The organism is Duganella aceris (genome assembly GCF_011090165.1).
In the GTDB taxonomy this organism is placed as follows: Bacteria; Pseudomonadota; Gammaproteobacteria; order Burkholderiales; family Burkholderiaceae_D; genus Rugamonas; species Rugamonas aceris.
In genome coordinates this window covers 512,764-567,321 of the sequence record NZ_JAADJT010000002.1, presented here as the reverse complement: position 1 = coordinate 567,321, position 54,558 = coordinate 512,764, and the positions used below count along the sequence as shown (strand labels likewise).

General features: G+C 65.1%; 58 protein-coding genes and 1 pseudogene (2 of these 59 cut by a window edge). 35 read left to right on the top strand and 24 right to left on the bottom strand.

The genetic code is table 11. The features are described 5' to 3' along the window. Positions 1-233: the 3' portion of a PEPxxWA-CTERM sorting domain-containing protein gene (locus GW587_RS31200; protein WP_229259320.1), read on the top strand. The gene continues 376 nt to the left of window position 1, outside the view; the window shows 233 of its 609 coding nt (coding positions 377-609); the start codon falls outside the window, past its left edge; the stop codon is at positions 231-233. A gap of 43 nt (positions 234-276) precedes the next feature. Here GW587_RS31200 and GW587_RS07125 read toward each other — a convergent pair whose 3' ends face one another. Further along, positions 277-786, bottom strand: coding sequence for a YgjP-like metallopeptidase domain-containing protein (locus tag GW587_RS07125; protein WP_166100373.1), 510 nt, complete (start codon positions 784-786; stop codon positions 277-279). Positions 787-891: 105 nt separating this feature from the next. Here GW587_RS07125 and modA point away from each other — a divergent pair, with 105 nt between their 5' ends. Genes modA through GW587_RS07105 form a run of 4 tightly spaced genes read left to right on the top strand, consistent with a single transcriptional unit; the run spans position 892 to position 3,805 of the window. Continuing rightward, positions 892-1,641 carry a molybdate ABC transporter substrate-binding protein gene (modA, locus tag GW587_RS07120; protein ID WP_166100370.1) on the top strand — a complete coding sequence of 250 codons (750 nt, stop codon included), beginning with the start codon at positions 892-894 and terminating at the stop codon, positions 1,639-1,641. A gap of 3 nt (positions 1,642-1,644) precedes the next feature. Then, a complete protein-coding gene (gene modB, locus GW587_RS07115; RefSeq protein WP_166100368.1) occupies positions 1,645-2,331 on the top strand; it encodes a molybdate ABC transporter permease subunit in 687 nt (228 codons plus the stop codon). A 2-nt stretch (positions 2,332-2,333) separates the two neighbouring features. After that, positions 2,334-3,011, top strand: coding sequence for an ATP-binding cassette domain-containing protein (locus tag GW587_RS07110; protein WP_166100365.1), 678 nt, complete (start codon positions 2,334-2,336; stop codon positions 3,009-3,011). A 2-nt stretch (positions 3,012-3,013) separates the two neighbouring features. Next, a complete protein-coding gene (locus GW587_RS07105; RefSeq protein WP_207393382.1) occupies positions 3,014-3,805 on the top strand; it encodes a TOBE domain-containing protein in 792 nt (263 codons plus the stop codon). Between the two features lie 98 nt (positions 3,806-3,903). Here GW587_RS07105 and GW587_RS07100 read toward each other — a convergent pair whose 3' ends face one another. Then, the gene (locus GW587_RS07100) at positions 3,904-4,749 is read right to left on the bottom strand and encodes an oxidoreductase (RefSeq protein WP_166100361.1); all 846 of its coding nucleotides are present in this window, start codon (positions 4,747-4,749) and stop codon (positions 3,904-3,906) included. Between the two features lie 179 nt (positions 4,750-4,928). Here GW587_RS07100 and GW587_RS07095 point away from each other — a divergent pair, with 179 nt between their 5' ends. Continuing rightward, positions 4,929-5,837, top strand: coding sequence for an AraC family transcriptional regulator (locus GW587_RS07095; RefSeq protein WP_229259343.1), 909 nt, complete (start codon positions 4,929-4,931; stop codon positions 5,835-5,837). A 17-nt stretch (positions 5,838-5,854) separates the two neighbouring features. On the opposite strand, the gene GW587_RS07090 is transcribed toward GW587_RS07095, so the two are convergent. The 3 genes from GW587_RS07090 to GW587_RS07085 all read right to left on the bottom strand — a co-directional run bounded on the left by GW587_RS07090 (position 5,855) and on the right by GW587_RS07085 (position 7,534). Then, a complete protein-coding gene (locus GW587_RS07090) occupies positions 5,855-6,214 on the bottom strand; it encodes a KGG domain-containing protein (RefSeq protein ID WP_166100354.1) in 360 nt (119 codons plus the stop codon). A gap of 82 nt (positions 6,215-6,296) precedes the next feature. Further along, the gene (locus GW587_RS31610; RefSeq protein WP_267878031.1) at positions 6,297-6,422 is read right to left on the bottom strand and encodes a hypothetical protein; all 126 of its coding nucleotides are present in this window, start codon (positions 6,420-6,422) and stop codon (positions 6,297-6,299) included. A gap of 83 nt (positions 6,423-6,505) precedes the next feature. Then, positions 6,506-7,534: an NADP-dependent oxidoreductase gene (locus GW587_RS07085; protein ID WP_166100351.1), complete on the bottom strand. Its 1,029-nt coding sequence runs from the start codon at positions 7,532-7,534 to the stop codon at positions 6,506-6,508. Positions 7,535-7,658: 124 nt separating this feature from the next. On the opposite strand from GW587_RS07085, the gene purU reads away from it, so the two are divergent. From purU to GW587_RS07070, 3 genes are read left to right on the top strand one after another with little or no spacing between them, the layout of a single operon-like run. Next, entirely contained in the window at positions 7,659-8,528 is an 870-nt protein-coding gene (gene purU, locus GW587_RS07080) for a formyltetrahydrofolate deformylase (protein ID WP_166100349.1), read from the top strand. A 13-nt stretch (positions 8,529-8,541) separates the two neighbouring features. Continuing rightward, positions 8,542-9,084 carry a YaeQ family protein gene (locus tag GW587_RS07075; RefSeq protein WP_166100347.1) on the top strand — a complete coding sequence of 181 codons (543 nt, stop codon included), beginning with the start codon at positions 8,542-8,544 and terminating at the stop codon, positions 9,082-9,084. A 14-nt stretch (positions 9,085-9,098) separates the two neighbouring features. Beyond that, on the top strand, positions 9,099-9,536 hold the full coding sequence (locus tag GW587_RS07070; RefSeq protein ID WP_166100344.1) for a copper chaperone PCu(A)C: 438 nt from the start codon (positions 9,099-9,101) through the stop codon (positions 9,534-9,536). 11 nt (positions 9,537-9,547) lie between these two features. On the opposite strand, the gene GW587_RS07065 is transcribed toward GW587_RS07070, so the two are convergent. Continuing rightward, complete coding sequence (locus GW587_RS07065) at positions 9,548-10,828, bottom strand: Xaa-Pro dipeptidase (RefSeq protein ID WP_166100341.1); 1,281 nt, start codon at positions 10,826-10,828, stop codon at positions 9,548-9,550. A 75-nt stretch (positions 10,829-10,903) separates the two neighbouring features. Between GW587_RS07065 and GW587_RS07060 the strand changes: the two genes are divergently transcribed. Further along, a complete protein-coding gene (locus tag GW587_RS07060; RefSeq protein ID WP_166100339.1) occupies positions 10,904-11,920 on the top strand; it encodes an Rpn family recombination-promoting nuclease/putative transposase in 1,017 nt (338 codons plus the stop codon). A gap of 99 nt (positions 11,921-12,019) precedes the next feature. Beyond that, complete coding sequence (locus tag GW587_RS07055) at positions 12,020-12,202, top strand: hypothetical protein (RefSeq protein ID WP_166100336.1); 183 nt, start codon at positions 12,020-12,022, stop codon at positions 12,200-12,202. A gap of 19 nt (positions 12,203-12,221) precedes the next feature. Here the strand turns inward: GW587_RS07055 and GW587_RS07050 are convergent, their stop codons facing one another. Then, positions 12,222-13,004: a head GIN domain-containing protein gene (locus GW587_RS07050; protein WP_166100334.1), complete on the bottom strand. Its 783-nt coding sequence runs from the start codon at positions 13,002-13,004 to the stop codon at positions 12,222-12,224. Positions 13,005-13,167: 163 nt separating this feature from the next. Between GW587_RS07050 and GW587_RS07045 the strand changes: the two genes are divergently transcribed. The 3 genes from GW587_RS07045 to GW587_RS07035 all read left to right on the top strand — a co-directional run bounded on the left by GW587_RS07045 (position 13,168) and on the right by GW587_RS07035 (position 15,719). Further along, the gene (locus tag GW587_RS07045; RefSeq protein ID WP_166100333.1) at positions 13,168-13,812 is read left to right on the top strand and encodes a class I SAM-dependent rRNA methyltransferase; all 645 of its coding nucleotides are present in this window, start codon (positions 13,168-13,170) and stop codon (positions 13,810-13,812) included. Between the two features lie 75 nt (positions 13,813-13,887). After that, entirely contained in the window at positions 13,888-15,006 is a 1,119-nt protein-coding gene (locus GW587_RS07040; RefSeq protein WP_166100330.1) for a type IV pilus twitching motility protein PilT, read from the top strand. Then, a complete protein-coding gene (locus GW587_RS07035) occupies positions 15,003-15,719 on the top strand; it encodes a YjjG family noncanonical pyrimidine nucleotidase (protein ID WP_229259319.1) in 717 nt (238 codons plus the stop codon). The genes GW587_RS07040 and GW587_RS07035 overlap by 4 nt, the downstream gene beginning before the upstream one ends. A 48-nt stretch (positions 15,720-15,767) precedes the next feature. On the opposite strand, the gene GW587_RS07030 is transcribed toward GW587_RS07035, so the two are convergent. From GW587_RS07030 to GW587_RS07015, 4 genes are all read right to left on the bottom strand, one after another. Then, positions 15,768-17,042, bottom strand: coding sequence for a c-type cytochrome (locus tag GW587_RS07030; protein WP_166100329.1), 1,275 nt, complete (start codon positions 17,040-17,042; stop codon positions 15,768-15,770). Positions 17,043-17,054: 12 nt separating this feature from the next. After that, entirely contained in the window at positions 17,055-17,777 is a 723-nt protein-coding gene (locus tag GW587_RS07025) for a c-type cytochrome (protein ID WP_166100327.1), read from the bottom strand. A 69-nt stretch (positions 17,778-17,846) separates the two neighbouring features. Further along, positions 17,847-18,425 carry a 3'-5' exonuclease gene (locus GW587_RS07020; protein WP_166100507.1) on the bottom strand — a complete coding sequence of 193 codons (579 nt, stop codon included), beginning with the start codon at positions 18,423-18,425 and terminating at the stop codon, positions 17,847-17,849. Between the two features lie 88 nt (positions 18,426-18,513). After that, positions 18,514-18,984, bottom strand: a complete 471-nt coding sequence (locus GW587_RS07015; protein ID WP_166100325.1) for a ProQ/FINO family protein — start codon at positions 18,982-18,984, stop codon at positions 18,514-18,516. 406 nt (positions 18,985-19,390) lie between these two features. On the opposite strand from GW587_RS07015, the gene rpoD reads away from it, so the two are divergent. The 5 genes from rpoD to GW587_RS06990 all read left to right on the top strand — a co-directional run bounded on the left by rpoD (position 19,391) and on the right by GW587_RS06990 (position 25,172). Beyond that, positions 19,391-21,895 (top strand): RNA polymerase sigma factor RpoD, encoded by a 2,505-nt coding sequence (gene rpoD / locus GW587_RS07010; RefSeq protein ID WP_166100323.1) that lies wholly within the window; start codon positions 19,391-19,393, stop codon positions 21,893-21,895. Positions 21,896-22,113: 218 nt separating this feature from the next. After that, positions 22,114-22,851 carry a PEPxxWA-CTERM sorting domain-containing protein gene (locus GW587_RS07005; RefSeq protein WP_166100321.1) on the top strand — a complete coding sequence of 246 codons (738 nt, stop codon included), beginning with the start codon at positions 22,114-22,116 and terminating at the stop codon, positions 22,849-22,851. Between the two features lie 27 nt (positions 22,852-22,878). Beyond that, positions 22,879-23,709: a sterol desaturase family protein gene (locus GW587_RS07000; protein WP_166100319.1), complete on the top strand. Its 831-nt coding sequence runs from the start codon at positions 22,879-22,881 to the stop codon at positions 23,707-23,709. A gap of 96 nt (positions 23,710-23,805) precedes the next feature. Beyond that, positions 23,806-24,474 (top strand): cupin domain-containing protein, encoded by a 669-nt coding sequence (locus GW587_RS06995; protein ID WP_166100317.1) that lies wholly within the window; start codon positions 23,806-23,808, stop codon positions 24,472-24,474. Next, entirely contained in the window at positions 24,471-25,172 is a 702-nt protein-coding gene (locus GW587_RS06990; protein WP_166100314.1) for a hypothetical protein, read from the top strand. The genes GW587_RS06995 and GW587_RS06990 overlap by 4 nt, the downstream gene beginning before the upstream one ends. Positions 25,173-25,332: 160 nt before the next feature. On the opposite strand, the gene ppc is transcribed toward GW587_RS06990, so the two are convergent. Next, positions 25,333-28,158 carry a phosphoenolpyruvate carboxylase gene (gene ppc / locus GW587_RS06985; RefSeq protein WP_166100312.1) on the bottom strand — a complete coding sequence of 942 codons (2,826 nt, stop codon included), beginning with the start codon at positions 28,156-28,158 and terminating at the stop codon, positions 25,333-25,335. A gap of 147 nt (positions 28,159-28,305) precedes the next feature. Between ppc and hemC the strand changes: the two genes are divergently transcribed. The 7 genes from hemC (at position 28,306) to ppa (ending at position 34,042) form a co-directional block, all read left to right on the top strand. Then, the gene (gene hemC / locus GW587_RS06980; RefSeq protein ID WP_267878030.1) at positions 28,306-29,325 is read left to right on the top strand and encodes a hydroxymethylbilane synthase; all 1,020 of its coding nucleotides are present in this window, start codon (positions 28,306-28,308) and stop codon (positions 29,323-29,325) included. 7 nt (positions 29,326-29,332) lie between these two features. Beyond that, entirely contained in the window at positions 29,333-30,124 is a 792-nt protein-coding gene (locus tag GW587_RS06975; RefSeq protein ID WP_166100309.1) for a uroporphyrinogen-III synthase, read from the top strand. Next, positions 30,121-31,269 carry a uroporphyrinogen-III C-methyltransferase gene (locus tag GW587_RS06970; protein ID WP_166100306.1) on the top strand — a complete coding sequence of 383 codons (1,149 nt, stop codon included), beginning with the start codon at positions 30,121-30,123 and terminating at the stop codon, positions 31,267-31,269. Before GW587_RS06975 ends, GW587_RS06970 begins: the two co-directional genes overlap by 4 nt. Before the next feature lie 2 nt (positions 31,270-31,271). After that, complete coding sequence (locus tag GW587_RS06965) at positions 31,272-32,468, top strand: heme biosynthesis protein HemY (RefSeq protein WP_166100305.1); 1,197 nt, start codon at positions 31,272-31,274, stop codon at positions 32,466-32,468. A gap of 93 nt (positions 32,469-32,561) precedes the next feature. After that, on the top strand, positions 32,562-32,927 hold the full coding sequence (locus GW587_RS06960) for a hypothetical protein (RefSeq protein WP_166100302.1): 366 nt from the start codon (positions 32,562-32,564) through the stop codon (positions 32,925-32,927). 118 nt (positions 32,928-33,045) lie between these two features. After that, positions 33,046-33,408: a hypothetical protein gene (locus GW587_RS06955; RefSeq protein ID WP_166100300.1), complete on the top strand. Its 363-nt coding sequence runs from the start codon at positions 33,046-33,048 to the stop codon at positions 33,406-33,408. A gap of 91 nt (positions 33,409-33,499) precedes the next feature. Next, positions 33,500-34,042, top strand: coding sequence for an inorganic diphosphatase (gene ppa, locus GW587_RS06950; RefSeq protein WP_166100297.1), 543 nt, complete (start codon positions 33,500-33,502; stop codon positions 34,040-34,042). Between the two features lie 41 nt (positions 34,043-34,083). Here ppa and GW587_RS06945 read toward each other — a convergent pair whose 3' ends face one another. The 4 genes from GW587_RS06945 to GW587_RS06930 form a co-directional block, all read right to left on the bottom strand. Continuing rightward, a complete protein-coding gene (locus GW587_RS06945) occupies positions 34,084-34,725 on the bottom strand; it encodes a Crp/Fnr family transcriptional regulator (RefSeq protein WP_166100294.1) in 642 nt (213 codons plus the stop codon). 178 nt (positions 34,726-34,903) lie between these two features. Then, positions 34,904-35,716, bottom strand: a complete 813-nt coding sequence (locus tag GW587_RS06940) for an MBL fold metallo-hydrolase (protein ID WP_166100291.1) — start codon at positions 35,714-35,716, stop codon at positions 34,904-34,906. 80 nt (positions 35,717-35,796) lie between these two features. After that, positions 35,797-36,396 carry an NAD(P)H:quinone oxidoreductase gene (gene wrbA / locus GW587_RS06935; protein ID WP_166100288.1) on the bottom strand — a complete coding sequence of 200 codons (600 nt, stop codon included), beginning with the start codon at positions 36,394-36,396 and terminating at the stop codon, positions 35,797-35,799. 88 nt (positions 36,397-36,484) lie between these two features. After that, a complete protein-coding gene (locus tag GW587_RS06930) occupies positions 36,485-37,459 on the bottom strand; it encodes a TIGR03571 family LLM class oxidoreductase (protein ID WP_166100285.1) in 975 nt (324 codons plus the stop codon). 77 nt (positions 37,460-37,536) lie between these two features. Between GW587_RS06930 and GW587_RS06925 the strand changes: the two genes are divergently transcribed. After that, a complete protein-coding gene (locus GW587_RS06925) occupies positions 37,537-38,100 on the top strand; it encodes a TetR/AcrR family transcriptional regulator (RefSeq protein WP_166100282.1) in 564 nt (187 codons plus the stop codon). Between the two features lie 3 nt (positions 38,101-38,103). Here the strand turns inward: GW587_RS06925 and GW587_RS06920 are convergent, their stop codons facing one another. Together GW587_RS06920 and clpP are read right to left on the bottom strand one after the other, a co-directional pair. Then, on the bottom strand, positions 38,104-39,510 hold the full coding sequence (locus GW587_RS06920) for an amidase (protein ID WP_166100280.1): 1,407 nt from the start codon (positions 39,508-39,510) through the stop codon (positions 38,104-38,106). 91 nt (positions 39,511-39,601) lie between these two features. Continuing rightward, a complete protein-coding gene (gene clpP / locus GW587_RS06915) occupies positions 39,602-40,210 on the bottom strand; it encodes an ATP-dependent Clp endopeptidase proteolytic subunit ClpP (protein WP_166100277.1) in 609 nt (202 codons plus the stop codon). 148 nt (positions 40,211-40,358) lie between these two features. On the opposite strand from clpP, the gene GW587_RS31605 reads away from it, so the two are divergent. After that, entirely contained in the window at positions 40,359-41,162 is an 804-nt protein-coding gene (locus GW587_RS31605; protein ID WP_166100274.1) for a sigma-70 family RNA polymerase sigma factor, read from the top strand. A 4-nt stretch (positions 41,163-41,166) separates the two neighbouring features. Here the strand turns inward: GW587_RS31605 and GW587_RS06905 are convergent, their stop codons facing one another. Both GW587_RS06905 and GW587_RS06900 read right to left on the bottom strand, forming a co-directional pair. Further along, a complete protein-coding gene (locus GW587_RS06905; RefSeq protein WP_166100271.1) occupies positions 41,167-41,793 on the bottom strand; it encodes a LysE family translocator in 627 nt (208 codons plus the stop codon). Between the two features lie 49 nt (positions 41,794-41,842). Beyond that, a complete protein-coding gene (locus GW587_RS06900) occupies positions 41,843-42,715 on the bottom strand; it encodes a LysR substrate-binding domain-containing protein (RefSeq protein WP_166100269.1) in 873 nt (290 codons plus the stop codon). 97 nt (positions 42,716-42,812) lie between these two features. Here GW587_RS06900 and GW587_RS06895 point away from each other — a divergent pair, with 97 nt between their 5' ends. Continuing rightward, positions 42,813-43,547, top strand: coding sequence for a sulfite exporter TauE/SafE family protein (locus GW587_RS06895; RefSeq protein WP_166100266.1), 735 nt, complete (start codon positions 42,813-42,815; stop codon positions 43,545-43,547). Here the strand turns inward: GW587_RS06895 and GW587_RS06890 are convergent. Further along, a complete protein-coding gene (locus tag GW587_RS06890; RefSeq protein WP_166100264.1) occupies positions 43,531-44,661 on the bottom strand; it encodes a GNAT family N-acetyltransferase in 1,131 nt (376 codons plus the stop codon). The two genes, GW587_RS06895 and GW587_RS06890, sit on opposite strands and share 17 nt — an antisense overlap. 128 nt (positions 44,662-44,789) lie before the next feature. Here GW587_RS06890 and GW587_RS06885 point away from each other — a divergent pair, with 128 nt between their 5' ends. Together GW587_RS06885 and GW587_RS06880 are read left to right on the top strand one after the other, a co-directional pair. Beyond that, positions 44,790-46,844, top strand: a complete 2,055-nt coding sequence (locus tag GW587_RS06885; protein ID WP_166100262.1) for an NAD(+) synthase — start codon at positions 44,790-44,792, stop codon at positions 46,842-46,844. A 118-nt stretch (positions 46,845-46,962) separates the two neighbouring features. Next, positions 46,963-47,301, top strand: coding sequence for a P-II family nitrogen regulator (locus GW587_RS06880; protein ID WP_166100259.1), 339 nt, complete (start codon positions 46,963-46,965; stop codon positions 47,299-47,301). Positions 47,302-47,346: 45 nt separating this feature from the next. Here the strand turns inward: GW587_RS06880 and GW587_RS06875 are convergent, their stop codons facing one another. The 3 genes from GW587_RS06875 to trxB form a co-directional block, all read right to left on the bottom strand. Continuing rightward, on the bottom strand, positions 47,347-47,979 hold the full coding sequence (locus tag GW587_RS06875) for a trimeric intracellular cation channel family protein (protein WP_166100257.1): 633 nt from the start codon (positions 47,977-47,979) through the stop codon (positions 47,347-47,349). 145 nt (positions 47,980-48,124) lie between these two features. Further along, a complete protein-coding gene (locus GW587_RS06870) occupies positions 48,125-48,793 on the bottom strand; it encodes a Smr/MutS family protein (protein WP_166100254.1) in 669 nt (222 codons plus the stop codon). Positions 48,794-48,797: 4 nt separating this feature from the next. Then, complete coding sequence (trxB, locus tag GW587_RS06865) at positions 48,798-49,751, bottom strand: thioredoxin-disulfide reductase (protein WP_166100252.1); 954 nt, start codon at positions 49,749-49,751, stop codon at positions 48,798-48,800. A 222-nt stretch (positions 49,752-49,973) separates the two neighbouring features. On the opposite strand from trxB, the gene GW587_RS06860 reads away from it, so the two are divergent. The 4 genes and pseudogenes from GW587_RS06860 to GW587_RS31805 all read left to right on the top strand — a co-directional run. Then, a complete protein-coding gene (locus GW587_RS06860) occupies positions 49,974-52,379 on the top strand; it encodes a DNA translocase FtsK (protein ID WP_166100250.1) in 2,406 nt (801 codons plus the stop codon). Between the two features lie 16 nt (positions 52,380-52,395). Beyond that, a complete protein-coding gene (gene lolA / locus GW587_RS06855) occupies positions 52,396-53,028 on the top strand; it encodes an outer membrane lipoprotein chaperone LolA (RefSeq protein WP_166100247.1) in 633 nt (210 codons plus the stop codon). 62 nt (positions 53,029-53,090) lie between these two features. Further along, positions 53,091-54,395 (top strand): replication-associated recombination protein A, encoded by a 1,305-nt coding sequence (locus GW587_RS06850; protein WP_166100244.1) that lies wholly within the window; start codon positions 53,091-53,093, stop codon positions 54,393-54,395. 132 nt (positions 54,396-54,527) lie between these two features. Further along, positions 54,528-54,558 (top strand): annotated as a pseudogene (locus GW587_RS31805) (MBL fold metallo-hydrolase) (its annotated part continues 197 nt past the right edge of the window); the annotation flags it as partial.

The following is a 54,558-nucleotide window of genomic DNA, read 5'->3' as shown; positions in this document are numbered from 1 at the left end:
ATTCGTCGACGGTGATGCAGTCGTTCACGCTCAACACCGCCAACTGGAAGACCTTCACCTTCGGCTCATCCTTCACCAACCTGACCTCGCTGTCGTGGAACGAAGGACTGGTGCGCATCTACGCGTTCGATAACATCAATGTGACCGCCGTGCCGGAACCGGAGACCTACGCCATGCTGCTGGGCGGCCTGGGCCTGGTCGGTTTCGCCGCGCGTCGCCGCAAGTCCGCCTGAGCGATCCGGCACCCGTGAAAAACCGCTGTCCGCAGCGGTTTTTTTACGTCCAGAGTTTGCGCCCCTCGGTGTCGAGCTGGGTGAGGTACAGCCGCAGGTCGAACTCGTACTGATGATAGTTCGGCTCCATATAGGTGCACAGTTTGTAGAAGGCCTTGTCGTGCTGCTTTTCCTTCACGTGTGCCAGCTCATGCACGGCGATCATGCGCAGGAACTCCAGCGGCACTTCCTTGAACATGGTGGCGACGCGGATCTCGTGCTTGGCCTTGAGCTTGCCGCCCTGGACGCGCGAGATCGAGGTGTGCAAGCCCAGCGCGTGGTTGATCACGTGGATCTTGCTGTCGTACTCGACCTTGTTGATCGGCTCGGCGTTGCGCAGATACTCGGTCTTCAATTCCTGCACGTACTGGTACAGCGCGCGGTCGGTGCGCAGGTCGTGCGGCTTGCTGTAGCGCTTGAGCAGCACCTCGCCGAGCTTGTTCTGGGCGATCAGCTGCGACACTTGCTGCTGCGTTTGTTCGGAATAGGCGCTGAGGTACTTCAGGGAGGACATGACGGAGCTGGGAAGGTGGCGAGCCGAGACTGTACCACAGCACCGGCCACGCCGAATCGCTATATAATTGAGTATATTGCGGTTTAATTATCCTTGGGAGATGCGATGCGAGTGTTGAAAGCGGGTGTGGCGGTGGTACTGGTGGCGCTGGGTGCGACGGCGTCGGCGACGGATATCACGGTGTCGGCGGCGGCCAGCCTGACCAACGCCTTCAAGGAAATCGGCGCCGCCTACGAGCAGCAGCACACGGGCGACAAGGTGCTGTTCAACTTCGCCGCCTCCGACCCGCTGGTGCAGCAGATCAGCAAGGGCGCACCGGTCGACGTGTTCGCCTCCGCCGACCAGGACGCGATGGACAAGGCCGACGGCCTCAAGCTGCTGGCCGCCGGCACGCGCAAGAATTTCGCCTCGAACAGCCTGGTGCTGATCGCGCCGATCGCCGGCAAGGTCGCGATCAAGGGCGTCAACGACCTGGCGCTGCCGGCCGTCACCCACGTCACGCTGGGCAACCCGGCCAGCGTGCCGGTGGGCCGCTACACCAAGGCCGCGCTGGAGCAGGCCAAGCTGTGGGCGGCGGTCGAGCCCAAGGCCATCCTCGGCACCTCGGTGCGGCAATGCCTGGACTACGTCGCGCGCGGCGAAGTCGACGCCGGCTTCGTCTACGCCACCGACGCCGCCATCATCAAGGACAAGGTCAAGGTGATCGCCACCATCCCGACCGAAACCCCGGTCACGTATCCGATCGCGGTGATCGCCGCCGGCCCGCAAGCCGCCGCCGGCCGCCAGTTCGCCGATTTCGTGCAGGCGCCGGCGGGTCAGGCGATCCTGGCCAAGTACGGTTTCGGCCGCCCGTAAGCGGTGGGGGGATTTCTCGCCGAACCGGCCTGGATCGCGTTGCGGCTGTCGCTCAAGGTGGCCTGCTGGGCGACCTTGATCGATATCGTGCTGGGCGTGGCGATCGGCTACCTGCTGGCGCGCAAGCGCTTTCCCGGCCGCGAGCTGCTGGACGCGGTGCTGACGCTGCCGATGGTGATGCCGCCGACCGTGCTGGGCTACTACCTGCTGGTGCTGATCGGCCGTAACGGTCCGATCGGCGCCTGGTTGCAGCAGCACTTCGGCATCAATCTGATTTTCACCTGGCAGGCGGCGGTGATCGCGGCGGCGGTGGTGGCGTTTCCGTTGGTGCTGAAGGGCGCGCGGGCCGCGTTCGAGGCGGTCGATACGCAGTATGAACAGGCGGCGCGGGTGCTGGGCATCGCGCCGTTCGGCGTGTTCCTGCGCGTGACGCTGCCGCTGGCCTGGCGCGGCGTGCTGGGCGGCACCTTGCTGGCCTTCGCCCGCTCGATGGGCGAGTTCGGCGCCACGCTGATGGTGGCCGGCAGCATTCCCGGCAAGACGCAAACCTTGTCGATCGCCGTGTACGAAGCCGTGCAGGCGGGGCAGGACGACACCGCCAACCTGTTGGTCATCATCACCTCCGTGGTTTGCGTGGTGGTGCTGGTCGCCGCCAACAAACTGACGCCCAACCGCAATCCGCAGGCATGAGCATGCAAATCGAAGTCGACATCGGCAAGACCCTGCGTTCCGACGGACGCGAATTCCGCCTGCAGGCGCGCTTCGCCTCGGACAGCGGGCGGGTGGTGATCTACGGCGAGTCGGGCGCCGGCAAGAGCCAGCTGCTGAAGGCGGTGGCCGGGCTGATGACGCCGGACCGGGGCCGCATCGTGGTCGCCGGCCGCTGTCTGTTCGACAGCGAGGCCGGGATCGACGTGGCGGCGCAGCGGCGCCAGGTCGCGTATCTGTTCCAGGACTACGCGCTGTTTCCCCATCTGAACGTTCGGCAGAACATCGCCTTCGGCTTGCAGCGCGGCTGGCGCAATCCGCTGTCGCGGGTGGACGGCGATGCGGTGCGCTACTGGCTGGCCGCGTTCGAGCTGGAGCATGTGGCGCAGCAGTTTCCACATCAATTGTCCGGCGGCCAACGGCAGCGGGTGGCGCTGGCGCGCGCGCTGGCGCCGCATCCGACCGCGCTGCTGCTGGACGAGCCGTTCGCCGCGCTCGATCCGGCGTTGCGCGGACGCATGCGCGCCGAGCTGGACGCCCTGCAACGGCGGCTGGCGATTCCGATGATCCTGATCACCCATGATCCGGAGGACGTGCAGGCCTTCGGCGATCACGTGATGCGGATGGAAAATGGTAGCATCGCGGTCATGGAGGCGGCATGACAATGGAATTGCAGGGCAATGTGTGGATGACGATCGACGGCCAGAAGCTGGGCGGGCAGGATCGCGTCGAGTTGCTGGCGGCGGTGGCGCAGCAGGGTTCGATCACTGCGGCCGCCAAGGCGGTCGGCATCAGCTACAAGGGGGCATGGGACGCGATCGAGGCGATGAACAATCTCGCCGGCGAGCCGCTGGTCGAGCGCGCGGCCGGCGGCAAGGGCGGCGGCGGGACGCGGCTGACCGCGCGCGGCGCGCAGCTGGTGGAGAACTTCCGCAAGATCGATGCGGCGCACCGGCAGTTCGTGGCGCACCTGAGCGGCCAGTCGCATGCGCTGGCCGACGATTTCCTGTTGATACAGAGGATGAAGATGAAGACCAGTGCACGCAATCAATTCAGTGGCAAGGTGGTGGCGTTGAAGCAGGGCGCGGTCAATGACGAGGTGGTGTTGGAGATCGTGGGCGGCGAGCGGATCGTGGCCACCATCACCCGCGACAGCAGCGACAGCCTGGGACTGGCGGTTGGCGTCGAGGCGTTTGCGCTGATCAAGGCGTCGTCGGTGATTGTGGTGACCGAGTTGGGCGGGGCGAAATTCTCCGCGCGCAACAGCTTGGCCGGCAAGATCACGCGGGTGCAGGTTGGTGCGGTGAATACCGAAGTCAGCATCGAGTTGCCGGGCGGCGGCACCATCGCCGCCATCGTCACCCGCGAAAGCGGCGACAACCTGGCGCTGGCGGAAGGCGGCGACGCCACCGCCATCTTCAAGGCGTCCAGCGTCATCATCGGCACGCCGGCTTAAGCGGCCATCGGCGTCGGCCCGAGCGGCCATCGGCTTCCCATCGGCGCCGGCACAAGCGGCCATCGGCTTCCCCATCGGCGCATGTGTCGGCCATCGGCTTACGCGTCGGCGTCTGGGTCTGCGTCGGTCGAGCGGGTCAGCGCCTCCCAGGCATCAAACTCGCTCGACAGCTGCGTTAGCTTGTCGCGCACCAGGGCCAGCGCATCGCTGCCGAGCAGCAGGTGGGCCGGCGGTTCGGGGCTGTCGACCAGCGCCAGTATCGCCTGCGCCGCCTTGGCCGGATCGCCCGGCTGCTTGCCGCTGCGCTGCGCGCGCGTGTCGCGGATCGGATCGAACAAGCTGTCGTAGTCGGCGATGCTGCGCTCCGAACGCACCATCGAGCGGCCCGCCCAGTCGGTGCGGAACGAGCCGGGCGCGACAGCCGTGACATGCACGCCGAATTGCCTCACCTCCTTGCCGACCGCTTCTGAAATCCCCTCCAGCGCAAACTTGCTGCCCGCATAGTAGGCGATGCCCGGCATGGTGAGGAAACCGCCCATCGACGTGATATTGACGATATGCCCGCTGCGACGCGTGCGAAAATGCGGCAACAAAGCCTTCATCATCGCCACCGCGCCGAACACGTTGACGTCGAACTGCCGCCGCATCTCGTCCAGCGGCGATTCCTCCAGGATGCCCTCGTGGCCGTAGCCGGCGTTGTTGACCAGCACATCCACCGGCCCTGCGTCGGCCAGCGCCCGCGCCACCACGCCGTCGATGGCGTCGAATTGGGTAACGTCGAGTACATAGCCGAAGGCGCGGCCGGAATGGCCGGCCTCGAAGGCCACGCGCGCCGGCTCGTTGCGGACGGTGCCGATCACCTTGTGGCCGGCCGCCAGCGCGGCTTCGGCCAAGGCGCGGCCAAAGCCGCTGCTGACGCCGGTGATGAAGTATGTCTTGTGCATGCTGTTTTCCTTTCGATCAGTGATGACCGCCATGGTAGTCAGACGCGTGCCGCGCGCCTATGTCCGAAGCTCTGCATCATTTGCCTGATTCTCTGAGTGGCGGCTGGAGGCGTCTTTTCAGGCTTACAATCGGCCAGATCGAATGGGAGGAAGTTTTGGCGAAACAACTACAACGGCGCATGGTGGCCTTGATGCGGCGGCTGGCCCCGGTGGAAGGCTACAACCTGGCCGCGCTGCCGGACGTGCGCTTGCTGCGCTCCGACCGCCCGCTGAGCCGCACGCCGGTGCTGTACGAGCCGGGCATCGTCATCGTCTGCCAGGGCCGCAAGCGCGGCTTTCTCGGCGAGCAGGTCTACGTGTACGACGCGCAGCACTATCTGGCGGTCGCGGTGCCCGTGCCGTTTTCCATGGAGACCGAGGCCAGCGCCGAGGAGCCGCTGCTGGCGATCTATTTGCGGCTGGATTTCCAGCTCACCGCCGACCTGCTGCTGGAACTGGAGGAGCAGGGCTTGGCCGTGCAGGCCGAACCGCAAGGCATGATGTCGACGGCGATGGACGAACGCCTCGGCGCTTCGGTGCTGCGCCTGCTCGACGCGATGCAGGATCCGCTGGAAACCGCCATGCTCGGCCCGGCGCTGGTGCGCGAAATCTACTTCCGCGTGCTGACCAGCAAGCAGGGCGCCGCGATGCGTGCGGCCTTGATGCAGCAGGGACGCTTCGCGACGATCGCGCGAGCGCTGCGCAAGATCCACGCGTCGTTCAGCGACGCGCTCGACGTCGATCAACTGGCCGGCGAAGCCAATATGAGTGTGGCGACGTTTCATCATCACTTCAAGGCGGTCACCAGCACCTCGCCGATGCAGTATTTGAAATCGACCCGCCTGCATCAGGCGCGGCTGCTGATGATCCGCAACGAGATCTCGGTCGCGGCGGCCTGCGCCCAGGTCGGCTACGAAAGCGCGTCGCAGTTCAGCCGCGAGTTCAAGCGGCTGTTCGGCCGCAGTCCGGTGGAGGAGGTCGAGCGCATGCGCAAGACCTTCGCGATGCCGGATCCGCAGTCATCGCCGTGGTATGTCGCGGCGCACTAGCGACTAGCGATGCAGGCTTACTTGCCGCTCTGGCGGTTGCCGCCCTTGGCAGCTTGTTCTGAGCCGGCGTTGCGCGCCAGCCCGGCCGCGTTGGTTTTCTCGGCATTGGCGCGCGCGGCGGACTGCCGGCTCTCGCCGCCCTTGCGGCCGATCTGCGCCATGTGTTCGCGGTCGCGGCTGACGGCCTCGCCGCCTTTTTGGCCGGCGCGGCGCGCCTCCTCCGAATCGAATTCGTGTGCCGTGCCTTTCTGGTGCGCGGCTTGCCCGCCCTTGCTGGCGATGCTGCGCTGGGTCGCCTCGTCCATCGCCGCGAAACCGCGCTTGGCGGTGCTTTTGGGTTTGCCTTGATTGTTATCGTTACCTGAGTTGCTAGCCATGGATGCCTCCTGATGAGATGCAACCGGCCAGGCTGGCCGGTTGCTCTGCATGATTAGAGGTGCAAGGTTGACGGAAGTTCCATCAATGGCGTATCTGGTTGGCCGGCTGGTACTCGGCCATTTTCTCGGCGGCGCGGACGGTTTGCTCGCGCGCCTCGTGCATGAATTCCTCGGCCAGCGTGGTGGCCGAGCGGCTCACGGCCGGCATGTGGGCTGGTCATGGTGACCTCGACGTTATCCGGATGAATAGGGATAGACGCCGAGGTTGCGGGAAGGTTCCCGGCTTTTTAATCAGGCTTCGGCGACCTGCAACACCAGCTTGCCGAAGTTCTTCCCTTCGAACAGCATGTTGAGCGCCGACGGGAAGTTCTCCAGGCCCTGGACGACGTCTTCCTTGCTCTTGATCTTGCCGTCCTTGAGCCACTTGCCCAGCGCCGCCACGCCCAGGTGGTAGCGGTCGGCGTAGTCGAACACCACGATGCCTTCCATACGCGCCCGGTTGACCAGCAGCGACAGGTAGTTGGCCGGACCCTTGACCGCCGTGGTGTTGTTGTACTGCGAGATCGCGCCGCAGATGACGATGCGCGCCTTCATGTTGATGCGGGTGAGCACGGTGTCGAGGATCTCGCCGCCGACGTTGTCGAAGTAGACGTCCACGCCCTGCGGGCAGTGCTGCTTCAGGCCGTCCTTGACCGAACCGCCCTTGTAGTCGATGCAGGCGTCGAAGCCGAGCTCATTGACCACGAAATCGCACTTCTCCTTGCCGCCGGCGATGCCGACCACGCGGCAGCCCAGCTGCTTGGCGACCTGGCCGACGGTCTGGCCGACCGCGCCGGCCGCGCCGGACACCACCACCGTTTCGCCGGCCTTCGGCTGGCCCGATTCGAGCAGGCCGAAGTAGGCGGTCATGCCGGGCATGCCGAGCGTGTTCAGGTAGGTGGTCAGCGGCGCCAGACGCGGATCGATCTTGTGGAAGCTGGCGCTCTTGTCGTCGGCCGCGCCGATCCAGAAGCGCTGCACGCCGACGCCGCCCGATACGTGATCGCCGGCCGCGAACTTCGGCGACTTCGACTCGACCACCACGCCGACGCCGCCGGCACGCATCACCTCGCCGATCGCCACCGGGCGGATATAGGATTTGGCGTCGTTCATCCAGCCGCGCATGGCCGGGTCGAGCGACAGGTACAGCACCTTGACCAGCATCTCGCCATCGGCCAGCGGGCGCAGCGGTTCGCTGACCTGCTGCCAGTCGCTGTCCTTGACCATGCCGACCGGCCGGGCGGCCAGGCGGAATTGCAGATTTGTCTCGTTGTTCGTCATCTTATTTCTCCGGAAAGAGTGTGTGGGCCACTATATCGCAAATTGCACGATCGTGCTATTTTTGTCGCATCCGCCCAGCCGTGCGACAATACCGCTCCTTGTTTGACCTCTCACTATGGCGGCCATGAGCAATCCCGAATACATTTTGACTCTCTCTTGCCTGGATCAGCGCGGAATCGTTCATCGCGTATCGGGTTTCCTGGCCGAGCACGGCTGCAACATCATCGACTCCGCGCAGTTCGGCGACGGCGAATCGAAGCTGTTCTTCATGCGCGTGCACTTCGCGCGCGAGGACAGCCACGTCAACGATGAATTGCTGCGGGCCGACTTCGGCCTGCTGGCCGCCGACATGAAGCTGGACTGGGAGCTGCGCGACGCCCATTACAAGCCGCGCGTGATGCTGATGGTATCGAAGATCGGCCATTGCCTCAACGACCTGCTGTTCCGCTACAAGAGCGGGCTGCTGCCGGTGGAGATCCCGGCCATCGTGTCGAACCACATGGATTTCTACCAGCTGGCCGCCAGCTACAACATCCCGTTCCACCATCTGCCGCTGGCCGCCGGCGCGCCGCAGGAAGCCAAGCTGGCGCAGGAAGCCAGGATCATCGAGTTGATGAACACGCACCAGGTCGACCTGGTGGTGCTGGCGCGCTACATGCAGATCCTGTCGCCCGGCCTGTGCACGGCGCTGAAAGGGAAGGCGATCAACATCCACCATTCCTTCCTGCCGAGCTTCAAGGGCGCCAAGCCTTACGCGCAGGCGCACCATCGCGGCGTCAAGCTGATCGGCGCCACCGCCCACTTCGTCACCGGCGACCTGGACGAAGGCCCGATCATCGAGCAGGACGTCGAGCGGGTCGACCACTCGATGGACGCCGAGACGCTGTCGGCCATCGGCCGCGACGTCGAGTGCGTGGTGCTGGCGCGCGCGGTCAAGTGGTTCGTCGAACACCGCATTTTGCAGAACGGCGACAAGACCGTCGTCTTTAAATAACCCCGGAATCCAGATGGCCCTCAAAGCAACAATCTACAAAGCTGATTTACAAATTGCGGACATGGACCGCAATTTCTACGAAACCCAGGCGCTGACCCTGGCGCGTCATCCGTCCGAAACCGACGAACGCATGATGGTGCGCCTGATCGCCTTCGCGATCCACGCCAACGAAGCGCTGACCTTCACCAAGGGCCTGTTCGACGTCGAGGAGCCGGACCTGTGGCAGAAGGATTTGACCGGCGCCATCGAGCTGTCGATCGAGGTCGGCCAGCCGGACGAGAAGGTGATCCTGAAGGCCTGCGGCCGTTCCGAGCACGTGGTGGTGTACAGCTACTCGGCCACCAGCCACATCTGGTGGAAGGCGCTGGCCAACAAGGTCGAGCGCTGCAAGAACCTGACCGTGATCAACCTGGACTCGGAAGCCACCGAGCAGCTGGCCAAGATGGCGCAGCGCTCGATGCAGCTACAATGCACGATCCAGGACGGCCAGATCTGGCTGACCGACGGCGTCACCACGGTGGAAGTCGGCCGCGAGACGCTGAAGGCCGAGCGCTGATCTATAATCGGCGGATGAAAACCATCCTTCTTGCCGCATTGTTGGCGGCCGCCGCGCCGCTGGCGCTGGCCCAGGTCGATGTGCGCGACGCGTGGATACGCGCCACCGTGCCGTCGGCCAAGGCCAGTGGCCTGTTCATGCGCCTGACGTCGAGCCAGGATACGCAGCTGGTGACGGTGAGTTCCAGCGTGGCCGGCACGGCCGAAATCCATCAGATGAAGATGGAAGGCCAGATGATGCGCATGCATCCGGTCGAGGCGATCGACCTGCCGGCCGGGTTGCCGGTCGATCTGGCGGCGGGCGGCTATCACATCATGCTGATGGACCTGAAGCGCCAGTTGAGGCCGGGCGACTCGATCCCGGTCACGCTGATGTTCCGCAAAAAAGGCAAGCTCAACGACACCGTCACGCTGCAGGTGACGGTGAAGCCGCTGAACTACACTCCCCGATAGGCCGGGCGGTCTTACTTGACCACTGCGCCGCCTTTCATCACCCACTGGACCCGCTCCAGCACCTTCACATCCTTCAAGGGCTCGCCGTCGACGGCGATCAGATCGGCGAACTTGCCGGCTTCGATGGTGCCTACCTTGTCGGTCCAGCCGAGCAGGTCGCTGGCGTTCAGCGTCGCGGTGCGGATCGCCTGGATCGGTGTCATGCCCAGCTTGACCAGCACCGCGAACTCGCGCGCGTTCAGGCCGTGCGGGTAGACGGCGGCGTCGGTGCCGAAGGCGATCGGCACGCCGGCCTTGATGGCGCGGCCGATGTTGACGCGCGCCAGCGGCAGTACCACCTTGGCTTTGTCCAGCAGCGGCTGGGGCAGCTTGATCGCCTCGGCGTTCTCGATCAGCCAGTCGCCCAGGTACAGGGTCGGCACCAGGTAGGTCTTGTGCTCCTTCATCAGCTTGATGCCCTCGTCGTCGATGTAGGAGCCGTGTTCGATCGAATCGATCCCGGCCAGCACCGACAGCTTGATGCCGTCGCCGCCGTGGGCGTGGGCGGCGGCCTTGCGGCCGAGGCGGTGGGCGTCGCCGATGATGGCCTTCAATTCCTCCAGCGTGTATTGCGAGGTGCGCGGATCGTCGCCGAAGGACAGCACGCCGCCGGTGGCGCAGATCTTGATGACGTCGGCGCCGTATTTGATGTTGCGGCGGGTGACCTTGAGCGCCTCGTCGACGCCGTCGGCGACGCCGAGCGAGGTCGCTTTGTATTGCGGCGCGTGCATGGTGTCGTCGCAATGGCCGCCGGTGATGCCGAGCGGCGGGCCGGAGGCGGCGATGCGCGGGCCGGGCACATCGCCGTTGTTGATGGCGTCGCGCAGCGCGATGTCGGCATAGCCGTCGGCGCCGACGTCGCGGATGCTGGTGAAGCCGGCGCGCAGTGTGGTCAGCGCGTTCCTGGCGCCGGCCAGCGCCATGCGCGGAATCGAGATGGCGACGATACTGTAGCCGGCGTCTTCCGGATTGCCGGTGATGTGGGTGTGGGTGTCGATCAGGCCGGGGAGCAGGGTCTTGTTGCCGAGGTCGATGATGTCGGCGCCTTGCGGGATGGCGAGGTTGGCGCCGGCGGCGGTGATGCGTTCGCCGCTGATCAACACCACCGCGTTGTCGACCAGCGCGCCGCTGCGCACATCGACCATGTGGGCGGCTTTGACGGCGATGACGGGGGCGGCGTGGGCGGCGGCGCAGGCCAGCAACAGAACGGGCAGCGCGAAGGCGCGGCGGATGGACGAGGTCGTGACGTTCAAGTATTTCTCCCCAAAGTTATTGTCTTGTTGAGGCAAGCGTACCCGTCAACGGGGCCGAACGCTAGAATATTTTGCATGAAAGCCAACAGCGACACACTTTACAAGCAGCTCTTCGCACATCCCGAGATCGTGCGCGACCTTCTGGCAGGCTTCCTGAGCGGCGAGTGGGCGCGGCGGTTGGAGGTCGACGCGTTCGAACGCGTGAACGCCAGCTATGCGAGCGACCACGGCACGACGCGCCATGACGACGTCGTCTGGCGCGCACGAATTGGCGGGGATTGGGTCTATGTCTACATCCTGCTCGAATTTCAGACGCGGCCGGACCGGTGGATGGCGTTGCGGATGCAGGTGTATGTCGGCCTGCTGTACCAGGATCTGGTGGCGCAGCGCAGGCTGAGCAAACACGGCAAGCTGCCGCCGGTGCTCCCGATCGTGCTGTACCGAGGCCGCAGCCCCTGGCATGCCGCCACGGCGTTGGCGGAATTGATGTTGCCGGCGCCCGATGGGCTGCAGCATCTGCAAGCGCAGCAACAATATCTGCTGATCGATCAGCACCACCGCGGTTGCTCCGACCAGCAAGGCAATGTGGTGGCGATCTTGTTTCGCTTGATGCGTTCCCGCACCGATGCCGAAATGCGTACCGCTTTAGGTTTGTTCACCGAGCGGATGAGCGCGCCGGACATGCGCGCGGCGCGGGACACTCTTACGCGTTGGCTAGGGATGACCTTGCAGGAGGAATTTAGCGAGACTAGTATAAATTTAGAGGAGGAGCCGACCATGTTATTCGATAAAAAATTCAAACGTTACGAAGACCTGTTGGAATACGAAGCCATCGAAAGAGGCCGTGCCAAGGGGCGAGAGGAAGGACGGCAAGAGGGACGGCAAGAGGGGCGACAAGAGGGGCGACGAGAAGGACTGCAAGAAGGGCTGCAAGAAGGACGCACGATCGCGTTGCGAAACCTCTTACAAGAGCTTATCAGCAGTGACTCTGCTTCGGTGGACGTCTCCGAGCAAATATCCTCGGCCGATTCGGAGCAGCTGCAGGCTTGGATCAAATCGCTGGTCAAGGGCGGCAAGCCCGCCGAAGGCTGATCGCCAGCCTTGCTCCTACAAGCGTCGCCGCTGTTCTCCTATGGCTTGGCGGCGCTCGCTTAGTCATGATGGCTCTGCATCCACAAATGAGGTGACATCATGAAAAATCCGTTTATGAGCGCGTTTCTCAGCGCCGCCAACCGCGTCGCCGGCACCGCCCGCGCGCAGGCCACGGCGGCGGTCAAGCGCGAGGCGGCGAAGAACACCCGGCAGTGGACTGATGCCTGGGTGAACGCCATGACCCTGACGCCCAAGCGCAAACGCAAACGCGCCGGCAAGTGACCATGCGGCGCGGCGCCGCTTACTGCGGCGAACCGCCCAACCGCTTTATCGTGCCCGAGCCAACCACGCTCTTGCTCACCGACGGATCGCCGTAATAGGCGATGTCGCCCGAACCCGCTACGCTCAGGTTCAGCGACTTCGCCGCCCACACCGTCGCCTGGCCCGACCCGCCGATGCTGACCGCCGCCGTGCGCGCCGCCAGATGCTCCGCCTGCACCCGGCCCGAGCCACCGATCGACACCTGCATGCGCTCGGTATTGCCGCTGGCCTTTAGATCACCGCTGCCACCCAGCGCCACCGTCACCGATTCACTCTGGATGTCGCGCAGATTGATCGAACCCGAACCGCCGACATTGACCGCCAGATTCTCGACCCGCAACTGGTTGGCGTCGACCGAGCCCGACCCCGCCACCGAAATCTTGTCCAGGGTCCGCACCTGCACCACGATTTTCATGTTGCGGGTGTCCAGGTTCATGTCCTTGCGCACCGGCCGGATGCGCAGCGTGCCGCCCTCGACCACCGTTTCGATCAGCGGCACGATGTTGTCGTCGGACTCGACGCTGACGCTTTCCGTCGCGCCCATGCGGATCTCGACGTTGCCGCCGACGCTGGTGGCCAGCGCGCTGAAGCGGCCCACGTCGCGGTTCTGCTTGACGATCTTGCCGTTGCCCTGGACCCGCTCGCCGCCGCCGAGCCAGCTCAATGGCCCGGCGTTGACGACGTTGATCGGCGCCGCGAGCGCCAACAGGCCGGCGGCAAGGAACAGGGTGCGCAGGATGCGGCGGGTGGCTGGCTGGGTCATATTGCTCTCCTTCGTTAGTGTATGGATAGGGAGTCTACGGACTCGCCGCGCCCGGCGAAACCCGGCTGCGACGAACTGCACACTGGGCGGCCTGGAATGCGCCCAGCCGGGAACCAGCGGCGCATGAGGTATCATGCGGGCTACAACGACCTACTGGAATCACATGCTTATCATCACCATCAAACAGGGCAAGGAAAAGAGCCTGCTGGCCGGCGACCCCCTGATCTACGCCTCGGCGATCGACAAGGTCGACGGCAAGCCGCAGGAAAAGAACAAGCCCGGCGCCACCGCCATCGTGCAGACCTCGTCGCGCCAGTTCATCGGCCGCGCCGCCTACAACGCCAAGTCGCAAATCAGCGCCCGCATCTGGACCTACAAGGAAGACGAGCCGATCGACCACGCCATGATGAAGCGCCGCGTCAAGGCCGCCGTGGCCAAGCGCGCCGCCAGCGTGCGCGCGGCCGGCCCGAACGACCTGGTGCCGGTGGTGCGCGGCGACGAGGACGGCCTGTCCGGCCTGCTGGTCGACAGCTGGGGTGGCGTGCAGGGTTATCTGATCTGCCAGTTCCAGTCGGCCGGCGTCGACGCCTGGAAGATCCCGATCGTGCAGGCACTGCTGGCCGAGACCGGCTGCCCCAACGTCTACGAACGCTGCGACGACCTGATCCGCAAAGGCGAGGGCCTGCCGGTGTTCTACCGCCCTCTGGCCGGCGAGGAACCGCCGGATCACGTGGTGGTCACGGAAGGAAAACAACGCTTCAGCATGGACTTGCGCACCGGCTTCAAATACCCCAAGGTCCGCAGCTGAAATAGTTTCGACGATGCAATTTTTCTCTTATAATCGACCGAGGAGTCACACCGAGCCACGGAGAGCAGAGTACAGATGGAAAATTACCAGTCGTCGCAAATACGCACCCTGAGCTATATCGAGAACGAAGACCACCCGGTCTTCGGCACGCTCGTCGAGCAGATCCTGCACCTGCTGAATTCCAAGCTGATCTTCAGCGACATCCTGATTCATCAGAACAGCCCGCTGATGCTGCGCCAGCCGAAGGGCTTGGTGGCGGTCACCGATTCGCCGATCACGCGCGAGGAGTTGCAGGAGTTTTTCGAGGTGGTCGAGCCGAACTGGGCCGAGCGGATCCAGGACCGCGCCTTCGACCGCGCGGTCGACCTGCACACCGCCCGCATCCGCGCCAACTGCTTCACCTTCCAGGGCAAGAAGCGGCTCGGCTGCGTGATCCGCCGCTTTCCGAAGGAACCGCTGGCGCTGGCCAAGCTGGGGTTGCGCCAGCACGAGCAGAACTTCGCCAAGCTCACCAGCGGCCTGGTGCTGATCATCGGCGACACCTGCCAAGGCAAGTCGACCACGATCGCCTCGATGCTGGACGAGATCAACAAGCATCGCTCCGGCCACATCATCACGATCGAGGATCCGGTCGAGACGCTGATCCCGCAGCGCCAATGCGTGATCACCCAGCGCGAGGTCGGCTTCGACGGCGACGTCGAGAGCTTCTACCTGGGCGCGCTGGACGCGCTGCGCGAGCGGCCGGACGTGATCGTCATCGGCGAGATCCGCGACGCGCAGACGGCGCAGGAAGCGCTGGCGCTGGCCGAATCCGGTCCGCTGGTGCTGGCCTCGCTGCACGCGCGCTCGACCGAGCTCGGGCTGCAAAAGATGCTGCGGCTGCTGGGCAACAGCGAAGCGCAGGCCCAGGCGCTGGCGCACGCCTTGCGCGGCGTGCTGTGCCAGGCGCTGCTGCCGTCGCTGCAGGGCGAGCGCTACTATCTGGCCACCGAGTGCCTGACCAGCCATCCCGACGTGACCGCGATGATCGCCGGCGGCCAGGTGTCGTCGCTGCGGTCGTGGATGGAGAACAAGCCGGGCGAGGGCTGCCACACGATGAACGCCTCGCTGCGCGCGCTGCTGGCCGACGGCAAGATCGCCATCGAAGACGCGCGCAACGCCACCACCGACCGCATCGGCTTCGCGGAGCAATGATGCTGGCCAAGTACAAGCTGTTCCTGCTGGATCTGGACGATACGCTGTTGGACTTCAAGGCGTCCGAAAAACTGTCGTTCGTGCGGACCATGCGGACGCTGGGTTTCCTTGGCGAGGTGGAGGGGATTTTCCTGCAATACCAGGCGATCAACGTGGTGTTGTGGCGCGCCTTCGAAACCGGCAGCGTCAGCAAGGATTTCCTGAAGGTGGAGCGCTTCCGCAAGACCTTCGCCGCCAACGAGATCGCGCTCGATGCCGAGGCCGCCAGCAGTCTGTACCTGGAGTCGCTGCCGGACACGGTGGTGCTGCTCGATGGTGCGATGGCGCTGTGCGAAGCGCTGGCGGCGCGCGGCAAGGTCGGCATCATCACCAACGGCGTCGAAGCGATCCAGAAGCGGCGCATCGCCAGCTCGGGGCTGGCGCCGTACATTTCCTTCGTCGCCACATCCGAAGCGTGCGGCCACGCCAAGCCCGACGTCCGCTTCTTCGACTATGCGATGCGGATGGCCGGCGACTACGCCAAGGACGAAACGATCATCATCGGCGACCGGCTGGACGCCGACATCCTCGGCGCCAACCGCTACGGCATCGACAGCTGCTGGTTCAATCCCGACCGCCTGCCCAACGACTCCACCGCGATCCCGACCTACGAGGCCGCCAGCCTCCACAGCATCGGTGTCAGTGCCGACATTCGGACACGAGCTGAGCCGTAACGGCAGCTACGGCTCAACTCGTGTCCGAATGTCGGCACTGACACCGGTCTAATCCAGCGGGATGGCGCGGTAGCGGTTGACGTCGTTGCCGGTCACCGGCGGGGCGTTGTTGCCCCAGGCGCTGCGCAGGTAGGACACCACTTGCGCCACCTCGATGTCGCTCAGCGTGTGGCTGAACGGCGGCATGCTGTACGGACGCGGATTGCCCGCCGTGCCTGGCGCGAAGCCGCCGTTGAGCACGATGCGGATCGGGTTCACCGCCTGCTCCATCGTCAACGCCCGGTTGCCCGCCAGCGGCGGATAGCCCGGCGGCAGGCCGGCGCCGCCGGCGCCGTGGCAATCGACGCAGTGCTTGTCGTACAGCTTGGCCCCGGCCGCGAGGAAGGCCACCGCTTCCGGCGCCTTCTCCCGTTCATAATCCGACTTGCCGCCTTCGCTCGGCAGCGCTTTCAGGTAGACCGCCATCGCGTTGATGTCGGCATCGCTCAGATATTGCAGGCTTTCCCGCACCACCTCGGCCATCGGCCCGAACACCGTCGCGCGCGGCGAGACGCCGGTCTTCAACAGTTGCGCGATGTGCGGCTGCAGCCATTCGCCCAGTCCCGCCTCGGCGTTGGCGTTCAACGACGGCGCGTACCAGCCCAGCACCGGGATCAGGCCGCCCGACAAGCCTTCGCCGTCGCTCGCGCCCAACTGGTTGCGGGCGCTGTGGCAGGCGCTGCAATGCCCCAGTCCCTGCACCAGGTAGGCGCCCCGGTTCCAGTCCACCGACTGCTTGCTGTCTTCGCGGAACACCGCCGGCTTGAAGTACAGCGCGCGCCACGCCGCCAGCATGAATTGCTGGTTGTACGGGAAGCGCAGTTGGTGCGGCAGGTTGGCCTGCCGCACCGCCGGCACCGACTGGAAGTAGGCGTACAGCGCGTCGGCGTCGTCGCGCGTGATGCGGGTGTAATTGGTGTAGGGGAACGCCGGATACAGCAGCCGGCCATCCCGCGATTTGCCGTTGTGCAGCGCGCGCCAGAATTCGTCCGCACTCCAGCCGCCGATGCCGGTGTCGCGGTCGGAGGTGATGTTCGGCGAGACCACGCTGCCGAACGGCGTTTGCAGCGCGCGGCCGCCGGCGTATTGCTGGCCGCCGCGCGTGGTGTGGCAAGCCATGCAGTCGCCGGCCTTGGCCAGGTAGGCGCCGCGGGCGATCTTCTGTTCCGGCGCCAGCGTGGCGGTGACGCTCGGCGCCGGGCCGACATCGTCGCCGGTCCAGAACAGGTTGCCGATGACAGCCAACGCCAGCAGCGCGATAACGATATAAATAGTTTTTTTCATGAACGCCACCCCTTATTGTGCCGGTACGCTGCCGCAAGCCATCGGCAGCGGCAGGGCGATACTGGAGGCGGCGCCGGGCCGGGCGGCGGCGTCCGGCGGTTGCTTGCTGAGCCAGCCGGAGACGGCGGCCACGTCGGCCGCCGACAGGCGCGCGGCGATGTCGGCCATGCAGTCGGGCGCGGCGGCGCGGCGGGTCTGGTTCTTCCACGCGCCGAACTGGGCGTTGATGTAGTCGCTGGGCAGGCCGACCAGGCCGGGTATGGCGGGTTCGACGCCGGTCAGCGCGGCGCCGTGGCAGGCCACGCAGGCTGGGATGTGCCTGGCCGCGTCGCCTTGCTTGACCAGCGCTTCGCCGCGCGCCAGCGATTCCGTGGTGGCGCTGGCGCCGCTGCCGGCCTGCGGCGGCGGGTAGGGCGGATGCTGGGCGGCGAAGTAGTCGGCGATCTCGCGCAGGTAGGCGTCCGGCAGGTGATCGACCATATAGGTCATCATCGGATAGTGGCGGCGGCCATCGCGGAAGTTGCGCAGCTGGTTGTACAGGTAGCCGGCCGGCTTGCCGGCGATGCGCGGGAAGAAGGCGTCGCCGCGCTCCTTGACCGAATGGCAGGCCAGGCAGGCGGCGACGCGCTGCTCCAGGGTGTCAGGCAAAGTGGCTGGCGCGGCGGCGCTGGCGCCGAGGCAGACACCGGCCAGCAGCAGGGCGGCGTGCAGGCGGGCGGCGGAAAAAGTGGGCATGCTGTTCCTCTGTCAGGCGGTTCCGCAAGGATATACCTGTGTTGCCAAAAAAGACAGAGGCCAAATGGGCTATTCGACCTTGGGCGGACGCGGCAATTTGACCGGCCGCAGCGGCGGCAACTTGCCGCCCTCGGCGATCCAGTGACGGTAGACGCGCAGCGCGACCTGGGCGTCGTCGGCCGCATACAGGATCTGCTTGTCGTTCAGGCGCGGCAGCGCCCAGTTGGTGGTGGAGATCTTTTTGGACTTCTGCAGCTTGCGGCCAAAGAACTTGGCGACGGCGGTCTTGGCGCCGAGGTCGTTGCGTTGGCCGGGCGTGCGCAGCGCCACCGACAGGTCGACCACGCCGGCGGCGCGCAGCCCCAGCTTGGCGTGCAGGCGCTTGACGTCGTCGGCCAGGCCGAAGCCGATCTTCAGCGGCGCCGCGGGCTCCAGGATCGCCTGCAGCACGGCCAGCGTCTGCGGATCGGTGCGGGCGCCGATCTGGAACAGATACGCCTTGTCGTCGGTCGAGAATTGGATCAGATGCGGGCCGGTCGAGGTTTCACCTTTGGTGAAGGTCGGCTTCGATTCGGTATCGAAGCCGATGGCGTCGACCCCCAGCAGCGCGTCGCGCGCGGCGACGGCTTGCTCCGGCGTCACCACCATCTGCACGTCGGCGATGCGGATGCCGTCGTAGGGCGGCAGCTCCGCTTCCGTTTCGGGGCGCTGGTTAGCCGGACGCGGGCTATCCAACTCAGCCCTTGCGCGAGAACTTCGCGGTCAGCTGGTTCAGCTTGTCGGCGCGCACGCGCGCCGCCTCTTCGGCGGCGGCCGCGTCGCGTTCGGCTTTCTTGCGCTCGGCTTCTTTCTTGAAGCGGTCCTGCAGCACCTGCGTCGCGTGGGCGCGGTGGGTGTCGGTCACTTCGGCGCCGGCGGTGCCGTCCAGATCGTGACGCAGCTTGGCTTTTTCCATGACTTTCAGGTAGCGCAGCGAGCCGGTGTGGATGCCGAGCGCGGTGCGCATGGTCTTACGGTCCAGTTCGGGCATCACGGCGAGAATCTGTTTGTCGATACCGATCGACAAAGGCAGGAAATCGCGGAACGCGGGGAATTGGGTTTGCAGTTGTTTCAGCAGGCTGCGCGGGGTCAGGGCGGCAGGCGCCGGAGCGGCGGCCGTGGTTGCTGGCTCGGTCGCCGCAGGCTGTGGGGTGAGGCTAGTGTTCATCGACTTCGTAGGTTAAGCAAGAGGCGCCAGCATATCATGCGGACCACCGGAATGCAGTGCATTTTAGGCTATCGTGTCGGTTTGCTCACGGCTCCCGCCGACGGGGTGGATGCGTTCGCGGATCAAAACGTGTATAATGCACGACGCACCAGAGCAAGACGGTGCGGTTCAGTTTGGTACAGGATGCGATTCGGACGGTCTGACAAGGGTACTAGCCCTTCAACTTTGCCTTCTCCTCATTCTTCCCTGAATAAGAGAAACAAGCCCGTGGTGGAAACGGGCTTTTTTTATTCCGCAGTTAATCGTCAGCGAATTTACAACATTTCCAATCCAAGCGCACCTTCGCGGTCGGCGCGGGGTTCGCTATTTTGTAATTTCCGACGATACAAGCATTGAGAGATTTTTAATGACAAAAACGCCGAAAACTTTAACGTTGTCCGTCAAGAAGCCTGCCGCCCGCGCCAGTACCGCGCAATTGGTGGTGCCAAAGACGACTTTATCTTATGTGATCGATAATGCGCAAGAGGCAGCGAGCAAAGTAACGGTGGTCAAGAAGAAAACCCGCTTGAGCGCCGCCGCCGAAGCGGCCCAGGCCGACGTGCTGGCGGCCGAGGCCGAGGCGGGCGACGGCGCGGTCAAGACCGTCAAGGTCGCGCGCAAGAGCGCCGCCGCAGCCGCTGTCGCGTCCGGCGACGCCGAAGCGTCGGTGCCGACCGTGGTGGTCAAGGCCGCGCCGAAATCCAAACTGGTCAAGGCCAAGGTTGAACCGGCGCCGGCGGTCATCGTCACCGCCGGTCCGGTGGTCAGCCAGGTCACCGACGCCGCCACGCTGGCGTCGATCGACACCTCCGGCTACCTGCTGCCGAGCGTCAAGGTGCCGGGCCGCCGCGGCCGCAAGCCGTCCGAATTCACGCCGGAAAACGACGAAGTCGCGGCGCTGAACGCGGTCGAGCGCGCCGAACTGAAGGCGGTGTCGAAGGCGCGCGAGCGCAAGGCCAAGGGCGGCGCCGCCGACCTGCTGGGCGTCGATCCGAAAAGCTCGGCCGAAGACCTGGAGCGTCGCCGCAACCAGATCAAGAACCTGATCAACATGGGCAAGGAGCGCGGCTTCCTGACCTATGCCGAGATCAACGACCAGCTGCCGGAAAACATCGTCGACCCGGAAGCGATCGAAGGCATCATCGCGACCTTCAACGACATGGGCATCGCCATCTACGAGCGCGCCCCGGAAGCCGATTCGTTGTTGCTGACCGACAGCGTCGCCACCGTCACCTCGGACGACGAAGTGGAAGCGGCCGCCGCGACCGCGTTGTCGACCGTCGATTCCGACTTCGGCCGCACCACCGACCCGGTCCGCATGTACATGCGTGAAATGGGCGCCGTGGCGCTGCTGACGCGCGAAGGCGAGATCGAAATCGCCAAACGCATCGAAGGCGGCCTGAAGGACATGATCCAGGCGATCTCGGCCTGCCCGACCACGATTTCCGAAATCGTCGCGCTGGCCAAGAAAATCGAAGCCGACGAACTGAAGGTGGATGAAGTGGTGGACGGCTTCGTCGACCTGAACGAGACCAGCAGCGCCCCGGCCGCCGCCGCCGCGCCGGCCGCCGCGTCGGAAGACGACGAGGAAGAGGAAGAAGAGATCGAGGAAGAGGACGGCGACGCCAACGGCGGCGCGGCCGGCTTCTCGACCGAGCAACTGGCGCAGCTGAAAAAAGCCGCGCTGGAGAAGTTCGACGTGATCTCGACCCAGTTCGAAAAAATGCGCAAGGCCACCGGCGGCTACGGCTCCAAGGCCTATGTGGCCGCGCAGGAAACCATTTCCGCCGAGCTGCTGGGCATCCGCTTCACCGCCAAGGTGGTCGAGAAGCTGTGCGACACGCTGCGCGGCCAAATGGAGGAAGTGCGCCACATCGAGCGCGCCGTGCTGGAGCTGTGCGTGAACAAATGCGGCATGCCGCGCGCCCACTTCATCAAGGTGTTCCCGGGCAACGAGACGGATCTGGACTGGGTCGACGGCGAAGTCGACAGCGCGTATCCGTACAGCGCCATCCTGGGCCGCAACGTGCCGGCGGTGAAAGAGCTGCAAAAGAAAATGATCGACCTGCAAGCCCGCGTCGCCTTGCCGCTGGCCGACCTGCGCAAGATCAACAAGCAGATGGCCGCCGGCGAAAAACGCGCGCGCCAGGCCAAGCGTGAGATGACGGTCGCCAACTTGCGTCTGGTGATTTCGATCGCCAAGAAGTACATCAACCGTGGCCTGCAGTTCCTGGATCTGATCCAGGAAGGCAATATCGGTCTGCTGAAGGCGGTCGACAAGTTCGAATACCGTCGCGGCTACAAGTTCTCGACCTACGCCACCTGGTGGATCCGCCAGGCGATCACCCGTTCGATCGCCGACATGGCCCGCACCATCCGCGTGCCGGTGCACATGATCGAGACGATCAACAAGATGAACCGCATCTCGCGTCAGATCATGCAGGAAACCGGCAGCGAGCCGGACCTGGCGACCTTGGCGGTCAAGATGGAAATGCCGGAAAACAAAGTCCGCGAAATCATGAAGATCGCCAAAGAGCCGATCTCGATGGAAACGCCGATGGGCGAGGACGGCGATTCACAACTGGGCGACTTCATCGAAGACAACACCACGCTGGCGCCGCTGGACGCCGCGCTGCACGCCTCGATGCGCAACGTCATCAAGGAAGTGCTGGACTCGCTGACCCCGCGCGAAGCCAAGGTGCTGCGCATGCGCTACGGCGTGGAAATGTCGAACGACCACACGCTGGAAGAAGTGGGCAAGCAGTTCGACGTGACCCGCGAGCGTATCCGTCAGATCGAAGCCAAGGCCATGAGCAAGCTGCGCCAGCCGTCTCGCTCGGACAAGCTGAAGACCTTCCTGACGCAAAACTAAGCGTCGGCGAAGCAAAGAGAAGGGAGGCGAAAGCCTCCCTTTTTTTCTATTTGCCAACAAGTGAGAATCTGATAGAATAGCTTTTGAGTAATTTATTTTTCTAAATTACAACTATTGCATTCAGAAATATCGCTCGACACGCCTCATCGTCGAACCCGCGTCGGCCCAACAATCGCTGGCGGCTACCCAAACTACCTGTTATTTATCGGAGTCTTGCCATGCGCATTAAATCTATTCTGCTGTCCATTTCCGCCGTCGCCGCCCTGAGCGCGGGCATGGCCCATGCAGCCACCAACCTAGTGGTCAACGGCGATTTCAGCCAGACCACCAACGGCAACAACAAAGAACTGAAGACCGCGAAACAGGTCAACGACAAGCGCACCATGCTGACCGGCTGGACCAGCATCGATAGCGACAAGAACGCCGGCTTCAACTTTGTGCTGGACAGCTCGATCGCCAACACCAAAGCGTCGGTCAAATGGATGAAGAGCGATATCTCCGGCTCGCTTGGCAGCGGCAACGTGTTCGCCTCCGATTCCCAGTATCACCCTGGCACGCTGTCGCAGACCATCACCGGCCTGACGGACGACAGCCTGTACACGTTGACGTTCAGCTACGCGCTGGCGCAGCAAGTCGGATTCACCGGCGCCAACTACGACAACTACTGGCAGGTCGGCTTCGGCGACACCACCCAGAACACCAGCCTGCTGACCATCGATAACGGCGGCTTCAGCGGCTGGAAAACCGCGACCATGACCTTCGCCGCCAGCGGCACCAGCCAAGTGCTGTCGTTCCTGGCCAAGGGCACCGCGCCCGGCGCGCCGCCGTTCCTGCTGCTGGACAACGTCTCGCTGACGGCGGCGGTTCCCGAGCCATCAACCTGGGCCATGATGCTGGGCGGGTTCGGCCTGGTCGGCTTCCTGGCGCGCCGCCGTCGCGCGGCCACGCCGGCCTAAGTCCCGCGTCAGCGACTGGACGGCGCGATGTCGGCCCCGCTCGGCGAATTCGCCGCCACCGCGCTGCGCCTGTGTGTCTGGCTGGTGCTGTTGACGGCGGTGTTCGTTCCGCTGGAGCGCTGGTTCGGCGCGCCGCGCGCGAAACGGACGCGGCGCGAGCGGCTGCACGACCTGGCGTATTACGTCATCAGCAGCATGGTGCCGATCGTGTTGCTCAGCGCGCCGACGGCGCTGCTGGCGGTGGCCGCCCAGCACATCGTGCCGGCTGCGCTCACCGGCGCGATCCAGGCGATGCCGACGGCGGCCCGGATCGCGCTGGTGTTCGTGGTCGGCGAGATCGGCTTCTATTGGGGGCACCGGCTCAGCCATGAGTTGCCGGTGCTGTGGCGCTTCCATGCGCTGCACCACAGCACCGAGCAGTTGAGTTTCCTCGCCAACACCCGCACCCATCCGGTCGACATGGTCGTGACGCGGCTGTTCGGCTTGATCCCGTTATATTTGCTGGGCCTGGCTGGCCCGAGCATGGCCGGCAGCGCCGCGCCAGCCTTGCTGCTGGTGGTGGGCATGGCTTGGGGTTTCTTCATCCACGCCAACCTGCGCTGGCGCCTGGGTCCGCTGGAATGGCTGGTGGCGACGCCCGCCTTCCACCACTGGCATCACAGCCGCCACGACCACATCAACCGCAACTACGCCTCGACGCTGCCGGTGCTCGACCGCCTGTTCGGCAGCCACTACCTGCCGCGCCACTGGCCGGCCGAGTACGGCACCGACACCCCCCAAGCCGACAGTCTGGGCGGCCAACTGCTCGATCCGCTGTTGCCCGCCAAGAAGGCCGAGCGCCAGGGCAGCGGCCTCTGACGCTTGGGCGTGGATTGCATGTTGCATCATTATTAAAAAAATACTATCCTCAATGCTATGCGGCCGGTCGAGCTGCTCCACGCGACCGGAGGTGCCATGCTTGCGTTTCGTCTTGCTTTGGTGGCGAGCATTTTCGTCGCCGCCAGCTCCGCCGCGATGGCCCAGGCGACGTCAAGGTCTTGCGACGCCGACAGCCTGAGCGACGAGCGGCCAGGTCCCGCCTGCCTCATTGCGCGCCGCGACCTGGGAGATCTCGGCGGCCAACCCGTGTATTGGGGCTTGTACACCTATCCCACGATGCAAGCGGCGCGGCAGGACAGCGCAAGCGGCGGCGAGGTGATCGCAGCGTTTGGAAAAATATGGTTGTTCACCGTCGGCGCCAAATCCGCCCGCGCCTTACATGGCGAGCATGTCGCCGAGGTTGGTCCCGTTTCCGTCAGCAACAATACAGCCTATGCAGCGGAGTTTCTGAAGTCAACCTTCAGCCCCGGCATGACTGCGCCGATCCACGTGCACTCAGGACCGGAAGCGTTCTACGCCGTCAGCGGCGAGACCTGCCTTGAGACGCCCGACGGCGTGCAAGTCGGACGCGGCGCGGGAAACAGCCTGATCGTGCAGGGCGGTCCGCCAATGCTGCTCATGGCATTGGGACATGAGCCGCGAAAGGGATTCGCAATGATCCTGCACGACGCAGCCCTTCCTCCAACCACGCTGGTGCATGACTGGACCCCGAAGGGTCTGTGTCAGGCGGAGATGCCAAAATGAATGCACGTTCGAAAGAAACCCGGATCTTCCTGCTGGCCCATCTCTTCCTGTTGTCCGTGGTGCTGATCGGTTTTGGGCGGACGTTCTATTTGCGCCACCTGTTTATCGCGCGCCCGCTGCCGTTGGTGCTGTTATTGCATGGGATTGCTTTAACCGCATGGTACGGATTGGTGGCGCTGCAAGGCGCGATGGTGCTGAAAGGCGCGCGCGAGTGGCATGGCAGGATCGCGTGGCTGGCCGCTCCGGTCATCGTCTGCGTGATCTACAGCGGGATACAGGTCAACTGGAATGTGGCGCGGCAAATCACATCGGCCGGCGATCCCGAGAACATGTTCGTCTGGGGGAACTTCATGAGCCTGGCGTCGTTCGCGATTCTCGTCGGCGCGGGCGTCAAACTGCGGCATCGATTTATGGCGCACCACAGGATGATCTTCTTCGCCTCGTTGGCGATCGTCGGGCCGGCCTTCGCGCGTTTCGCGTTCTGGCCGGTTGTCGGACTGGGCGTTGGCGCCGCGCCGCTGTTCGCGATCGCAGGGATGCTGGCCCTGGTGGCGCTGGCCATCGGCTATGACGTCGCCGTATTCCGGCGCGTGCAGGCGGCGACGCTGGGTGGACTCGCAGGTGTCATCGTGCCGCTGGTCGCCGGTACGGCGGTCGCCATTTCCGGTGTGGGCTACGCGCTGCTGCATGGTGCGTAAAACTCGGTGGGATAATTTCGGATACCAGTCGGCGCCGCACCCTGGCAACTCCGGGGTCAGAGCTAAAAACTGGACATGAGCTCGTGTCCAGTTTTTAGCTCTGACCCCGGAGTTTGGGACATCGGGGGCGGCGCGGTCGATGCGCTAGTTCACCTTGGCGTTAGCCTGTGTTGCGCAGCCCGGCGGCGACGCCGTTGATCGACAGGTGGATGCCGCGGTGTACCCGCTCGTCCACCTTGCCAGGCTCAGTCGCCACCGAACGGTGCCGCTTGATCAGCTCCACTTGCAAGTGGTTCAGCGGGTCCAGATAGGCGAAGCGGTTCTGGATCGAGCGCGCCAGCAGCGGATTGCCGGCCAGCCGTTCGGTGGCGCCGGTGATGCTCTCCAGGATCGTCAGCGTGTTCGCGTGCTCTTCGGTGATGCGCTTGAAGATGCGTTCGCGCAGTTCCTTGTCCTGCACCAGCTCGGCATAACGCGAGGCGATCGCCAGGTCGGTCTTGGCCAGCACCATGTCCATGTTCGACAGCAGCGTGGCGAAGAACGGCCATTGCTTGCACATCGCTTGCAGCTGCGTCAGGCGCTCGGCCTGGTCGCCGTCGGCCACCCATGAGCCGATCGCGCTGCCGAAGCCGTACCAGCCCGGCAGCAGCAGGCGGCATTGGCCCCACGAGAAGCCCCATGGAATCGCGCGCAGGTCTTCGATGCGCTTGGTCGATTTGCGCGAGGCCGGACGCGAACCCAAATTCAGCTCGGCGATCTCGGCGATCGGCGTGGCGGCGAAGAAGTAGTCGGTGAAGCCCGGGGTCTCGTACACCAGGTTGCGGTAGGCCTTGTAGGCGCGGTCCGAGATGTCGGCCATGATGGCTTCGAACTGGCGCAGCTGCGCCTGGTGCGCGGCGTCCTCCGGCTGCGGCATCAGGCTCGCTTCCAGCGTGGCGGCGACCAGCAGCTCCAGGTTGCGCCGGCCGATGTCCTTGTTGGAGAACTTGGAGGCGATGATCTCGCCCTGTTCGGTCAGGCGGATCTGGCCGTTGACGGTGCCGTGCGGCTGCGCCAGGATCGCTTCGTACGACGGTCCGCCGCCGCGACCCACCGTGCCGCCCCGGCCGTGGAACAGGCGCAGCTTGACGCCGGCCTTTTCAAACACGGTGACCAGGTGGGTTTCGGCCTTGTACAGTTCCCAGGTCGAGGTCAGGAAGCCGCCGTCCTTGTTGGAGTCCGAATAGCCCAGCATCACTTCCTGGATCTGGCCCTGCTTGGCGATCAACTGCTTGACCAGCGGGATCGCCATCACCGCTTCCATGATGCCGGCCGCGCGCTGCAGGTCGGGGATGGTTTCGAACAGCGGGATCACCATCAGGTCCAATTCAGCCTCGGCGATGCGCAGCAGGCCCATTTCCTTTTGCAGCAGCAGCACTTCCAGCAGGTCGGACACTTCTTCGGTGTGCGAGATGATGTAATTGCGGATGGCGCGCGCGCCGTAGCGGGCGCGGATGCCGCGCGCGGCGCTGAGCACGCCCAGTTCCGACACCGTCTCGGCCGAGTAGGCGATGTACGGCGAGTACAGCAGGCGCGGCTGCGCCAGCTCGCTCAGCAGCAGCGCCACCTTGGCGTCCTCGTCCAGCGACGAGTAGTCGGCCTGGCCGCCGGCCTTGTTGAACAGCTCGGCCAGCACGCGCTCGTGGATGTCCGACGACTGCCGCATGTCCAGCGAGGCCAGGTGGAAGCCGAAGATGTCGGCCGCGCGCTTCAGCGTCGACAGCCGTGGATGGATCAGCGCCGCGCCGTGGTTGGCGCTCAGCGAGTCGATCAATATTTGCAGGTCGGCGGCGAATTCGGCGGCGCCGGCGTACGGTTCGGCGTGGCCGACTTCCTTGCGCAGGATGTTGGTCGCGCCCAGCGCGCGCGCGGTGCTGGCCAGCCGCGCGTAGACGCCGATCAGGGCGCGGCGGTACGGTTCGTCGGCGCGGTGGTCGGAGGTGTCCGGCGACTGGTCGGCCAGCGCCTGCAATGCCGTGCTGCACTTGACCATCAGGGTCGAGACCGACAACTCGGCGCCCAGCGTGTGCGCTTCCTCCAGGTAGAAGTCGAGGATGGTGGTGGCCTGGCGCGTCAGCGCGTGCTGCATGGTGCCGCCGTTGACGTTCGGATTGCCGTCGCGGTCGCCGCCGATCCAGCTGCCCATCTGCACGTACGGCGCGTCGATCTGCGTGACGGCGCCGTCGCCGTAGTGGGCGGCGATGTCGGTTTCGATGTCGTCATACAAGCCCGGCAGCTCGCGCAGGAAGGTGATGCGGTAGTAGGACAGCGCGTTTTCGATCTCGTCGGCCACCGTCAGCTTGGAGTAGCGCAGCATGCGGGTCTGCCACAGCGTGGCGATGCGCGCGCGCAGCAGGTGCATATTCGCCGCCTGTTCCTTCGGCGTCAGCGGCAGGTCGCGCTCGGCCAGCAGGCGGGCGATGTCGTGCTCGGCGTCGAGGATGGATTTGCGCTGCACTTCGGTCGGGTGCGCGGTCAGCACCGGCGCGATCAGCGCCTGCTGGAAGAATTCGCCGACGGTCTCCTGGCTGACGCCGGCTTCCTTCAGCTTGCACAGTGCGAAGCTGACGCTGCCTTGTTGCGGGTTCGAGCCGGCCAGCAAATGGGCGCGGCGGCGGCGGATGTGATGCTGGTCTTCGGCGATGTTGGCCAGGTGCGAGAAGTACGAGAACGCACGCACCACCGAAATGGTTTGCTCGCGGGTCAGGATCTTCAGCATGCCGTCCAGCTCCTTGGCGGCGCCGGCGTCGGCTTCGCGGCGGAAGCGCACCGCCGTCTGGCGGATGGTTTCGACCACGGCGTAGACTTCCTCGCCCTCCTGGTCGCGCAGCACGTCGCCCAGCAGGCGGCCTAGCAGGCGGATATCCTCTTTTAGCGGGGCATCCTTGTCGATGCCGGTGGGTTGGTCAGCCGTTTGATCGTTCGTTGCACTAGATTGTTTTGCCATGGAGATAACCACAAAGGGTGAAATGTCGGTGCAAAGGCTTGTAGCCCGGTTCTGCAAGAAGGTGAGCGTGATAAAATTTGTGATCTTAAACACGCGCGATTTACTGGCCTGCGCCGGTGAGCGTCAGCTACAGCGAAAGAACTGGTTTTGAAAATATCGGAATTACTACAAAATCCTCCGTCCACGTTGGTGATCGCTTCGCGTGAAAGCCGCCTCGCCATGTGGCAGGCCGAGCATGTGCGCGCCCGCTTGACATTATTATATCCGCAGTGCGATGTCAAAATTGTAGGAATGTCGACAAAAGGCGATCAAATTCTGGATCGCACGCTGTCCAAGGTAGGCGGCAAGGGGCTGTTTGTCAAAGAACTGGAAGTGGCCATGGCCGAGGGCCGCGCCGACCTGGCCGTGCACTCGCTCAAGGACGTGCCGATGGAGTTGCCGGAAGGCTTCGCGCTGGCCGCCGTGCTGGAACGCGAGGACCCGCGCGACGCCTTCGTCTCCAACGATTACGCCGCGCTCGACGAGTTGCCGGCCGGCGCCGTGGTCGGCACCAGCAGCCTGCGCCGCCAGGCGCTGATCGCGGCGCGCTATCCGCATCTGGTCATCAAGCCGCTGCGCGGCAATCTCGACACCCGTCTCGGCAAGCTCGATCGCGGCGACTACGCGGCCATCATCCTGGCCGCCGCCGGCCTGATCCGCCTCGGCCTGCCGGAGCGCATCCGCGCCTATCTCGATCCGGCCAGCAGCCTGCCGGCGGCGGGGCAGGGCGCGATGGCGGTTGAAATCGCGCTGCGCGACGACGGCGTCGATCTGATGGCGATCCTGGCGCCGCTGAACCATGAAGCCACGTGGCAAGCGGTCACCGCCGAGCGCAAGGTGTCGAAGGTGTTCGGCGGCAGCTGCCAGGTGCCGCTGGCGGCGTTCGCCACGGTCGACGCCGGGCAGATGCATCTGCGCGCGATGGTCGCCACGCCGGACGGCCTGCGCATGGCCAGCGCCGAAGTCAGCGGCCCGGCCGCCGAGCCGGAAGCGCTGGGCGAGCAGGTGGCCGAGCTGCTGCGCGCGCAGGACGCGGTCGATATCCTGGCCTCCTGCCTGAGCGAGGCGGCGCAGGCCGACGCCGACGCCCGTTCGGCCACGCTGGCCGAGCCGCCCGCGGCCGCCTGACCCGAGGATGACCGGCGCCGTCGTCATCACCCGTCCACTGGCGCAGGCCCGGCCGCTGGCGGCCCGCGTCGCCGCGCTGGGCCGTGAGGTGGAACTGTTGCCGCTGCTGGAAATCGCGCCGCTGCGGGACACCGCGCCGTTGCTGGCGGCGCTGGCCAGGCTGGCGGATTACTCGATGGTCGCCTTCGTCTCGCCCAACGCCATCGACGCCGCGTTCGCACACATCCGGCAGTGGCCGGCCGGCGTCAAGCTGGCGGTGCTGGGCGAGGGCAGCCGCGCCGCGCTGGCGGCGCACGGTGTCACGCCGGACACGGTCGACATCGTCAGTCCGGCCGACAGCGCCCACAGCGATTCAGAACACCTGCTGCAAACGCTGGACCTGGCCGCGCTGGCCGGCCGCCCGGTGCTGATCATCCGCGGCGAAAGCGGACGCGAGCTGATGGCCGACGGCCTGCGCGCGGCCGGAGCGGTGGTCGATGTGGTGCCGGCCTATCGCCGTTCGGTGCCGCCGCTGACGCCGGCGCTGGCGGCCACGCTGCGGCGTCTGCTGGCGCGGCAGAACGACTGGATCGTCACCAGCTCCGAAGCGCTGCGCGGCCTGTGCGATTTACTGGCCAAATTGGATATTGAGCATCCCGATCCATTGCAACAGAATAGCGTTGTATTGATGCAACAACAGCATTTGATCGTTCCGCATACCCGAATTGCCGAAACGGCAAATAATTTAGGATTTTCCAGACTGACGCTCACAGGATCAGGCGACGAACGCCTGCTGGCCGCGTTACAATCACGCCTATGAACGATTTGCCTACATTACCCGATCCCGTCGTCTCGACCGCCAAGGCCACCGAGACCCCGCCTGCGCCGCCGTCGTCGCAGCCTGAGCCAAGCTTGTTAGAGACCTTGCAACAGCCGCAAATGCTGATGATCGGCATTCTGGTGCTGACGATCCTGCTGGCCGGCCAGACCTGGTCGTCGCACGCGCGCGTCAACAAACTGCGCGAAGAGATGGCGCTGCGGCTGCAAAAAGGCGATGCAGTCAACGCCGAAACCGGCTCGCTGGCGCGCTCGGTGCAGGAAAACACCAAGGAGCTGCAAGCCAAGGTCGCGCTGTTGGAGAGCAAGCAGCAGGAGGCGCAGAGCCAGCAACTGGCGCTGGAGCAGCTGTATCAGGATCTGTCGAAGAACCGCGACGAGTGGGCGCTGACCGAGATCGAACAAGTGCTGTCGACCGCGTCGCAGCAGCTGCAACTGGCCGGCAACGTGCCGGGCGCGCTGATCGCGCTGCAAAACGCCGACCGCAGCCTGTCGCGTTCGGACAAGCCGCAATTCATCACCATCCGCCGCGCCATCGGCCGCGACACGGAAAAACTCAAGGCCCTGCCGAGCGTCGACTCGGTCGGCGTGGCGCTGCGCCTGGACAGTGCGATCGCGCAGATCGACCTGCTGCCGATGCTGTCGGACGAAAAGCCGACGCTGCCGGCGCCGCCTGAGAAGAAAACCAAGGCCAAGGCCGGCGGCAAGGATAGCAAGCCCGCGCCGGCCCCGGCGCCGACCAGCCCGTGGCTGCAGGCGGTGCAGGACACCTGGAACGGCTGGAGCGGCGAGATGTGGACCGACGTGCGTCAACTGATCCGCGTGCGCAGCGTGGAGACGCCGGACGCGCTGATGCTGTCGCCGACGCAGTCCTATTTCCTGCGCGAGAACCTCAAGCTGCGCTTGCTGAACGCGCGCATGGCGCTGTTGTCGCGCAATGAGACGGCGTTCCGCGCCGACCTGATCGCGGCGCAGGAAGCGCTGGTCAAATACTTCGACACCCGCGCCAAGTCCACCCAGACCGTGCAGGCGCTGCTGCGCCAGGTCCAGAGCAGCAATCTCGCGATCGAGATGCCGACCCTGTCCGACAGCCTGAACGCTGTGCGCAACTACAAAGCGAAGCCCTAGTCATGCGTTTATTTCTCTGGATAGTCGCATTGATGGCCGCCGCCATCGGCATCGCCGTGACGGCGCGTTTTAATCCGGGCAATGTGGTGCTGTTCTACCCGCCGCACCGGATCGACCTGTCGCTGAACTTCTTCGTGGTGCTGCTGGCGGCGCTGTTCGTGTTCCTGTACATCCTGATCCGCGCCTTCCGCGCCACGGTCAAGATGCCGGGCAAGGTCGCCGCGTATCGCCAGCAGAAGCGCGAGCGCGACGGCAACAAGGGTCTGCGCGAAGCGCTGAAGGCCTTGTTCGAAGGCCGCTTCGGCCACGCCGAAAAAGCCGCGATGCGCGCCGCCGAATTGCAGGAAAACGCCGGCGTCGCCGCGCTGATCGGCGCCCGCGCCGCGCACCGCATGCGCCAGGGTCCGCGCCGCGACAACTGGCTGGCGCGCATCAGCGACGACAACGTCATGAAGACCGCGCGCCTGATGACGATGACCGAATTGCTGGTCGACGACCACCAGCCGGAAGCGGCGCTGGAGGCGGTGCGCGAGCTCAACACCAGCGGCACGCGCCATATCCATGCCTTGCAGATGTCGCTGAAGGCGCAGCAGCAGGCCAAGAACTGGCCGGAAGTGCTGCGCCTGGTGCGTTCGCTGGACAAGCACCGCGCGCTGCATCCGGCGCTGTCGTCGCGGCTGCGCGAGCTGGCCTACGACGACATGCTGTCCGACGGCACGCATGACGCCGAATCGCTGTTGCGGGTCTGGTCGACGGTGCCGAACGCCGATCGCATCAAGCCCTACGTCGCCTGCCGCGCCGCCACCGCCCTCAACGCGCGCGGCCTGCACGACGAAGCGCGGCTGGTGGCGGAGGAATCGCTGGCCGCCGACTGGGACGACCGCGTGGTGCGCGCCTACCGCGAGGCCGCGGCGCCGGCCGGCTCGGCCGCGCTGCTGATGCAGATCGAACATTGCGAGAAGTGGATGCACACCCGTCCGACCGACGCCGAGCTGGCGTTGACGCTGGGTTCGCTGTGCCTGAAGCAGAAGTTGTGGGGCAAGGCCCAGCGCTTCCTGGAGCAGGCCTTGTCGGACGCGTCCGATCCGCGCATGGTGCGCGAATCGCACCTGAAGCTGGCGCAGATGCACGAAGCGCTGGGGCAACAGGAAGAAGCGGCCAACCACTACCGCCAGTGCGCGCTGGCGACGATCCTCTAGCTCCGCGCTGACCCGCCGACGGCTTGAATTCCTACTTGCCGGCTGACATGGACGTGAAACAATCGATACTTACCAAGCATCGGGAGTTCGATCATGAAAGCCTCAGTCATCAAGACCATCGGCGTGGCGGCAATTTGTCTCGCCGCCAGCCTCAGCCAGGCGCAGGAGAAGCCGGCGGCTTCCAAAGCGGAGGCACAACCGACCGGCACCACCGGCGCCACGGCGTTCCAGCCCACCGGTTCCGGCAAGGCTGAAGCGGAGGCGGGGTCCGCGCAAAACGGCAACGCCGGCATGAAGGAGCAGGCCAAGCCCGGCTTCGACAACAAGCCGCCCAAAGGCGCCAAGGCTAACTGCCATCGTCCCCAAGGCGGCGTCGACGCCAGCGGCGGCGAGAACATCGCCTCATCCAGCAAAGACAATACCGCGTGCACCGGCAAAGCCGACAAGAAGTCCAAGTAATTGCCGGTTTCCAGCCTCGGGGTCAGTTGTAGCTATGCCTTCAGGCGGGGTAACTCCCGCTTGACGGATGCGGCCGCATGGAACAATCTGCCTTTACCAGCTTATCGGGAGGAAGATCATGAATGCTCCGTTGATCAAGGCCGTCGCAGCGGCCGCGCTGTGCCTTGCGGCCACCGCCGCCCCGGCGCAAGCGCCGCCCAAGGAGGTGGTGCATCCGACCGGCACCACCGGCGCGACGGCGTTCCAGCCGGACGGCTCGGGCAAGGCAGAGGCGGAGGCGGGCTCCCGGCAACTCGGTAACGCCGGCATGCAGCCGCCGGAGCGGCCCGGCTTCGACAACAAGCCTCCCAAGGGCGCCAAAGCCGATTGCCTGCGTCCGGAGGGCGGAGTGGACGCCAGCGGCGGTGAAAACATCCAGACCGCCAGCAAAGACAACACCACCTGCACCGGCAATTCCGACAAAAAAACCAGGCGCGATTAGCCGCACGCCGGTGTGGTGCGCTGCACAAGCCGGCTGGACTTCGCTATAATTGCGCGGTTAAACATTCGACAGCACCCCACAAGGAAACCCCATGAGCTTGAACAAAGTGTCTTCCGGTAAAGATTTGCCTAACGATTTCAACGTGATCATCGAAATCCCGATGAACGCCGATCCGATCAAGTATGAAGTTGACAAGGAATCGGGCGCGATCTTCGTCGATCGTTTCATGGGTACCGCGATGCACTACCCATGCAACTACGGCTACGTACCGAACACCCTGTCCGACGACGGCGACCCGGTCGACGTGCTGGTCATCACCCCGTTCCCGCTGATCCCGGGCGTGGTGGTGCGCTGCCGTCCTATCGGCGTGCTGAAGATGACCGACGAATCCGGTGAAGACGCCAAAGTCCTGGCCGTACCAGTCGACAAAGTTCTGTCGATCTACAGCCACTGGCAGAAGCCGGAAGACCTGAACGAACTGCGCCTGCGCCAGATCCAGCACTTCTTCGAGCACTACAAAGACCTGGAAAAAGGCAAATGGGTCAAGATCGACGGCTGGTACGGCCCGGAAGAAGCGAAGAAGGAAATCCTGAGCGGCGTCGCCGCCTACAACAAGGAAGCTCCGGCCGCGTAAGTATCGCGCCGGAAAGCAGAAACGCCCCGAGGGGCGTTTTTTTATGCCTCGCGCGGTTCGCCCGACGCCGCTTCGGCCTCGCGCCGCAAGCGCGACATGTATTGCGGCGTGATGCCCAGGTACGAGGCGATGGCGCGCTGCGAGATGCGCGCCTCCAGTCCCGGATACTCTTCGCGGAACGCCGCCAGCCGCTCGTGCGCCGAGGTCTCGCCGTTGGTGTAGGCGCGCTGCGCCAGACTCTGCAAGCCGTGCAGGGCGATATTCAGATGGTAGTGCTGCATCACCGGATGCTGCGCGCGCAGGTCGCAGGTCAGTTTCCAATCCAGCGTGAAGCCATGGATCGGCGTCTCGGCGACCAGGAACTGCACCGACGGCAGCCCGGTCTCACCGTTGATCAGATCGGTCAGCGTGGTGGCCGACTCGCCCTCGCGGTAAAAACGCAGCGTCACCTCGACGCCGTCGCGATTGAAGAAACCGCTGCGCGCCACGCCGCTGGACAGCCAATGCACCTGCGTCGCCGGCACGCCGGCCCGCTGCAGATACTCGCCCTTGCGGACGTGGAAAGGCCGGGCGATGGTCGCCAGCAGATCGGTAACGGCGGTGTACGACTCTTCGCTCACGTCGATGCGCCGGGTGGTGGCGGATTTGAAGCGGCTGCGTTGTTTGATAAAGTCTGAATTCATGCTTTGATTGTCACGTTCCTACAAAACCGCTCAAGGGGCATAGAGTATAGCCCGATTGAAATTGCTGTGAAGCAAACTGGTTTCATCCGACGTCAGATAGTTGACACGGATGTCATTTTACCCGCCATCACGAATCTGCGCTGAAAGCGATGCGGGCAAGCAAGGAACGTGAAGGGGTTTAGCGGGGTAGCGCGATGACCTCGCCGAGGCCGGAGTGATCGTGGCGCTTGCCGAAGACGCGCTCCAGCTCCACCTGCGCGAACTCGCCGGTGCAGTGGCCGGCGGCGACGCGCTCGATATGCCAGCGGTTCTGGAAGTTGTCGACCACCTCGGTCACCTGCTGGTCGCTCTTGTCGACCAGGTGCAGGCCGCCGACGATGGTGTAGATGCGCGGCTCGAACTGCGCCGCCGCTTCGAGGATTTTCTCGATGCCCGGATGCGAGCAGCCCACGATCAGCGCCAGGCCCTGCGGCGTCCTGATCGCCAGCGACAGTTCGTTCAGCTCCAGCGTGCCCTTGGCGTCGGACACGGTGCGCACCAGGAACAGCCCCGGCGCGATCTCCACCGATTTATCGATCAGCGTGAACTTGGTGCCGGGCCACGGCGAATCGATGGTCAGGTTTTCCGGCGGCTTGCCGTTGAAGTAGCGCAGGTCCGGCGTGATGCCGGGCGCGTTGCGCAACAGCGCCTTGGCCGCCGGTGGCGAGGGTGGCGTGCCGAAGGAGCCGGTCTCCAGCGGCGCGTAGATCTTCACCTTGGGATTTTGCTCCAGCACATAGGCCAGCCCGCCGGTGTGGTCGCCGTGGCGATGCGAGATCACCACGAAGTCCAGCGTTTTCAGGTCGATCTTCAGCTTGCGCACATTGTCGGCGAAGGTCTGGTATTGGCCGCCGGCGTCGAACAGGATGCGCTTGCCACCGTATTCGACCAGCGCCGAATATCCCCAGCCGCGTTCCAGTTCGGAAGCCTTGCCGAACGCGTCGTAGATCACGGTGACGCGGGCCGGCGCCTCCTCGGCACGAGCGATGCTCTATTTCCGCATACCGTTATCGGTTTTTTGCCGCAGCTGGATCAGCCGAACAGCTTGATCGTGGTCTTGCCGACCAGTTCCCCCTGATGGCGGGCGCCGCCGAGGTCGATCTCGCTGGGCTGGCGCTGGCCGCTGCCGCCGGCGATGGTGGTCGCGCCGTATGGACTGCCGCCGACGATTTCATCGAGCGACATCTGACCCTGGTAGCTGTACGGCAGACCAACGATGGTCATGCCGAAGTGCAGCAGGTTGGCGATGATCGAAAACAAGGTCGCCTCCTGCCCGCCGTGCTGGGTGGCGGTCGAGGTGAAGGCGCCGCCGACCTTGCCGTTCAGCGCGCCGCGCATCCACAGGCCGCCCGCCTGATCCAGAAACGCCGCCATCTGCGACGGCATGCGGCCGAAGCGGGTCGGCGCGCCGATGATGATGGCGTCATAGTCGGCCAGTTCCTCCACCTTGGCGATCGGCGCGCTTTGATCCAGTTTGAAGTGCGCGCTTTTCGCGACTTCCTCGGGTGCGGTTTCCGGCACGCGCTTGATGTCCACCGTGGCGCCGGCCGCGCGCACGCCTTCGGCCATCGCCCCGGCCATGGATTCGATATGCCCGTAGGACGAGTAGTACAACACCAGAACTTTTGCCATGACCATCTCCACATGTCGTCGATGAAAAAAACAGGCCAACGCGCATCAGGATAGGGGATTCGGGCAGCTGCGTCCTCTCGCCTATGGCCTAGTTTTCGCGGAATCGGCGTTCGCCGGGCAGCAGCGGAATCACGTGCTCGCCGATTTCTTCGAGCACGCTGCGCACCGGCCTCGGCCCCGCGCTGACGTTGATGATCACATGGGCCACGCCCATCGGCGCCAGCCGCCGCAGATACTCGATCAGCGCGCTGCGTCCGCCGCGCAGGCCGAGCGGGATCGCTTGCGCCGCCGCGCCGGGATCTTCAAGCAGGTCCAGATTCAACGATTGCAGGAAGGGCTTGGCGACGCCGTTGCCGCGCTCGGCCAGGGCCTGCTGCCATAAGCCGATGCGTCCCGCCTGGCGTTCCTCTTCGCGATGGTACGAGGCCCAGCCGTCGGCGTTGGCGGCGATCCACTGCAGCGACTGGCGCGAGGTGCCGACGCCGATCATCGGGATCCGCGTGCCTGCGCGCGGCAGGATCTCGTGGCCGTTCGTATGCGCCAGCAGCGCCGCATGGGCCTCGGCGTCCGGGCTCAGCGCGGCGCGCACGATGTGCCAGGCGTCGCGGTACAGCGTGGCGGAATCGGCGACGTCCTTGCCGAAGGCGGCGAATTCGGCCGGCCGGTCGCCCGATCCCAGTCCCAGGATGAACCGTCCGCCCGAGATGCGGTCCAGCGACAGCGCGGCTTTCGCCAGGTGCAAAGGATGCCGCAACGGCAGCACCGCCGCCGCCGTGCCGATGGCGATGCGCTCGGTCGCGCCGGCCAGCATCGCCAGCCAGACGAACGGATCGTCCAGCGCGCTAACGTTGCCCTCCTGCTCGATCATCAAGGGCACGTCGCGGGTCCACAGCGCCGCGAAGCCTTGCGCCTCGGCGATGCGCGCCAGCGCCTGCGCCTGCCCGGGATCGGCGGGCGCGGCGGCCGGCATCGGCGCCGGCGTCATCAGCCCCAGCGTCAGGCCGGATTGCAATACGTCGGCATAGGCGCGGTTGAAGCCTGGGGCAACGGCAAGCTGGTTCATGGGCAGTCCTTTCGTGGTACACTTTTTCTATCTGCCGGATGGTAGAAATTATGCGAAACTTTAAATGAGGTAATACGATGAGCCCGAACGCGAGAGAAGCCATCCTGGCCGCCGCCAAGACCACCGCCCAAGCGCGTGGCTACAACGGCTTGAATTTCCGTGAACTGGCGGCCGAGGTGGGCATCAAGGGTGCGAGCATCTATTACCACTTCCCGAGCAAAGCCGATCTGGGCGTCGCCGTGGCGCGGCGCTACTGGGAGGACGCGGCGGCGGTCTTGGAGGAAATCTCCGCCGCCAACCCGGACCCGGCCAGCTGCCTGCGCCAGTTCCCGGCGACGTTCCGCAAAGCGCTGGAGAATGATAACCGCATCTGCCTGTGCAGTTTCATGGCCGCCGAATATGACGAGCTGCCCGACGCGGTGAAGCAGGAAGTGCAGACCTTCGCCGACGTGAACGTGGCCTGGCTGAGTAAGGTCCTGTCCACGCCCGGCATCATCGGCGCCAAGGAAAGCGAAGCGCGCGCCCGCGCCATCTTCGCCGCCGTCGCCGGCGCGCAATTGATGGCGCGCAGCCGCGCCGACATCGCGCTGTACGACGCGCTCATCGACAACTATCGCGCGGCGGGGCTGTTGCCGGCCTGATCCTTAGATATTCGGACGCAGGTCGCGCACCGGACTGGCGGCCTCCAGCAACGCGGCCAGATGCAGGATGGTCGATTCGGCGAACCATTTCGACACCAGCTGCACCCCGATCGGCAGCCCGTCGCGGCTGGTGCCGAAGCGGATCGACAACGCCGGCAGGCCGGTTACGTTGAACGGCACCGTGGCGGCCATGACCTGCAGCGCCGAGACGGACTGGCCGTTGATGACGATTTCCGACAAGCCATGCGCGTGCGCCGGAATCGGCAGCACCGGGCAGAGCAGGGCGTCGTAGCGCTGGAAGTATTCCGCGAAGCCATCCCGCAAGCGGTCGGTCGCCTGCTCGGCGTCGAGGAAGTCGGCCATCGGGGTGTCGGGCGTGGCCAGCATATCCCTGGAAATCCGGAACATCTGGTCTTCGTGGCCGGCGGTCGCTTCGCGGAACGCCGGTTTCATCTCCATCACATGCACCCGCTTGAACACCTCCAGGCTATTGTCCCGCTCCAGCGCCGGGATGCGTACCGGCTCCACGATGACGCCAGCGCCATGCAGCGCCTCGGCCGCCGCCTGCACGGTGGCCGCGACTTCGGGGTCGATCGGCCCGAAGCCGGGCTCGACCAGCCAGCCCACGCGCAGCGGCCGGTCCGGCGCCGCGCCGACGCCGGCGTCGAAGGATAGCGGACTGGTGGAGTATCCATCGGCGCCGTCCGGCCCGGCGAGCAGCGAATAGGCCAGGGCGATATCGCGCACGCTGCGGGCCATCGGGCCGACGTGCCAGTAGCGGCGGGGCGCCCGCGACCAGACTCCGGTCATCGGTATGCGGCCGTGCGTGGCCTTCAGGCCGATGATGCCGGTCTGCGCGGCCGGGCCGCGTATCGAGATCGCGAGGTCGCTGCCCAGACCGAATGGCGACAGTCCGGCGGCGATGGCCGCCGACTCGCCGCCGCTCGAACCGCCGGGCGTGCGGTCGAGATTCCATGGATTGTTCGACCTGCCACTAAGTAGGTTGTCGGTTTCAGTCGAATACGAGAATTCCGGCAGATTGGTCTTCGCCAGCAGGATCGCGCCGGCGTTCCGAAGGCGCGCGACGCTGGTGGCGTCGGCGTCCGGGATGCGGCCACGGAAGATCGGGGAGCCGCGTTGCGTCAGGACGCCTGCGGTGTCGATCGAATCCTTGGCCGTGAACGGCACGCCGTGCAGCGGGCCCAGTTCGGCGCCCGACATCAACGCCGCCTCCGCCGCGCGCGCTGCGGCAAGGGCGCCGTCCGCCACCGCGACGATCGCGTTCAGCTTGGGATCGACCGCCGCGATGCGGTCGAGGTGGGCCTGCATGACTTCAACCGGGGATAGCTCGCGCTTGCGGATCAGCTCGGCCAGTTTGGTGGCGTCGTAAAAAATGATGTCGTTACTCATGGAAACCTCTCAATTAGTCAGTTTTAGAAAACTACCTGTCACTTGGTAGGTTGGAGTATAGCGGCTGTCTATCCTTTGTCAACACTAATTTTTACGCTTCGCGGGTGGTCAGCACGCGGTCGATCAGGCCGTATTCGACGCCTTGGCTGGCGGACATGAAGTGATCGCGGTCCATGTCCTGTTCGATCCGCGCCAGCGTCTGGCCGCTGCGTTCGGCGTACAGGGTGTTGAGGCGGTGGCGCAGGTACAGCACCTCGCGCGCCTGGATTTCGATGTCGGCCGCCTTGCCCTGGGCGCCGCCGTGCGGCTGGTGGATCATCAGGCGGGCGTTGGGCAGGGCGTAGCGCTTGCCGGCCGCGCCGGCCGCCAGCAGGAAGGAACCCATGCTGGCGGCGAGGCCGGTGCACAACGTCGACACGTCCGGCTTGATGAATTGCATCGTGTCGTAGACCGCCAGCCCGGCGTACACCGAGCCACCCGGCGAATTGATGTACAGTGAAATATCCTTGTCGGGATTTTCGGATTCCAGGAACAGCATCTGCGCGACGATCAGGTTGGCCGATTGTTCGGTCACTTCGCCGACCAGGAAAATCACGCGCTCTTTCAGCAGGCGCGAGTAAATATCGAAGGCGCGTTCGCCGCGCGCGGTCTGTTCGATGACGGTGGGGACCAGGCCCAGTCCCATTGGATTCGAAGTCATGCTTGTCCTTGTCGGTTGATGGAGATATTTCCATCCGCATGACGTTTGCGAGGCGGCGCCGTGTGACAATAAAAAAATATTTCGCCGGCGTGTCACATCCGCGCGGCGCCCAGCGTCAAGTGGCACCAGCACCCATAGGAGATTCGCGATGCCGCACACCACCGATACCGACGGCGCCTTGTTCGAACGGCTGCGCCCTCGCCTGAAGGCGATCAGCTGCCGCATCGTCGGCAGCGAGGCGGAGGCCGAGGACGTCGTGCAGGACTGTTTTTTGAAGTGGCAATCCGCCGATCAGGCGGCGCTGACAACGCCGGCGGCCTGGCTGACCACGGTGGTGCAGCATCAGTCGGTCGATCGTCTGCGCAGACGCGCCCGCGATGCGCTGGCGGCGCGGACCGCGATGGAGTTGGCGCCCGAGCTGTCGCCCGCACCGCCGGAGCAGGGTTTGCTGCGGCGTGGCGAGTTGGGCGAGGGGCTGGCGCGTTTGCTGGCGTGCCTGTCACCGGCCGAGCGGCTGGCGCTGGTGCTGCATGACGTTTTCGAATTTGAACATGCCGAAGTCGCCAAGGCGCTCGGCACCAGCAGCGTGAACGCGCGTCAATACCTGGCGCGTGCCCGGCGCCGACTGCGCCAGCACGAGACCGGCGCCAAGGGCGATGCCGCCGCCGCCAAGGCCGACGCCGGTGCGGGCGCCAAAGCCCACGCCGCGTCCGCCGCCGCCGGCGTTGCTTCCGCCTCCGCCGAGACGCCGCTGAGCGAGAAGCTGTGCCGTGACCGCCTGCGCCGCTTCCAGGCCGCCATCAATGGCCTGGACCTGGCGGCGATGCTGACGCTGCTTGCCGATGAGCAGCCGATGTCGGTGGTTGCCGCGCCGCGCGTCCCGCCCCGTCTGCGGATCCGCGCCGGCGCCTGCGCCAACGACGCGTGGTATCGCGTGGTACTGGCCGCGTAGGTATTCAGCGCGACTGTGTCGCCACCTTCAATCCCAGCGAAATGAAGATCCCGCCGATCATTTTGTTTTGCCAACGTGCCAGCCATCCAAGCCGCTTGACCAACCTGCCGAGCGGACGAATGGCCAGCACGATCAAGGTGGTGTACGCCGCGCTCATCGCGACGAAAATCAGGCCCAGCACGGCGAATTGCAGGAAGCTCGACCCCTGTTGCGGATGGACGAATTGCGGCAGGAAGGCAAGGAAGAACAAGGCCGTTTTCGGATTCAATAATTCGGCCGGGATCGCCAGCAGGAACGCCTTTCCGGCGCTGACCGGCGCCACCGTCGGCCGCGTCGGCGCCGCAGGCGGAGCGCGCAGCGCGGCGACGCCCAGGTAGATCAGATACGCCGCACCGGCGAACTTGACCACGTTGAACGCCAGCGCCGAGGTCATCAACAGCGCCGACAAGCCCGCCGCCGCGCACAGCGTGTGGATGAAATCCCCGGCCGCGATGCCAAGACCGGTAAGGATGCCGGTCCTCCTGCCGCCTTGCAGCGTTCGCGTGAAGACGAGCAGGACCGCCGGCCCGGGAATCAGGAACAGGCCAAGTACCACCAATATGAAGGTGGTGAGCGTTGCGACATCAAACATGTGCTTTCCTCGGTGTGTACGGAAAGACGAATATAGCAGGAAGCGCCGCTCAGGTTTGCAGCCAGTCCAGAAACGCTCTCAGGTGGGCCGGCTTGTCGGCGTCCAGCGGCACCAGCGCGTAATAGGTCGATCCGGGCGCGCGCAGCTCGGGGAACGGCGCCAGCAGCCGGCCGGCGGCGACGTCGCTGTCCAGCGTGGGGAAAGGGCCGATGCCGAAGCCGAGGCCGTCGATCACCGCCTGCAAGGTGACGAAGAAATGGTCGAAACGCGTGGTGCGGCGGGCGCGCATGGCCGGCATGCCGGCGACTTCCAGCCAGGCCTCCCAGTCGCCGGGCCGGGTTTCGGTCGCTAGCCAGGTGTGGTCCGCCAGTTGGGCCGCCGTCTTGGCGCCGGCCCGCTGCGACAGCTCCGGACTAGCAATCACCGTGTTCGATTCGCTGAACAACGGCCACGCCTGGAACTGGCCGCCGCCAGGCACATGCCGACGGATGGCGAGGTCGAAGCTGCCTTTGAAGCCGGGTTCGGTGGAGAGCACGGTCGATACGCGCACGTCGACGTCGGGGTTGGCCTCGGCGAACGACGCCAGCCGTGGAATCAGCCAGCGCATCGCCAGCGTCGCCGCCGCGCTGACGCGGATCACGTTGCGGTGCCTGCTCTTGCCGTAACGCTCGGCCGCGTCGGCGATGTGGTCGAAGGAGGCGCTAATCTCCCGCGCCAGCGCGCGTGCGTGCGGCGTCGCGGCCATGCTTTGCCCGTCGCGCGCGAACAGCGGCTGGCCGAGCCAATCCTCCAGGATCGCGATGTGCCGGCTGACCGCGCCGTGGGTCAGGTTCAGCTCGCGCGCGGCCGCCGAATAGCTGCCGGCGCGGGCGGCGACTTCGAACACGCGCAAGGCGTTCAACGGGGGTAGTTTTTGCCGCATATGTCAGCTTTTCGCACAGGTACTGTCAGTTATATTCGGTTGTGTGAGGATTTTATTCATCATACCCTGATGGCGATGGAACGACAGGGCGGTGGCGATGACTGATTTTCTGATTGTGCTGTGGGGCTTTGCGGCCGGCTTGTTGAGCGGGGTGGTCGGCACCGGATCGTCGATCGCGCTGATGCCGGTGCTGGTGGTCTGCTACGGTCCCCGGCAGGCGGTGCCGATCATGGCGATCGGCGCGGTGATGGGCAATCTGGGCAAGATCTTCGCGTGGTGGGATCGCCTGGACCTGCGCGCCTGCGGCGCCTACAGCAGCACCGCCGTGCCGGGCGCGGCGCTCGGCGTGCACACCCTGCTGACCTTGCCGGCACGGGTGGTCGATGTGTCGCTTGGCGTGTTCTTCCTCGCGATGATCCCGGCGCGCCGCTGGCTGGCGACGCGCGACGTCAAGTTCAGCCGCGCGCATCTGGCGCTGATCGGCGGCCCGGTCGGCTTTCTCACCGGCTTGGTGGTGTCCACCGGTCCGATCACGGTGCCGGTGTTCACCGCCTACGGGCTGGCGCATGGCGCCTTCCTCGGCACCGAGGCGGCGGGATCGCTGGCGGTCTACGGCACCAAGATCGTCGCCTTCCAGCAATTCGGCGCGCTGCCGGCCAGCGTCGTCATGCAGGGTTTGATGGTGGGTGCGGCGCTGATGATGGGCTCGATCTGCGCCCGGCCGGTGGTGGCGCGCATGACCGTATCGACTTTTCGCACGCTGGTCGATGGCCTGATGCTGGCGTCCGGCGGCTCGTTGCTTTGGGTGGCGTGCTTCAGCCGTTCGCCTTGAATGGCGCGTGGTCCGCCAGTTCATCGATGTAGTCGTCCATGGCGGCCGTTTCCTGTTGCAGGAAGTCGGCGATGGCGTCGGCGAAGCGGGGATCGGCGATCCAGTGCGCCGACCAGGTCGGGGTCGGCACCAGGCCGCGCGACATCTTGTGCACGCCCTGGGCGCCGCCCTCGAACTTCTCGATACCGTGGCGGATGCAGTATTCGATCGATTGCACGTAGCAGGTTTCGAAGTGCAGGCCGGAGACGAACTCGGTGGTGCCCCAGTAGCGGCCGTACATGACGTTGCCGCCGACCAGGTTCAGCGCCACCGCGACCGGTGCGCCGTCGCGCTCGGCCAGCACGATCATCAGGCTGTCCGGCGTTTGCGCCAGGATGCGTTCGAAGAACGCGTACGACAGATAGGGCTTGGAAAAATGCGCCTCATACGTCAGCACATAGCATTCATAGAAAAAGCGCAGCACGTCGCTGCTGATCTGCGTGCCGGCCAGGTGGCGGAAGCTGATGCCGGCGTCGAGCACGCGGCGCCGGTCCTGCTTGACCTTTTTGCGCTTCTCCATCTTCAGGCTGGCGAGGAAGGCATCGAAATCGGCGTAGCCGGCGTTCTCCCAGTGGAATTGCACGCCTTCGCGCAGCATGTAGCCGGCCTCGGCCAGCGCCTGGCGATCGCGCTCGCCGGGGAACAGCACGTGCAGCGACGAGGCATCCAGCTGCCGCGCCACCTGCACCGCCGCGCGCGCCAGCAGCACGCGGTCGGCGTCGTCGGCGGCCAGCAGGCGGTCGCCGGTCACCGGCGTGAACGGAATCGCCGACAGCAGCTTGGGGTAGTAGGCGATGCCGTGGCGGTGGAAGGCGTCGGCCCAGGCGTGGTCGAACACGTATTCGCCCCGGCTGTGCGCCTTCAGGTACAGCGGCATGGCGCCGACCAGCACCCCGGCGCGGCGCATCGTCAGGAAGCGCGGCGACCAGCCGGTGCGGTCGGAGGCGCAGCGGGTGTCGTGCAGCGTGTGCAGGAAGGTATGGCTCAGGGTCGGGTTGTCGCCGGCCAGCGCCTGCCATTCCTCCGGCGTCACGCTGTCCAGTGTATCGATGATCGTCAACTCCGCTTCCGCCACGCCCGCCTCCAGCCACTTGATGTAGCCGCAAGTCTAGCTTATCTGGCGATGTTTCGTCGGCGACAAGGAAAACCGGCGCCGTGCGATAATTCCTTTTTGTTCGTTCCTCCGCAGGCGAGAGATTTCACATGGCCCACAACTTCCATAATCTGTACACCCATGACTTCGCCCGCGTCGCCGTCGCGGCGCCGGTTTGCCGCATCGCCGACCCGGCCTACAACGCGGCGCAAACCATCGAGCTGGCCGAACAGGCGGCCGCCCAGGGCGCGGCGCTGGTGGCGTTTCCCGAGCTGGGCCTGTCGGCCTACACCTGCGACGATCTGTTCCACCAGCGCGCCTTGCTGGATGGCGTGCTCGACGGACTCGACGCCATCGTCGCCGCCTCCGCCGAGTGGAAGATGGCGGTGGTGGTCGGCGCGCCGCTGCGGGTCGAGCATCAGCTGTACAACTGCGCGGTGGTGATCGCCGGCGGCCAGATCCAGGGCGTGGTGCCGAAGAGCTACCTGCCCAACTACGGCGAGTTCTACGACGCGCGCCAGTTCTCCAGCGGCGACTACGCGGTCGCCACCGAGATCGACCTGCTCGGCGAGCGCGTCCAGTTCGGCTCCGGCCTGCTGTTCGAGGTGGCCGATCTGCCGCTGTTCAAATTCCACGTCGAGATCTGCGAGGATGTGTGGGTGCCGATTCCGCCGTCGTCGTTCGCCGCGCTGGCCGGCGCCACGGTGCTGGTCAATCTGTCGGCGTCGAACGCGCTGGTGGGCAAGGCCGGCTACCGCAACCAGCTGGTGTCGCAGCAATCGGCGCGCTGCATCTCCGCCTACCTGTACACCTCGGCCGGCGGTGGCGAATCGACCACCGACCTGGCGTGGGACGGGCAGGGCGTGATCTGCGAGAACGGGGAGCTGCTGGCCGAAGCCAAGCGCTTCGTCGACGAGCCGACGCTGACCTTCGCCGACATCGACCTGGAACGCCTGTCGCGCGAGCGCATGCGCATGAACACCTTCGCGCAATCGGTGCAGCGCCACGCCGGCGAGGTCGGCAAGTTCCGCACCGTGTTCTTCCAGCTGGAGATCGACCGCGAACAGGCGCTGGCGCTGAAGCGCTGCGTCGAACGCTTCCCTTATGTGCCGGCCGATGCGCGTCGCCGCGACGAGCGCTGCAACGAGGTGTACAACATCCAGGTGCAGGCGCTGGCGCAGCGCCTGACCAGCAGCGGCCTGAAGAAAGTGGTGATCGGCGTCTCCGGCGGCCTCGATTCGACGCACGCGCTGCTGGTCTGCGCGCGCGTGATGGACAAGCTGAAGCTGCCGCGCACGAACATCCTGGCCTACACCATGCCCGGCTTCGCCACCAGCGACCGTACGCTGAAGCAGGCGCACGCGCTGATGAAGCTGGTCGGCTGCTCGGCGCAGGAAATCGACATCCGCCCGAGCTGCGTGCAGATGCTGAAGGATCTGAACCATCCGTACGCCGAGGGCCGGGAACAGTACGACATCACCTTCGAAAACGTGCAGGCCGGCGAGCGCACCAACCATCTGTTCCGCCTGGCGAACCACCACGGCGGGCTGGTGATCGGCACCGGCGACCTGAGCGAGCTGGCGCTGGGCTGGTGCACCTACGGCGTCGGCGACCACATGTCGCACTACAACGTCAACGCCAGCGTGCCGAAGACGCTGATTTCGCATCTGGTGCGCTGGGTGGCCGAGTCCGGCGTCATCGGCCGCAACGATGCGCAGGTGCTGCTCGACATCCTCGGCACCGAGATCAGCCCCGAGCTGGTGCCGGGCACCGCCGAGGGCCAGCCGGAGCAGCGCACCGAGAGTACCATCGGCCCGTACGAGCTGCAGGACTTCAACCTGTACTACGTGCTGCGCTTCGGCTTCGCGCCGTCCAAGGTGGCGTTCCTGGCGCTGTCGGCGTGGAAGGACAAGGAGCTGGGCCGCTGGCCGGACGGCGACCACGTCACCCGCAACCAGTACGACCTGGGGGCGATCAAGAAGAACCTGGGCATCTTCCTGGACCGCTTCTTCCGTACCAGCCAGTTCAAGCGCAGCTGCGTGCCGAATGCACCGAAGGTGGGCAGCGGCGGCTCCTTATCGCCGCGCGGCGACTGGCGCGCGCCGAGCGATGCGCAAAGCGTTGTATGGTTGGAAGAATTGCGCTCCATTCCGGTGCACGATTGAAGGATTTCGCGTCGACACGCAGACGTACATGGACAGCGCGCGCGCGTCGATTACAATACGATGGATGGCTAGCGGTTCGCCCGGCTACAGATTTTCGATTTATATATAAGGAGAAGTCATGAAACAGATTACCGCTGTGATCAAGCCGTTCAAACTGGACGAGGTGCGTGAAGCACTGGCTGAGGTCAACGTTACCGGCCTGACCGTTACTGAAGTCAAAGGCTTCGGCCGCCAGAAGGGTCATACCGAGCTGTATCGTGGCGCCGAGTACGTGGTCGACTTCCTGCCGAAGGTGAAAGTCGAAGTGGTCGTCGACGACGGCGTCGCTGAAACGGTGGTGGACGCCATCATCAAGGCCGCCCGCACCGGCAAGATCGGCGACGGCAAGATCTTCGTGCAGAACGTGGAGCAGGTGATCCGCATCCGCACCGGCGAGACCGGGCCGGACGCGGTGTAAGCCCGTATCGCTGTCTATTGAATGCCGGCCTAGCCGGCATTTTTTTTAGCGGTGGTTGCCGATGCGCAGGTCGAATTTCCAGGTCACCAGCCGCACCACGGTGATGAAGGCGGCGCTGGCCCACAGCGCGAAGTCGTCGGAGACGTCGGTGTATTGCAGGCCGATGTACATCCAGCAGCCGAAGAAGGCGCAGATGGCGTAGGGTTTGCCGTCGCGGAACACCATCGGCACCTCGTTGCAGACGATATCGCGCAGCACCCCGCCGAAGATGCCGGTGATGACGCCCATCATCGAGGCGATGAACAACGGCATATGCGCCGCCTGCGCCTGCGATACGCCGGCCACCGCGAACAGCCCGAGGCCGATGGCGTCGGCGATGACGATCAGGCGTTCCGACAGGATCTGGCGCAGCGTGCGCATCAGCGGTACGGCGATCAGCGCCAGCACGAAGATCAGGATCGCGTATTCCTGGTGCATGACCCAGAACAGCGGGCGCCGGTCGAGCAGGATGTCGCGCAGCGTGCCGCCGCCGAACGCGGTGATGAAGGCGACCGTGAACACGCCGACGATGTCCATCCGTTTGCGGCGTGCTTCCACGAATCCGGAAAACGCGCCCACCAAAATCGCCACGATTTCAATAATGGTGATGAGGGAGACGTGGACCGGGACGTGCTTCATGTAGGCATAAGGACAAAGTTGCAATGTCCGTAGGTTAACATGGGGGATACGTGAAGTGTAACTTTGTTGCGCGCTTGTACCCCTCCACCGTCAGAGGGGTCAGACCCCTGCGGGGTCTGACCCCGGTGGTCCGCGCCGTGCGGGTTTAGCGCGTGGGACGCAAGGCGGCGCGCAGCAGTACGATCAGCGCGCCTTCGCCGCCTTCCGAGGCGCGGGCCTGGCAGAAGGCGACCACTTCCTCCTTCTGCACCAGCCAGCTGTGCACCATCGACTTCAGTACCGGCTCCTGGCTCTTGGAGCCGAAGCCGCGGCCGTGGATCACGCACACGCAGCGGTGGTTGCGCATCGCCGACTTGCGCAGGAAGTCGCCGATGGCGTCGCGCGCGGCGTCGCGCCGCAGGCCGTGCAGGTCGAGCTCGTCCTGCACCGGCCAGTGGCCCTTGCGCAGCCGCTTCATCACGTCCTGGCCGACACCGGGGGCGGTGTAGTTCAGCGCCGGATCTTCCTCCAGGTAGTGATCGACTTCGAACAGGTCCGACAGCGACTCGCGCAACACCAGCGCGTCGTCCTCGGCCTGCGACAGCTTGCGCGCCGGCGCGGCGGCCGGGGCCGCCGTCTTCGGCAGCTGCGGCACATAGCGGTCGGAGACCGGCATGCGCTTCACGCCGCCCAGGCTGGACTGGAAGATGTTCGCCTCAACCGCCTGCACCTTCTCGCGCTTGACGCGCTCCGCCTCTTCGGCGGCGCGCGTGTCGGCCTGCTCCTTGAGCTGCCTGGCCAGCGATTTCAGGTCGGCGAAGTCTTTCAGTCCCACGTGCTTACTCCTGGCCTTCGAGGTAGCGCTGGGCGTCCAGCGCGGCCATGCAGCCGGTGCCGGCGCTGGTGATGGCCTGGCGGTAGATATGGTCCTGCACGTCGCCGGCGGCGAACACGCCCGGCGCGCTGGTCGCGGTGGCCATGCCTTCGGTGCCGGTCTTGGTCTTGATGTAACCGTTGTGCATGTCCAGCTGGCCTTCGAAGATGCCGGTGTTCGGCTTGTGGCCGATGGCGACGAACAGGCCGTGCACGGTCACGTCGGTGACCGCGCCGGTCTCGGTCGACTGGATCTTGACGCCGGTGACGCCGCCGTCGTCGCCCACCACTTCCTGCAAGGTGTGGTTGTACTTGATCTCGACCTTGCCTTCGGCGACCTTGGCGTTCAGGCGGTCGATCAGGATGGCTTCGGCGCGGAACTTGTCGCGGCGGTGGATCAGCGTGACCTTGGTGGCGATGTTCGACAGGTACAGCGCTTCCTCGACGGCGGTGTTGCCGCCGCCGATGACGGCCACTTCCTGGCCGCGATAGAAGAAGCCATCGCAGGTGGCGCAGGCCGACACGCCTTTGCCCATGAACGCTTGCTCCGACGGCAGGCCCAGGTACTGCGCCGAGGCGCCGGTGGCGATGATCAGCGAGTCGCAGGTGTATTCGTGGCTGTCGCCGACCAGGCGCATCGGTCGCTCGGCCAGGTGCACGGTGTGGATGTGGTCGAAGACGATGTCGGTGTTGAAACGTTCCGCGTGTTGCAACAGACGCTGCATCAGGTCCGGGCCTTGCACGCCCAGCGGGTCGCCGGGCCAGTTTTCCACGTCGGTGGTGGTCATCAGCTGACCGCCTTGCTCGACGCCGGTCACCAGCATCGGCTTCAGGTTGGCGCGGGCGGCGTAGACGGCGGCGCTGTAGCCGGCGGGGCCGGAGCCGAGAATGAGTACGCGAGCGTGTTTGGGAGTGGTCATGGCAGGCTTCTGTGAGTGTTGGATTAATCCGAATTTGGGGGCGTTTGCGTGGTCGGCAAGGGTCACAATTAGGATGCAACTATTGCATTCACGCAGGCAATACAAGATTATAGTGCAAGCAGCGCATCAGGATGAATCGTCGGGCCTGTTGGAGGCCATATGGCTTAGAATAGCCGTATCTGAATATTTCCTGACCGATAACATTGCAACACCTTAATTCCTATGAGTAGTAAAAAAGTTCAGGAACGCGTCCCAAGAGCGAGTTCCGCCGCCTCCGCCGCGGCGTCTTCGTCCGCCTATACCCGCACCCCGACCGAGCGCCAGCCGCTGCCCAACCGGGTGGTGCGCCTGTTGTCGGAAGCGCGCTGGCTGGCGCTGGCCGTGCTGGGCGTGTATTTCGTGCTGATCCTCGCCAGCTACACCAAGACCGATCCCGGCTGGTCGCATGAGACGCTGGTGCCCAAGGTCGCCAATATGGGCGGCCGCGCCGGCGCCTGGTTGTCGGACCTGTTGTTGTACATTTTCGGCATCTCGGCCTGGTGGTGGGCGTTTTGCCTGCTGCGGCTGGTGTGGCAGGGCTATCGCCGGCTGACGCAGAAATTCGTCATGTCGAAGGAGCCGGATCCGGAACATGCGCAGGAACCGCTGATCCGCGCGATCGGCTTCGTGCTGCTGTTCATCGGCAGCGTCGGGCTGGAGTTCCTGCGCCTGCGCACGCTGACCAGCCACGCGCAACTGCCGCGCACCTCGGGCGGCGTGCTGGGCGAGATGATCGGCCATTCGGCGCATGTCGCCTTCGGCTTCACCGGCGCGACGCTGCTGCTGTTGCTGCTGTTCGGCCTGGGTTTCAGCCTGTTCTTCCATGTCTCGTGGCTGGCGCTGGCCGAACGCATCGGCGGCGGCATCGAGCTCGCCATCGACTGGTTCGTGCAGCGCTACCAGTATCGCGAGGATCGCCGCCAGGGCGAGGTCGCGGCGGTCAAGCGCGAGGAGGTGGTGGTCATCGAGCGCGCCAAGCACGTCGAGAAGCATCCGGTGGCGGCGCCGCCGGTCAAGATCGAGCCGCAGGTGGTCACCGTGGTCAAGTCGGAGCGGGTCGAGAAGGAGCGCCAGGCCAATCTGTTCCAGGATCTGAGCGGCGACAGCCGGCTGCCGGCCTTGTCGCTGCTGGACGAGGCGGCCGAGGTGCAGGAAACCGTGTCGATCGAGACGCTGGAATTCACCAGCCGCCTGATCGAGAAGAAGCTGTCGGATTTCGGCGTCGAAGCCAAGGTGGTGGCGGCGTATCCGGGCCCGGTCGTTACTCGCTACGAGATCGAGCCGGCCACCGGCGTCAAGGGCAGCCAGATTGTCGGCCTGGCGCGCGACCTGGCGCGTTCGCTGTCGCTGACCTCGATCCGCGTGGTCGAGACCATCCCCGGCAAGAACTACATGGCGCTGGAGCTGCCGAATCCGAAGCGCCAGATCGTGCGCCTGAGCGAGATCGTCGGCTCCAAGGTCTACAACGACAATCCGTCGCCGTTAACGGTCGCGCTGGGCAAGGACATCGCCGGCAAGGCCGTGGTGGCCGACCTGGCCAAGATGCCGCACTTGCTGGTGGCGGGTACCACCGGCTCGGGTAAATCGGTGGGTATCAACGCCACCATCCTGTCGCTGCTGTACAAGTCCGATCCAGCCGACGTGCGCATGATCCTGATCGATCCGAAGATGCTGGAGATGTCGGTCTACGAAGGCATCCCGCACCTGCTGGCGCCGGTGGTGACCGACATGCGCCAGGCCGGCCACGCGCTGAACTGGGCGGTCAACGAGATGGAGCGGCGCTACAAGCTGATGTCCAAGCTGGGCGTGCGTAACCTGGCCGGCTACAACGCCAAGATCGCCGAAGCCAAGAAGCGCGAGGAACACATCCCGAATCCGTTCAGCCTGACGCCGGATTCGCCGGAGCCGCTGGAAAAACTGCCGACCATCGTCATCATCATCGACGAGCTGGCCGACCTGATGATGGTGGTCGGCAAAAAGGTCGAGGAGCTGATCGCGCGGATCGCGCAAAAGGCGCGCGCCGCCGGCCTGCACTTGATTCTGGCGACGCAGCGTCCATCTGTGGATGTGATCACCGGCCTGATCAAGGCGAACATCCCGACCCGGATCGCATTCCAGGTATCGTCCAAGATCGACTCGCGGACCATTCTGGACCAGATGGGCGCGGAGGCGCTGCTCGGCATGGGCGACATGCTGTACATGCCGCCTGGGACCGGCCTGCCGGTGCGGGTGCACGGCGCCTTCGTTTCCGATGACGAGGTGCACCGCGTGGTCAAGCATTTGAAGACCACCGGCGAGCCGGACTACATCGATGGCATCCTCGAAGGCGGCACGCTGGAAGGCGAGGGCGGCGCGGCCGGCGGCGAGGCCGGCGAAGCGGGCGGCGAGGCCGATCCGATGTACGACCAGGCGGTGCAGGTGGTGTTGAAGAATCGCCGCGCCTCGATCTCGCTGGTGCAGCGTCATCTGCGCATCGGCTACAACCGCGCGGCGCGTTTGCTGGAACAAATGGAAAATAGCGGCGTGGTGTCGAGCATGCAATCGAACGGCAACCGCGAGATTCTGGTGCCGGCCGCCAGTGCGGAATAATAAAAGGATAAACAGTATGACTCGTTTCAAAAGTATCGTGGCGCTGAGCGCCGGCCTGCTGATCGCCGGCTTCGCCCAGGCCAGCGCGCTGGAGCAGTTCAAGTCCTTCGTGGCGTCGACCAAGGCGGCCAAGGGCGAGTTCGTCCAGCGCCAGGTCAAGAACACCAACGGCGAGGCGCCGAAAGTGTCGACGCCGGCCTCGGGCACCTTCATGTTCGCCCGTCCAGGCAAGTTCATCTGGACCTATGTGAAGCCCTACGAGCAGGTGCTGCAGGCGGACGGCGACAAGCTGTACATCTTCGACAAGGACTTGAACCAGGTCACCGTGAAGAAGCTGGGCGATGCGCTGGGCTCGTCGCCGGCGGCGATCCTGTTCGGCAGCAATGACCTGGAAAAGAACTTTACGTTGTCAGAGGGTGGTGCGAAGGATGGCCTGGAATGGCTGAAAGCTGTGCCAAAAGCCAAGGACACCGCCTTCGAGCAAATCACCATCGGCCTGCGCAACGGTTTGCCGGAAGCGATGGAGTTGAAGGATTCGTTCGGCCAGACCTCGGTGCTGTCGTTCAAGGGTATCGAGAAAAATCCGGCGCTGACTGCGACAAGTTTTAAATTTGTCATGCCGAAGGGCGCGGACGTATTCAATAATTAATCCGGTAGTTTCGGGTTTCGACGCCGCAGCTGCGACGCTGCGGCGTTTTTCTATTTAAGATCATGGCAGATTTATTCACCACCGAACCGCGCCAGCCGCTGGCCGAAGCCCTGCGTCCCAAGACGCTCGACGACGTCGTCGGCCAGCATCACCTGCTGGGGCCGGGCAAGCCGTTGCGCCTGGCGTTCGAGTCGGGCCAGCCGCATTCGATGATTTTGTGGGGCCCGCCCGGCGTCGGCAAGACCACGCTGGCGCGGCTGACCGCCAACGCCTACGAGTGCGAGTTCATCGCGCTGTCGGCGGTGTTCTCGGGCGTCAAGGATATCCGCGCCGCGATGGAGCAGGCGCAGCACAACCTCGACATGGGCAAGCACACCATTCTGTTCGTCGACGAGATCCACCGCTTCAACAAGTCGCAGCAGGACGCCTTGCTGCCGTATGCGGAATCGGGGCTGGTGACGCTGATCGGCGCCACCACCGAGAATCCCTCGTTCGAGGTCAACTCGGCGCTGCTGTCGCGCTCGCAGGTGTATGTGCTGAAGTCGTTCGATGAGGCCGAGCTGAAGCAGCTGGTCGACAAGGCGCGCGCCAAGGTGTTGACGCATCTGGAATTCGACGACGCCGCCATCGACACGCTGATCGGTTACGCCGACGGCGACGGCCGCCGCCTGCTGAATTTGCTGGAGCAGACCAGCATGGCCGCCAACGCCGCCAAGACCAACAAGATCACCGCCGAGTTCATCCAGAACGCGCTGACCTTGAACGCGCGCCGCTTCGACAAGGGCGGCGACAATTTCTACGACCAGATCTCGGCGCTGCACAAATCGGTGCGCGGCTCGAATCCGGACGCCGCGCTGTACTGGTTCTGCCGCATGCTGGACGGCGGCGCCGACGCCAAATACCTGTCGCGCCGCATCGTGCGGATGGCGTGGGAAGACATCGGCCTGGCCGATCCGCGCGCGATGCAGATCGCCAACGACGCCGCCACCACCTTCGAACGGCTCGGGTCGCCCGAGGGCGAGCTGGCCTTGGGGCAGGCGGTGGTCTATCTGGCAATCGCCGCCAAGAGCAACGCCGGCTACAACGCCTTCAACCAGGCGATGGCCTTCGTCAAGAAGGACAAGTCGCGCGAAGTGCCGGTCCACCTGCGCAACGCGCCGACCAAGCTGATGAAGGAACTGGGCTACGGCCACGAATACCGCTACGCCCACGACGAACCGCACGCCTACGCCGCCGGCGAAACCTACTTCCCCGACGACATGCGCGAGCCCGGCTGGTACCAACCGGTCCCGCGCGGCCTGGAATCCAAGATCGCCGACAAACTGGCCTTCCTGCGCAAGCTGGACGAGGACGCCGGCAAACAATAGCCGTCCGCAGCGGCCTTTGCGCAGTCCGCCAGCCAGGACGACTATTTCCACACCGGCGCGGGCGCCCGCTACCTGCGGCGCGCCGATTCGGATCTGGTGGTGCAAGCCCTGCGCGGGAATATCACCGTGCTGATGGGCAGCGGCGGCAACATCACCGTGCTGT

Excerpts from the sequence above, each read along its gene's own strand:
- GW587_RS07015 (WP_166100325.1), bottom strand. The coding sequence starts at position 18,984 with ATGAACACTAGCCTCACCCCACAGCCTGCGGCGACCGAGCCAGCAACC.
- GW587_RS06970 (WP_166100306.1), top strand. The coding sequence starts at position 30,121 with ATGAACGATTTGCCTACATTACCCGATCCCGTCGTCTCGACCGCCAAG.
- GW587_RS07040 (WP_166100330.1), top strand. The coding sequence starts at position 13,888 with ATGGAAAATTACCAGTCGTCGCAAATACGCACCCTGAGCTATATCGAG.
- GW587_RS07030 (WP_166100329.1), bottom strand. The coding sequence starts at position 17,042 with ATGAAAAAAACTATTTATATCGTTATCGCGCTGCTGGCGTTGGCTGTC.
- purU (WP_166100349.1), top strand. The coding sequence starts at position 7,659 with ATGAGCAATCCCGAATACATTTTGACTCTCTCTTGCCTGGATCAGCGC.
- GW587_RS06860 (WP_166100250.1), top strand. The coding sequence starts at position 49,974 with ATGAGTAGTAAAAAAGTTCAGGAACGCGTCCCAAGAGCGAGTTCCGCC.
- GW587_RS06885 (WP_166100262.1), top strand. The coding sequence starts at position 44,790 with ATGGCCCACAACTTCCATAATCTGTACACCCATGACTTCGCCCGCGTC.
- GW587_RS06930 (WP_166100285.1), bottom strand. The coding sequence starts at position 37,459 with ATGAACCAGCTTGCCGTTGCCCCAGGCTTCAACCGCGCCTATGCCGAC.
- GW587_RS06955 (WP_166100300.1), top strand. The coding sequence starts at position 33,046 with ATGAATGCTCCGTTGATCAAGGCCGTCGCAGCGGCCGCGCTGTGCCTT.
- GW587_RS06880 (WP_166100259.1), top strand. The coding sequence starts at position 46,963 with ATGAAACAGATTACCGCTGTGATCAAGCCGTTCAAACTGGACGAGGTG.
- GW587_RS07105 (WP_207393382.1), top strand. The coding sequence starts at position 3,014 with ATGGAATTGCAGGGCAATGTGTGGATGACGATCGACGGCCAGAAGCTG.
- ppa (WP_166100297.1), top strand. The coding sequence starts at position 33,500 with ATGAGCTTGAACAAAGTGTCTTCCGGTAAAGATTTGCCTAACGATTTC.
- GW587_RS06945 (WP_166100294.1), bottom strand. The coding sequence starts at position 34,725 with ATGAATTCAGACTTTATCAAACAACGCAGCCGCTTCAAATCCGCCACC.
- GW587_RS31610 (WP_267878031.1), bottom strand. The coding sequence starts at position 6,422 with ATGCCGGCCGTGAGCCGCTCGGCCACCACGCTGGCCGAGGAATTCATG.
- GW587_RS07025 (WP_166100327.1), bottom strand. The coding sequence starts at position 17,777 with ATGCCCACTTTTTCCGCCGCCCGCCTGCACGCCGCCCTGCTGCTGGCC.
- clpP (WP_166100277.1), bottom strand. The coding sequence starts at position 40,210 with ATGACTTCGAATCCAATGGGACTGGGCCTGGTCCCCACCGTCATCGAA.
- GW587_RS07100 (WP_166100361.1), bottom strand. The coding sequence starts at position 4,749 with ATGCACAAGACATACTTCATCACCGGCGTCAGCAGCGGCTTTGGCCGC.
- ppc (WP_166100312.1), bottom strand. The coding sequence starts at position 28,158 with ATGGCAAAACAATCTAGTGCAACGAACGATCAAACGGCTGACCAACCC.
- GW587_RS07020 (WP_166100507.1), bottom strand. The coding sequence starts at position 18,425 with ATGGTGGTGACGCCGGAGCAAGCCGTCGCCGCGCGCGACGCGCTGCTG.
- trxB (WP_166100252.1), bottom strand. The coding sequence starts at position 49,751 with ATGACCACTCCCAAACACGCTCGCGTACTCATTCTCGGCTCCGGCCCC.
- GW587_RS06995 (WP_166100317.1), top strand. The coding sequence starts at position 23,806 with ATGCTTGCGTTTCGTCTTGCTTTGGTGGCGAGCATTTTCGTCGCCGCC.
- wrbA (WP_166100288.1), bottom strand. The coding sequence starts at position 36,396 with ATGGCAAAAGTTCTGGTGTTGTACTACTCGTCCTACGGGCATATCGAA.
- lolA (WP_166100247.1), top strand. The coding sequence starts at position 52,396 with ATGACTCGTTTCAAAAGTATCGTGGCGCTGAGCGCCGGCCTGCTGATC.
- GW587_RS07125 (WP_166100373.1), bottom strand. The coding sequence starts at position 786 with ATGTCCTCCCTGAAGTACCTCAGCGCCTATTCCGAACAAACGCAGCAG.
- GW587_RS07055 (WP_166100336.1), top strand. The coding sequence starts at position 12,020 with ATGAAAAATCCGTTTATGAGCGCGTTTCTCAGCGCCGCCAACCGCGTC.
- GW587_RS06965 (WP_166100305.1), top strand. The coding sequence starts at position 31,272 with ATGCGTTTATTTCTCTGGATAGTCGCATTGATGGCCGCCGCCATCGGC.
- GW587_RS07070 (WP_166100344.1), top strand. The coding sequence starts at position 9,099 with ATGAAAACCATCCTTCTTGCCGCATTGTTGGCGGCCGCCGCGCCGCTG.
- GW587_RS07035 (WP_229259319.1), top strand. The coding sequence starts at position 15,003 with ATGATGCTGGCCAAGTACAAGCTGTTCCTGCTGGATCTGGACGATACG.
- GW587_RS07045 (WP_166100333.1), top strand. The coding sequence starts at position 13,168 with ATGCTTATCATCACCATCAAACAGGGCAAGGAAAAGAGCCTGCTGGCC.
- modA (WP_166100370.1), top strand. The coding sequence starts at position 892 with ATGCGAGTGTTGAAAGCGGGTGTGGCGGTGGTACTGGTGGCGCTGGGT.
- GW587_RS07085 (WP_166100351.1), bottom strand. The coding sequence starts at position 7,534 with ATGACGAACAACGAGACAAATCTGCAATTCCGCCTGGCCGCCCGGCCG.
- GW587_RS07005 (WP_166100321.1), top strand. The coding sequence starts at position 22,114 with ATGCGCATTAAATCTATTCTGCTGTCCATTTCCGCCGTCGCCGCCCTG.
- GW587_RS07090 (WP_166100354.1), bottom strand. The coding sequence starts at position 6,214 with ATGGCTAGCAACTCAGGTAACGATAACAATCAAGGCAAACCCAAAAGC.
- GW587_RS06920 (WP_166100280.1), bottom strand. The coding sequence starts at position 39,510 with ATGAGTAACGACATCATTTTTTACGACGCCACCAAACTGGCCGAGCTG.
- GW587_RS06900 (WP_166100269.1), bottom strand. The coding sequence starts at position 42,715 with ATGCGGCAAAAACTACCCCCGTTGAACGCCTTGCGCGTGTTCGAAGTC.
- rpoD (WP_166100323.1), top strand. The coding sequence starts at position 19,391 with ATGACAAAAACGCCGAAAACTTTAACGTTGTCCGTCAAGAAGCCTGCC.
- GW587_RS06960 (WP_166100302.1), top strand. The coding sequence starts at position 32,562 with ATGAAAGCCTCAGTCATCAAGACCATCGGCGTGGCGGCAATTTGTCTC.
- GW587_RS07110 (WP_166100365.1), top strand. The coding sequence starts at position 2,334 with ATGCAAATCGAAGTCGACATCGGCAAGACCCTGCGTTCCGACGGACGC.
- GW587_RS07000 (WP_166100319.1), top strand. The coding sequence starts at position 22,879 with ATGTCGGCCCCGCTCGGCGAATTCGCCGCCACCGCGCTGCGCCTGTGT.
- GW587_RS06925 (WP_166100282.1), top strand. The coding sequence starts at position 37,537 with ATGAGCCCGAACGCGAGAGAAGCCATCCTGGCCGCCGCCAAGACCACC.
- GW587_RS06875 (WP_166100257.1), bottom strand. The coding sequence starts at position 47,979 with ATGAAGCACGTCCCGGTCCACGTCTCCCTCATCACCATTATTGAAATC.
- GW587_RS07060 (WP_166100339.1), top strand. The coding sequence starts at position 10,904 with ATGAAAGCCAACAGCGACACACTTTACAAGCAGCTCTTCGCACATCCC.
- GW587_RS06895 (WP_166100266.1), top strand. The coding sequence starts at position 42,813 with ATGACTGATTTTCTGATTGTGCTGTGGGGCTTTGCGGCCGGCTTGTTG.
- GW587_RS31605 (WP_166100274.1), top strand. The coding sequence starts at position 40,359 with ATGCCGCACACCACCGATACCGACGGCGCCTTGTTCGAACGGCTGCGC.
- GW587_RS07050 (WP_166100334.1), bottom strand. The coding sequence starts at position 13,004 with ATGACCCAGCCAGCCACCCGCCGCATCCTGCGCACCCTGTTCCTTGCC.
- GW587_RS06905 (WP_166100271.1), bottom strand. The coding sequence starts at position 41,793 with ATGTTTGATGTCGCAACGCTCACCACCTTCATATTGGTGGTACTTGGC.
- GW587_RS06850 (WP_166100244.1), top strand. The coding sequence starts at position 53,091 with ATGGCAGATTTATTCACCACCGAACCGCGCCAGCCGCTGGCCGAAGCC.
- GW587_RS06975 (WP_166100309.1), top strand. The coding sequence starts at position 29,333 with ATGACCGGCGCCGTCGTCATCACCCGTCCACTGGCGCAGGCCCGGCCG.
- GW587_RS06990 (WP_166100314.1), top strand. The coding sequence starts at position 24,471 with ATGAATGCACGTTCGAAAGAAACCCGGATCTTCCTGCTGGCCCATCTC.
- GW587_RS07095 (WP_229259343.1), top strand. The coding sequence starts at position 4,929 with ATGGTGGCCTTGATGCGGCGGCTGGCCCCGGTGGAAGGCTACAACCTG.
- GW587_RS07075 (WP_166100347.1), top strand. The coding sequence starts at position 8,542 with ATGGCCCTCAAAGCAACAATCTACAAAGCTGATTTACAAATTGCGGAC.